A 56258-nucleotide genomic window follows, 5' to 3' on the forward strand; every position below is an offset into this window, starting at 1 on the left:
TTCAAGCAGCGCATTCAAACGCCCTTCGGCCAGCATCGGCTGGCCCTGGATGACGTCGAGCAAGGCTTGTTGCAATTCGATATGCAACGGCAGTTGCGGGTGGAACTCCGGTGGTGCCGCCCCGTTTTCGCCGTTATAGGTCTGCCCCAGGCGCGCTAGCCAGGCTTCGGCCAGATCGGTGCGCCCCTGGGCCAGCCAGAGTTCACATTTGACCAGGGTGATCATGGCCAGGTAGTAGATCGGTGGTACGTCCCAGATGTGCATGAGGCGTTCGGCTTCGGCAAGTTCGGCAAAGGCCTTGGCGAACTCGCCGCTGCTGCCTTCCAGCCTGGCAATCACGCAGTGACCGATCAGCACGCTGATATCACGGCAGGCCCGCGCCTCGCTCAAACCGGCCTGCAATCGCAAGCGCGCCACTTGCGGCTGCATGCGCAGTGCCAGTAAAAAGCCTTCGTACAAGGTCAGCCGGGCGCGAACCGCATACAGCCGTTGCGCAGGCAAGCTCTGCAGGCGCTGCATTCCCTGACGGACCTCCTCCAGCGCCCGACAGATTTCCCCGCGCGCTTGCAGCACCCGGGCGCGGTCGTAGTGCGCCAGTGCTTCGAACAGGGGGTTGCCGACCCGTTGCGCCAGCTCCAGCGATTCGCGGTTAAGCCCTCGTGCCCGCCACAAATCACCGTCGGCAATGGCCAGGTTGGACAGGGTCGAGAGGCACATCAGGCGCTGACCGTAACGCTTGGGTGGAAGGCTTTCCAACGCTTCGCCGCAGTACCGCAGCGTCAGTTCGCGGTTGCCGCGCCCACGGGCAATAATGCCGCTCAATGCCAGCCATTGGGCCAACATGGACTTCTGGGCGGTGGCCGACGGAGCGGGCAGGAAGCGGCTCAAATGGCTGGCCAGTTCTTCCGCGGCATCCAGTTGGCATGCCATCCCCAGCGCCCAGCTATAGAGCACAATCAGTCGCGGCGTGCTGATCAGCAAGCTGTCAGGCAAGTCCATTTTCCAGCGCAGCAACATGCCGACATTCTGCTCGGCCAGCAGTTGCTCTTCGGAGAGGTTCTGTACCAGGTTCGCCGCGACGTCCAGGTGACCGGCGCGCAAGGCCTGCTCCACGGCCTCATCGAGCAGCCCCTGGGCATTGAACCAGCGGCAGGCACGCAGGTGCAGGCTGGCGGCCGGCACCATCGACTGGGAAGTCGGGCGCGTGCGCAACAGATCGGAAAACAGGTGGTGGTAACGATACCAGTGGCCATGCTCGTCCAGCGGCACCAGGAACACTTGGTGGGCGAGCAGGAAACGCAGGATCTCTGCGCTGTCATGTGCGTCGCGAACGGCGTCGCACAGTTCGCTGCAAAAACGCTCCTGGGGCGCCGTGTCATAGAGGAACGACTGGACCTCGGCGGGCAGGCAATCGATGACCTCTTCGAGCAGGTAATCGCGGATCAGTCCTTCCCCGCCGTGCAACGATTGCGGCAACGCGCCATCGGTGCCCGCCTCCGAGGCGGCCAGCAGCCAGAAACGCAACCCCGCGACCCAACCTTCACTGCGCTCGATCAGGTTCTCCAGTGCCTCACCGCGCAGGGAACTGCTGTGCCGGTCGAGCAGGCTCAAGGCCTCGTCGTGGGTCAGGCGCAGATCCTGTTCATGCAACTCAAGCAGTTGCCGCGATAGCCGCAGCCGCGCCAGATGCCAGTCGGGACGCTGGCGACTGGTGACCATCACCAGCAAACCATCGGGTAGATGATTGAGGAAAAATTGCAGGCAACGGTCGAGTACCGGCCCTTGGGCCAGATGGTAATCATCCAGCACCAACAGCAATGGCGTCGCGGTGGACAGGTGCTCGGCCAATTCGTCGAGCAGGCCGTCCAGCCATTCTTCGAATGCGAAAGGCTGATGGCGCTGGCGCATTTTCAACAACCCGAGCGATTGCCTGCCCAGGTGCGGGAAGTAGTCCTGGAGACCTTCCAGCAGGCGCTCGAGAAAACGCCCCGGGTCACTGTCTCGCGGGCTCAAGCCCAGCCAGAGACTTTGCCAGTGCGCCGGCAACCCCTGACAAAACTCCACCGCCAACGAACTCTTGCCGAACCCTGCTGGTGCGCTGACGAGCAATAACCTGCCACCGAGCCCGGCACTCAGGCGCTCGCACAAGCGTGGACGCAGCACATGGCCGTCGGGCAACGGCGGGCGGAAGAAGCGCCCGTCGAGTGTCGCGACAGCAACGTTTGCAGAACCTGGGAGTGTAGACAAATCAGTCATAGCCGGCTCTTGTTTGAATTGCGGGTGGCGGCGTTGCAGATGTCCGCAGACTAGCCGTAAACGGATAGGGAATGAAGGTAATTGCTACAAATGGCTACAAAAAGTCTGCACGCAAAAAAAACGCCCCGAACCAGTCGGGGCGTTTCAGAGGGTGCGGCCTCTACTCAGTTCACCTTAGCGAACACCATCCTGGCGCAAGGCGGCCGGGGTGAAATCGCTGGTGGTGGCAGTGAAGCCGAAGTCATAAGCCGACTTCTCTTCGTTTTTCATGCCCAGCGCCAGGTAACGACCCGATTGCAGGTCGTACAGGGCTTCAAGGGCATACCACGGCACTTGCTTGTCGTAGTAGTTCTCGGCATGGGCTTCACCTACACGCCACAGCTGGCCACGACCGTCGTAATGGTCGATCACCGCAGCTTGCCAGGTGTCTTCGTCGATGTAGAAATCACGCTTGGCGTAGATGTGACGCTGACCTTCCTTCAGGGTTGCAACCACATGCCACACACGACGCAACTCGTAACGCGCCAGGTCCTGGTTGATGTGACCGGCCTTGATGATGTCGGTGTACTTGAGCTTCGGATCGTCGAGCTTGTAGGCATCGGAGCCGATGTACATCTCTTTCTTGCCTTCAAGCTTCCAGTCGTAACGATCCGGTGCACCGTTGAACATGTCCAGGTTGTCGGAAGTACGCAGGCCGTCGGCCGCAGTACCCGGGCCGTCATAGGACACTTGCGGCGCACGGCGCACACGACGCTGACCGGCGTTGTAGACCCACGCCGAACGCGGTTCCTTCACCTGGTCGAGGGTCTCGTGCACCAGCAGCACACCACCGGCCAGTCGTGCCGGGGCAGTCACTTTCTGCTTGAAGTAGAACAGGATGTTGCCCGGGTTCGCCGGATCGTAGTCCTTCATCTTGTCGCGGAACACGAACTGGTCCTGGAAGTACACCAGGCTGAACGAGCCGTTCGGTTGTGGCGTGGCCTGGGTTACCAGGCGGGTCACGCTACCACCGCGATAACGGGTGATGTGGTTCCAGATGACTTCAACGCCGCTTTTCGGAATCGGGAACGGAATGGCGGTTTCAAAGTTCTCCAGGCCGTTGCCGCCGGACACCAGTTTGGTGTTGGTGGCGTTCTTCTTGATGGCGGCGAACACCTCATCCGGCACGGTGGCACCGCGATGGGACGGATAGACCGGCATCTTGAAGGTTTCCGGGTAGCGCTTGAACATCGCGTACTGGCCCGGGGCGAGCTTGTCCTTGTACTGGTCGACGTTCTGCGCCGTGATGGTGAACAGCGGTTTTTCGCTGGCGAACGGATTGGACAGGAAACCTTTGCTGTCGACCGTACCGGCGTTCTTCGCCATCGGCTTCCAGGCCGGGATCGAACCGTCGGCGTTACCCGCCATTTCGGCACCCATCGGGGTCAGGCTCTTGCCCAGTTTGTCGGCCTCGGCCTGGGGAACCGCTGCGATGACGCTGGTCGCCAGCAGCGAAAGGCCCAGAACACCGGCGTGGAACAGACTTTTTGTTATTTTCATTTATGCGTTCGTCCTGAAAATACTGTGCTTAGAAGTTCACGCCGAGGCTGAGCGCAACGAAGTCGCGGTCATCCACGGTGGTGTACCTGCCGTCGAAGAAGTTGGTGTAAGCCAGGCTCGCGGTGTAGGTGTTCTGGTACTCGGCATCGACACCCAGGCTCACCGCCTTGCGGCCTTCCTCGAAGTTGCCGCCAGGGCCAGGGGAGTAACCGCTCACGTCATGGGACCAGGCAACGTTCGGCTTGAGGTTCACACCGGCAAACACGTCGTTGTATTCCCAGATGGCACGACCGCGATAGCCCCACGAAGTCGCCGTGGTGAAGCCTTCGTCGGTGCAGTTGCGGCTGCGGTTGTTGGTCGGCGTACCCGCGCCGGCACCGTTGATGGTGCTGGTGTTGAGCGCCACGCAGGTATCAAGCGCGCCAGAGGCAGGCAACTCACCCGGACCGTAGACCGGATCGCGGCCATAACGAACGTCGGAAGTGCTTTCCAGGCCGCCAACGTGGGTCACGCCCACTTCGCCCACCAGGGTCAGACGGCTGGCGCCCATGACCTGGTCGAAGAAGTGCGTCAGGGTGGTCTGGAACTGGGTGATTTCCTTGCGACGATACCCGTGCAGGTCCTGACCTGGCACGCCGGTAAGCAGCGATGCATTGGTCAACGGGTTGTTCGGGTTGTTATTGCCTATAGGACGGACACCGGAGAACAGGATGTCGGTGGAGTTGAGCTGCACCGGAGCGTTCGGACGGTAGCTGATCTCACCGCTCCACGCCGTACCGGTAGGCAGGGTGGTGGAGAAGCTCAGGCCATACAGGCGAATGTCTTCCGGGTATTCGATGAAGTACTGCGAATTACCCGCTACCAACAATGGCGCCAGCGCGGCGAACGGGCCTGGGAGCCCCGCTGCCGTGTTGTAGACCGACTGCGGCGCACCGGTGGCGCTGAAGATCGGCGCACGGCTGTGGTAGTTCATGAAGTAGGCGCCGAACTCGGTGTCCAGCGGGTCGAACATGTATTTGAAGGACGCGCCCCACTGACCGCTGTCACGGGCATCGCGATCAGGGCCACGACGCACCAGAACACCCTCGTTGTTGACGTCGACGCCGTTGGCGGCCAACGGCCCCAAGGCAATGGCCGGAATTTGCGAGCGCTTGGCCAGTACGCGCAGGTTGTCGTTGCAGCCGTCGGCAACGATGTCCGGCTGAGAGAAGAACGTGCCGCAGTTGTCGACGACGGTCTGGTCCCATTCAATTTGGTAGAACGCTTCGGCCGAGAGGTTTTCGGTCAGGCTCTGGGACACATAGAACATGTTGACCGGGATCAGGCCTTCCTTGATCTCGGCACCCGGACGACGGAACGCGGACACGTCGATCGGGTTGATCGAGTTGATGCCACCGCCGATGAAGGTACTTTCACCCCAGCTCACGACCTGCTTGCCCAGACGCACGGAGCCTGGTTGATCGGCAATGGCGTAGTTGTGGTAGACGAAGGCGTCGAGGATCTGGCCGCCGGCAGACTTGGCGCCTTCCTTGCGGCCCTCGTCGCTGATGTCCTTGAACGGACGGCTTTCGTCCTTCAGTTCAAAGTCGTACCAGTATTTGCCACGGACGAAAACACCGGTATCGCCGTATTTCAGTTCAAGGTCATGGATGCCCTTGAAGATCTTCGAGAAGGTTTCCCCGCTCTTGAAGTTCAGGTGACCGTCATCAGAAGTCTGGGACAGACCCTTGCCGCCATTGTTGACACCGATGAGGTTCTTGTTGGCACTTTCGGTAGACCAACTGGCACCGATCGACAGGGATGAGTCGAATTGACCTTCGATTTCACCGACGTTGAAACTGACGCCGAATGCTGGCCCGGCGAGCGTAGAGGCAAGACTGACAGCCAGGGGCAGTTTCGCCCGGCGCCAGAACTGGTTAACTGATGTCATCGACGCTACTCCATGTGCATTTTATTTTTATGGCAAGAGCACTTCTAAAAACGCTGTGGATAACCGGGAGCCATGGCATCCCAAAGTCATTCCAAAGTTGCATCGCCCCTGTTCGTGCGGTTGCCCCGTTCTTAAAAATCCTTGAGCGGACTATAGCCAGCAGGTAGTAGCGCTTGATCCCTCTAAAGTGTGATTTGCAGTTGCCAGCCACTCTGGAACAGTCCTTTCGCCAGTCCGACACCCGTCGGCACGGCAAGGATGGCTGAAAATTTCGATTTGACAAGCCAAGCGCTTGCTTGGTGGGGCTGGCGTGCCCTTTCGGGCACGCCGGGAGACGCTTAAAGCGTCGAGAGGAAGGTGCTGTTGGTGGCCTGCCATTCGCTGATATCGACGCGAATGCGCTTCTTGTCGAGTTTGCCGACGCTGGTCTTGGGAATTTCAGTAACAAGGGCGATCTGGCTCGGAATCGCCCACTTGCTCAAGTGTCCCAGCTCCACAAACGGCTTGAGGTGTTCCTTGAGTTCCCGTGCCCCGATTGCATGCCCTTCACGCAGCACCAGCAGGGCAAACGGCCGCTCGCCCCACTGCGGATCGGGGATCCCCACCACTGCTACTTCACGTACCGCCGCATGACGACTGATCAGGTCTTCCAGGTCCAGGGAGGAGACCCATTCGCCACCGGTCTTGATCACGTCCTTGATCCGGTCACGAATGTCGATCACACCCATGCTGTCCAGGGTCGCCACGTCACCGGTGTGCAGCCAGCCTCCGGCCCAGAGCTCGGCGCCCTTCTGCGGCTCATTGAAATAACCCTCGGTCAGCCATGGCGCGCGTAGTACCAGTTCGCCCTGGGTCTCGCCATCTGCGGGCAGGAAGTTGCCCTCGGTGTCGACGATCGCCGCCTCCACCAGTGGCCCCGGCACGCCGGCCTTGATCCGGTAAGTGGTGCGTTCGTCTTCGGTACCGGCCATCAATTCGTCGTTGAGGTGCGCGCACGACACCAGCGGCCCGGTTTCCGACATGCCATAGGCGGCGGTCAACTGAATGCCTTTGGCCTTGGCAGCCTCGTACAAGGTGCGGTTCAGGGCGCTGCCGCCGATGACGATTTTCCATCCGCCGAAGTCGACGTCCTGCGCGGCCTTGGCATTGAGGACCATCTGCAAAATGGTCGGTACGCAATGGGAGAACGTGACTTTCTCCTTGCGCCACAACTCCACCAGGTATTCCGGGTCATAGCGGCCGGGATACACCTGCTTGAGCCCGAGCATGGTCGCCACATACGGCAAGCCCCAGGCGTGCACGTGGAACATCGGGGTGATCGGCATGTACACGTCGTTGGTGCCCAGCAGGCGCACGCTATCGATCGCGCCCATGATGGTTGACACGCCCATGGTGTGCAGCACCAGTTGCCGGTGGGTGAAGTACACGCCCTTGGGATTGCCGGTGGTACCAGTGGTATAGAACGTGGTCGCGACCGAGTTTTCGTCGAAATCCTGGAAGTCGTACTGCGGGCTCGCCGCGGCCAGCAGCTGTTCGTATTCGCCGACGAGGTTCGGCAGGTCTGCGGTTTTTTCCGGCAGGTCAGTCAGCAGCAGGGTTTTGTCGACCGTGGTCAGTTGCCCCTCGATGGCCTTGTAGAGGCCGACGAACTCGCTGTTGACCAGCACAAAGCGGTCCTCGGCGTGGTTCATGGTGTAGAGGATCTGTTCCGGCGACAGGCGCACGTTGATGGTGTGGATCACCGCACCGATCATCGGGATGGCGAACATGCATTCCAGGTAGCGATGGCTGTCCCAGTCCATCACACCCACGGCATCCCCGGGCTTGACCCCGGCCGCTGTCAGCACGTTGGCCAGGCGGGCCACCCGTTCGATCAGGGTCGGGTAGCTATAGCGCAACTTGTCGCGGTAAATGATCTCGCGGGTTTTCTCATAACGGGCACCGGACATCAGCAGCCGTTTGATCAACAGCGGGTACTGGTAAGCGCCTTCGGCCGGGGGGATAACGCGAGTCTGCAACATAATAATCCCTTTAATCTGACTGCACGGTCGTGACTGAAAGTACGCACTGTAGTGCCCTTGAAGGTCAGCCAAATCAGCCAAAGGAATGATTTGCAGAACCGCATGAATACTGGCGTTGCGCCAGCCCTCACAGAAGTTTGGTGATTGCAGTTGGATCCGGTGTAGGAGCTGCCGCAGGCTGCGATCTTTAGGCGATTCCAATAATAATGCTGAAGATCAAAAGATCGCAGCCTGCGGCAGCTCCTACGGAATCAATGCATCTCGGTAAAAGCCAGCTTCACGCCAATTGCAATCAGCACCGCGCCCATGGTCCGGTCGAACCAGTGACCCATGCGGGCGAAACCGGCGCGTACGCGCTGCTGGCTGAACAGCATCGCCACCAGGCAGAACCAGATCGCTGTCGCCACCGCCAGGTAAACCCCGTAACCGGCCTGCACGGCCAGTGGCGTTTGCGGATTGATGACCACAGTGAACAGCGACAGGAAGAACAGGGTGGCTTTCGGGTTGAGACCATTGGTGACGAAACCCGAAGTGAAGGCACCACGGGCGGTGCGCTCCCCGGCTTCCTTGTGCAGATCGTCCGCCACAGGCTTGGCCGGCTGCGCGCGCAACGCCTTGTAACCGATGTACAGCAGGTAAGCGGCGGCCGCCCATTTCAAGGCATTGAACAGCACGATCGACTGGGACACGATCAGGCCGATCCCCAACAGCGAGTAACCCACGTGCAGGAAAATCGCCGTCCCCACACCCAGCGCGGTCCAGGTGCCAGCGCGGCGACCGTGGGTAACACTTTCGCGCACCACCACGGCAAAGTCCGGGCCAGGGCTAGCCACGGCCAGCAGGTGAATCAGGGCAACGGTCAAGAACTCTGTCCAGTACATGGGGGCTCCTTCAGGCCAAGCGTAACTATTTATTTCATCTGGTAGGCTCGGCAGATTACGCCTTCAGTTCAATGCACAAAAGGTACAGTTGATGACGAACACTCGCCGCGCCGTTTTCCTCGACCACCCGTCCCTGGACCTTGGCGACCTTGACCTCAACCCACTGCGCAGTTGTTTCAGCGAATTGCAGTTGTTCGCCCAGACCTTGCCCGATCAAGTCATCGAACACCTCAAGGGCGCCACCGTCGCCATCAGCAACAAGATCCTGATCGATGCCGCCGCCATGGCGGCCAGCCCTGATCTCAAGCTGATCCTGATCACCGCCACTGGCACCAACAATGTCGACCTCGCCGCCGCCCGCTCTCACGAGATCACCGTGTGCAACTGCCAGGGTTATGGCACGCCATCGGTGGCGCAGCACACGATCATGCTGCTGCTCAACCTGGCCACGCGCCTGGCCGATTATCAAAAAGCCGTCGGCGAAGGCCGCTGGCAGCAGGCCAGACAGTTCTGTTTGCTGGATTACCCGATCGTCGAACTCGAAGGCAAAACCCTTGGCCTGCTGGGTCATGGCGAATTGGGCGGCGCGGTCGCACGACTGGCTGAAGCCTTCGGCATGCGCGTTCTGCTGGGGCAAATTCCCGGACGCCCTGCCCGGCCGGACCGCTTGCCACTGGATGAACTGTTACCGCAAATCGACGCACTGACTCTGCACTGCCCGCTCAACGAGCACACCCGCCACTTCATCGGCGCCCGCGAACTGGCCTCAATGAAAGCCGGCGCGTTCGTGGTCAACACCGCACGCGGCGGATTGATTGATGAACAGGCGCTGGCCGACGCCTTGCGCAACGGCCATCTGGGGGGCGCCGCCACTGACGTGCTGAGCGTGGAGCCTCCCGTCAATGGCAATCCACTGCTGGCCCATGACATCCCGCGCCTGATCGTCACTCCTCACAACGCCTGGGGCAGCCGCGAAGCGCGCCAGAGAATCGTTGGTCAAGTCACCGAAAACGCACTGGGATACTTCAGCGGTAAGGCGCTGCGGGTCGTCAGTTGATAAACTGCGGCACTTTTTTCCACGGGAGCAGTTATGGATCCGCGCAGTGAAGTACTGCTTCGTCAGGCCGAGTTATTCCAGGGTTCGGTGTTGTTGGCCGGTTTGCCCGCCGACGACTTGCTGGGCCGTCTGCCCAAAGCGCATGGCTGGTGCTGGCACGCCGGCGATCAGGCCGCGCTGGACGCCCGCTTCGCCGAGCGCAGCCATTTTGGCGTGAATGCACCCGAGCGCGAGTTCGATACAGCGGTGGTGTTTCTGCCCAAGGCCAAGGACTTGACCGACTACATCCTCAACGCCCTCGCCTCGCGGCTGGCCGGCCGCGAGCTGTACCTGGTCGGCGAGAAAAAAAGCGGCATCGAAGGTGCCGCCAAACAACTCAACCCGTTCGGCAAGCCACGTAAACTCGACAGCGCGCGCCACTGCCAGCTCTGGCTGGTCACCGTGGCCAACGCGCCTGAAGCCAAACCGTTGGAAAGCCTGGCGCAGACCTACGAACTGCCGCTGGCCGAAGGCCCGTTGAAGGTCATCAGCCTGCCGGGGGTGTTCAGCCATGGTCGCCTCGATCGCGGCAGCGCGCTGCTGCTGGAGCATCTGGACAAACTGCCCGGCGGTCACTTGCTCGATTTCGGTTGCGGCGCAGGAGTCTTGGGCGCGGCGGTGAAACGTCGTTACCCGCATAACCAGGTCACGTTACTGGACGTGGATGCCTTTGCCGCTGCCAGCAGTCGCTTGACCCTGGCTGCCAATGGTCTGGAAGCCGAAGTGATTACCGGCGACGGAATCGATGCCGCACCGATGGGGTTGAGTGCGATCCTGAGCAATCCGCCGTTCCATGTCGGCGTGCACACCGATTATTTCGCAACGGAAAACCTGCTGCGAAAAGCAGCCAAACATCTGAAAAACGGCGGCGAACTGCGCTTGGTGGCGAATAGTTTCCTGAAGTATCAACCGCTGATCGAAGAGCATCTTGGCGTGTGTGCGATCAAGGCCGAAGGACAGGGCTTCCGGATCTATCGAGCCAAACGCGGTTGAAATTCTTTTGATAAAGAAGGCTTGCCGAATGGTTTTTGCCTAGGCAGAATCCGCTCCGTCCTAGGGGAGTAGTCTCCCACGAGCGCCACGCTCGTCCGGCATGCGTCAACATACTTGGTCCTCAGACCATGGCGCATGCGACCCAAGCATCCACTTCAGATGGATTGCAGGGTTTGACAAGACCTATGACACGAACACCTTACCCGGGGCGGGAAGGCTGTACGTGTCATAGCCGTGTCGACCCGCCCCTTAGGAAAACCCCTGATGCTGGATTCACTACTCGTACCTACCGCAATCGTTGCCTTGGCCGAAATCGGCGACAAGACGCAACTGCTCGCGCTCATTCTCGCTGCCCGTTTCCGCAAGCCCTGGCCGATCATTGCCGGTATCGTCGCCGCGACCCTGGCCAACCACGCGGCCGCCGGTGCGGTAGGCGCCTGGGTCGGCAGTTTCTTCTCGGATACGATGCTGCACTGGATCCTCGCCGCGAGCTTCGCCGCCACGGCGCTATGGACCCTGGTTCCGGACAAGATGGATGACGACGAGGCCAGCACCGCCCGCAAGTTCGGGCCGTTCCTGACCACGCTGATCGCGTTCTTCCTGGCGGAAATCGGCGACAAGACGCAGATCGCGACCGTGATGCTGGCTGCGCAATATCCGGAGTTGTGGCTGGTGATCATCGGCACCACCCTTGGCATGCTGATTGCCAACGTGCCCGTGGTATTGGCCGGTAACTTTGCCGCTGACAAGCTGCCATTGACCCTGATCCGTCGACTGGCGGCGTCGGCGTTCTTCATCCTGGCGATTGTCGCGGTGTACAAGGCGATGCAGAGCAGCGGGTGGGTTTGACGCGATAGAGTCTATAGACCGCGTTATCGTTCTTCGTCGGAACGCTGCCCGGAGCAAGCCCGCTCCCACATTGGGTCTCCAGTGCACACAAAGTTTGCAGTCAATGGAGGTTTATTGTGGGAGCGGGCTTGCTCGCGAAGAGGCCAGCAGCCTCACCACATGACTATCAGGACTTCCTGGCTTGCTCGTAAAGCGGCATGACCTTCGGAATCGCCGCCTGCAACGCCGCAATACGGCTCGACGATGCCGGGTGAGTGCTCATGAACTCAGGTGGCGAACCTTCCGAGACTTTGCTCATCTTGTTCCACAGGGTGATCGCGGCATTCGGGTTGTAACCGGCGCGGGCGGCCAGTTCCAGGCCGATCAGGTCCGCCTCGTTTTCATTGGCGCGGCTGTTGGGCAGGGTCATGCCGTAGTTGGCCACGGTATCGGCCAGGGCCAGGCTGTCCTGCCCCAATCCCAACAAGGCACCGGCGCCCTGCTTGGCCATTTCCATGCCGTACGCCTTGGACATCGCTTCACGACCGTGCTCGCGCAGGGCGTGGGCGATTTCATGGCCCATGATCGCGGCGATTTCATCGTCGGTCAGTTTCAGTTTATCGATCAGGCCGGTGTAAAAGATGATCTTGCCGCCAGGACCGCAGTTGGCGTTGAGTTCATCGCTCTTGATCAGGTTGACTTCCCACTTCCACTGAGCCGCGTCCGGACGGAAGTTCGGCGCCTGGGCAATCAGCCGGTCGGCAATCGCCTGAACCCGCCGGGCTTCATTGCTGGTCTTGTCCAGCACACCTTTGCTGGACGCCTCGCCCACTGTCTTCTGATAGGACTGGGCGTACATCTGGTCGACTTCTTGCGCAGACAACATGCTGAACATGTACTGCTTGCGCTCCACCCCCACGGCACCGCCACTGGTGGTATTGACCGACTGGCAACCGCTGAGCAAAAGTGCTGCGCCCAGTGCACTGACAACCAAAATCTTGTTCATCAAAAAACTCCCTGAAAACATGCCGAGTATCCTAGGCGTGGAAATGTATCGACGCCAGATACAATGGACGTAAGACGCGCAATTCGGACAAAGCTCTCATCGCCGTAGAAAAAATTCACATACGGCGACAACCCGCAGCCCATCACGCCACGCCTTGATTCAATTAAGACATCCAGCACGCAAAAACAGTCATTTCAACTGCCCGCGCTCATACCCGCCCGCTCAAGCAGGTGGCCGAGATCGATCAGGTGACCAATGAAGTGGGCGGTGATGCGGATGAGTCGAGCGCGGCCGGTAGCGGCGCCTGACTAACCGGGAGTGAGGCACTCCGGCCCATTGAGCTTCGGATCATTCACCATGTTGGCCAGCACCCGCTCGCGCAATGCGGCGGGTTCACTGGCCAGCAAGGCTTGCAGTGCATACAACGGCGTCTCGGGATCCAGCCACGCAGCCTGCCCCGCCTCATCAAGAATCAACGGTCGCCGCTGGCTTGCCGCCGGCTGGGTAATCACGGCGGTACTCAGCCACACCTGCTCCTGTACCGGATACGCCTCCCAGATTGCCGCAAAAAATAATGACGAGCCCTCCCCCGGTGTCAGCCAGTACGGGCGCTTTCGCGTTGTGCCGCGCCATTCGTAAAAACCATTGGCCGGCAACAGGCAGCGGCGCTCGCGCAAGGCCTGGCGAAACATGGGCTGTTCGGCAACCGTTTCGGCACGGGCGTGGGCCGGGGTGCGGGACAGATCGGTCAACCAGGGTGGCGTCAGGCCCCAGCGGGCGCGGGCCAGCGAGCGCTGGCCGTCAGGCTCGGCCCGCAGCATCAACACCGAATCATTGGGGGAAATGTTCCACTGCGCCTGCTGGTCGGCGGGAAAACCGGGCAGTGCCGCGAAGGCAGGGTTCCAGCGAAACAGGGCATAACGTCCACACATGGGGCAACACGACTCTTGATCAAACGAACGCCAGCCTAACAGACCAGCGTGCCGGGAAAGCTGTCCGGTTCATCGCCAGACAGCGGCAGCGCGGCATTGTACGCGGTGATCAGCTCGCGGGCGTATTCGGCCTGGTCGTTCTCGACCGACAGCCCGAGCAGGCCATAGATCGGCAACTCGCCGCTGCCCCCGAGCAAATCACGGCCCATCAGATGCGCTTCGATGCCCTCGCTGGCGAGCATGCCTTGCAGCAATTCGCCTTCCATCAGGTTTTCCGGGTCGTAGATGCGCTGCATACACGCTCCTCACTCGTTTTCGCTGAACACTTCGAGATGCCATTCCCCTTCATGAACCTGCAACACGAAGGTTATCGGCCGGCAGCACACCTGACAGTCTTCAATATAGGTCTGATCACCACCAGACAAGTCCAGCGTCGTCTCGACTTCCTCACCACAATACGGACATTCATATCGCGTAGTTTCCAGCATCGCGGTCTCCCAGGTGACTTGTGCGTATAATCGCCGGTCTATTTGCAGGGCTATTTTTGTCTGGCTACTTTTTCAGACCGTACCCCGCCGGTTTTCGATCAAAACCTTTACTTACCCTAGCCGTTTCTAACAAGAGAGCATGATGGGCGAATTCGATGCCATCCGACCTTACGACGACAGCGAAGTCCCGGCAGTGCTGGCACGACTGCTAGGCGACAAGGCGTTTCTAGATATCCTCACCCACTTCCGCTTCCCGCGTTTCGCCGGCGCTTTAGGCTGGGCACTCAAACCTCTTATAGCCCATCGGCTGCGCCGTGAGTTTGCCGGCATAACCTCCGTGGCCACGTTACAGGACAAAGTCGAGCATTACGTCGACCATACCATCGAGCGCGCCACCGACGGTGTTACCTATACCGGGGTGGAGCAATTCAAGTCCGGCAGCGCCTACCTGTTCATCGCCAACCACCGCGACATCGTGATGGACCCGGCCTTCGTCAACTATGCCGTGTACCACGCCGGCCTGCCGACCCCGCGCATCGCCATTGGCGACAACCTGCTGCAAAAGCCTTTCGTCAGCGACCTGATGCGTCTGAACAAGAGCTTCATCGTGCACCGCTCGATCAGCGGACGCCGGGAGAAAATGGCGGCTTATCAACTGTTGTCGGCATACATCAACCATTCGATCCGCAACGATTGCGCCTCGATCTGGATTGCCCAGGCCGAAGGCCGCGCCAAGGACGGTGACGACCGTACCGAATCGGCGATCCTCAAGATGTTCCACATGAGCCGCAAGGACGAGCCGTTCGGTGAAGTCATCCAGTCGCTGAACCTGACCCCGGTGTCGATCAGCTACGAGTACGACCCGTGCGACCAGGCCAAGGCCCGCGAGCTTTTCATCCGCGCCAGCACCGGCAGCTACACCAAGGTGCCGGGCGAGGATGACGTGAGCATCGCCAAGGGCATCACCGGCTACAAGGGCCGGGTGCATGTGAACTTTGCCGCGCCGATCACCGAACTGTTCGAAGACACCAAGCAATTGGCGGTCGAGATGGACAGGCAAATCCTCAGCGGATACCGCTTGTTCCCGGTGCACTACCTGGCTTATGCACAGTGGAAGGACGCCGATCCGCAGTTGCAGGTACCGAAGGCCGCTGAAGTGTTCCCGACCGAGGAACTGACCAAGGCCCAGGAAGAATGGCAACGCCGCCTGGACGCCTGCCCTGAAGAGCATCGTCCATTCCTGGTGCTTCAATATGCGATGCCGGTACGCAATCAGTACCGGGTGAAGGCCGGATTGCCGCTGTAAGCAGTATCGGCTGGATGTGAAAACGGCGCCCTCGAGGCGCCGCTTTTGTATCTGTTCACCACAGTTTTGCGGTTACTCAAACCTGAGTGCTGATCCACGACACCAGCAGCGCCATCCCCATGCAGGCAAAACCGAAGATGTAGAAAAACCGGTTCATGCGCAAGGTCGCCCAGTCCAGCGTGGGCTCTGCGTTGGGACTGCTCTGGCGCTGCGCCTGCAAACTGGCCATCGCACGCAGTTCGCGACGACGGGTGGCGTGCAGCAACCAGCCACCCGGGAAGGCAAAGAGCAAGGCCAGCAGATTGATCAATTTGGCGGGATGGGCGGTAAACAGCGTCATCAAGTGCAGCGACATCACGAACCTCAAGTAAAACAGGTGGCAGGTGCCGGGCCGGCGACCGCGGCGCGGATTCTACCGAAAGCCTGCGCACCTGCCCTCGTTTTCCGACAAATAACGAAGCTTTTGATCAATGGCTGTCCTGAGTCACGGCTTCGTCATCTGTATCGGCGAACATGCGCACCTCGAAACCGACACGGATCACGTCATGCTCCACGCCGAAAACCAGGATCGTCTTTACCTCATCACCCCCAGCGAAGAACAGCAAGCCCTCGTCGGCAGCCTCGCCTTCAATGTTCAAGACCGCCATTGGCTGGTGTATTGCGCACTCGGTGGCCACCAGCATGCCGATTTACCGGAGGCGGATTTGCTGACGGGCGTGAGCGTGCTGGACTTTTACTCGCAAGCGGCCTGACGATCTCTTCCTGTAGGAGCTGCCGCAGGCTGCGATTTTTTGATTTTGATCTTCGGCGGCTCCAAACCTTAAAAACAAGATCAAAAGATCGCAGCCTGCGGCAGCTCCTACATGGCTCGCATTACTCGCCGAGAACCTGACCCACAGTCGGGTCCTTGAACAGGCGGGTCAACGCATCACTGAGCACATCGCTGACCAGCTTGGTGTTGGTTTCCTGGTTAGGCGCCATACCGAAGCGCTGGTCCAGGGACGCACCGTAACGGCCGCTGTAGCGACGGTTGGCGTTTTGCACATCTGAGCGGAAAGTCGCGCCGATGGTCGCTTCGGTCACGTACATGCCTTCTTTAGGCGACTGATACTTCAGCTCGGCGAGGGTCACGGTGATTTGCGGTGCATTCGCCGCATTGGCGGTCGGGGTGAAGCCCAACAGGCGCACGGCAGCTTCGGCCTGAGCCTGCAGTTTCGGCAGGATCTGCGCGCCCTGCACGGTGATCGCGCTGGTCTCCGGGTACAGGCCACCACGGGTGCCGAGGGTTGGCGACGGACGTCCGTCCACCACACGCACCACAACAGGCTGACCGTGGCCGACGGGCGCCAGTTGAGCCGTCAACTTGGGTTCCGGGTTCAGTTGTTGCGGGCTGTGGGCGCAGCCAACCAGGGTCAAACTGGTCACAGTGATCAAACCGAACAACAGGCGTTGCAACATGCTCTTCTCTCCAGAATCAGGCACAAACAGGCCGGCAGTATAGCGGTGCGCCACTGCGGGGAACCAGCACCGCACAGTGTTTGATTATATCTCTGACAAACCCTTGCTCATGCGGTTCCTGTCACACAGATGTCACCCCCCATACACTTGCACGTAATGGCCTGCAGGCAACCTTCTCGGCAGTCACCCAAACGGTATTTTGCCATGCGCCATCTGATCTCTCTGTTCGCGCCACGCCCACTGCATCGCTGCTTCGCCCTGCTCGACCGCAACGGCCGCTGCCAGGCCTTCAGGCAGTGCAGCCTCCAGCCCATGGGCGATGGCTGGGTTGAAATCGAAGAGATCCGCCTGAACTGGCTGAATCAGCCACTGCCTGCCGGTGCCCGCGTCGTTTCCCGGCAGCACCGGCCACGCTCGCGTGCACAGCATCTGATGACGACCTGACCAAACACCTAATAAAAGTCATTAAACACGACCATTTCCCTGCGTTTCTTAGATACAATCTCCCCCCGATTATAAGGACGTCTCCTGATCGGGCCTCGCAGCATCGTCAATGCGCTTGTATTGACACCCCGAACCGCCCACAGAGAGCCGCCCACACAGATCGAGTGAAGCTGGCGCGCTTGCTGTTTTATTGAGCAAAACCTCCACTTTTCGCGAATCTGCAGAGCTGTCATTACGCTCGGTCACTGAGCTGTTTGCCCGTTTTGCCTGCCCTGTATCCCATGGCGGCAATCCATCCGGGCACGGTGCCAGCCTGGGACAGCCCTTTTTTGAGGTTCACGTCTTCAAAAGAGCGTGAAAAAAACGGGTTTTCACAACTTCACAAGAGTGTGGCGAGCAAATGAATAGTTTTGCGTCTGAACATGCACCATTAGCGTCTACAACAGCCCAACGACACAGGACCGAGTATTCCTCGAACACCGGAGCCTGAAGCCTGTCCGCTACGGATTTGGTTGCACAAACGGATGTATCGACCATAAGTCGAATTGCCTCCCGCGCGCCGAAATGAGTTCATATGGCTCATAGGCCCGGCAGGTAGCGTCCGTCGAAGTTGCGATAAATTGCGAAGATTCGGACATGGCGATACTGCCATGAGATCCAGGGGCATCACTGACTCGCCCCGGAACGCCTGGCAGCCATGCCGACAATTTGGTGCTGCAGATTTTGGAGACGCGTTAAATGGCGCATAACGAAGCAGTCGACGTAGTACTGGTTGGGGCCGGCATCATGAGTGCCACCCTTGCAGTACTGCTCAAAGAGCTCGACCCCGCGATCAAGCTGGAAGTCGTCGAGCTGATGGATTCCGGTGCCGCGGAGAGTTCCAACCCGTGGAACAACGCCGGTACCGGTCACGCCGGGCTGTGTGAGCTCAACTACACGCCGCAGGCCGCCGATGGCACCGTCGACATCAAGAAAGCCGTGCACATCAACACCCAGTTCGAGGTGTCGAAGCAGTTCTGGTCGTACCTGACCAAAAAAGGCACGTTCGGCTCGTGCAAATCGTTTATCAGCCCGGTGCCTCACCTGAGTTTCGTGCAGGGCGACAGCGGCGTGTCCTTCCTCAAGGAGCGCTTCAAGGTGCTGAGCAAGCACCACGCCTTTTCGGACATGGAGTACACCGAAGACAAGGCCAAGATGGCCGAGTGGATGCCGCTGATGATGCCTGGCCGCGATCCTGGCGAAACCCTCGCCGCGACCCGCGTGATCAATGGCACCGACGTCAACTTCGGCGCCCTGACCAACCAGTTGCTCAAGCACCTGACCAGCGCACCCGATGCCCAGGTCAAGTACTGCAAGCGCGTGACCGGCCTCAAGCGCAGCAACGGCGGCTGGACCGTGAGTATCAAGGACGTCAACAGCGGCAACACCCGTGAAGTCGATGCCAGATTCGTCTTCCTCGGCGCTGGCGGTGCGGCACTGCCGCTGCTGCAGGCTTCGGGCATCGAAGAGAGCAAAGGCTTCGGCGGCTTCCCGATCAGCGGCCAATGGCTGCGTTGCGACAACCCGGAAGTGGTCAAGCACCACCAGGCCAAGGTCTACAGCCAGGCTGCCGTAGGTTCGCCGCCAATGTCCGTGCCGCACCTGGACACCCGCGTGGTCGAAGGCAAGAAGTCCCTGCTGTTCGGACCTTATGCCGGTTTCACCACCAAGTTCCTCAAGCACGGCTCCTTCATGGACCTGCCGATGTCGGTTCGCGCCGGCAACATCGGGCCGATGCTTTCCGTGGCAAAAAACAACATGGACCTGACCAAGTACCTGGTCAGCGAAGTGATGCAGTCGATGGAGCAGCGCCTGGAGTCCCTGCGCCGCTTCTACCCTGAGGCGAAAGCTGAAGACTGGCGCCTGGAAGTGGCCGGCCAACGAGTGCAGATCATCAAGAAAGACCCGAAAAAAGGCGGCATCCTGCAATTCGGTACCGAACTGGTCGCGGCCAAGGACGGTTCCCTGGCGGCACTGCTCGGCGCTTCGCCAGGTGCCTCGGTGACCGTTTCGATCATGCTTGAGCTGATCGAAAAATGCTTCCCGGGCAAAGCCAAGGGCGAATGGGCCAGCAAACTGGCAGAAATCTTCCCGGCCCGGGAAAAGGTCCTGGAAACCGACGCTGCGCTGTATCGAAAGATCAATACGCAGAACAACGTTGCCCTGGAACTGGTTGAAGCCAGCAGCGAAACCGAAAGCTACGCTTGATTCGGCCTTATAAAAAACGCCCCGTTCTCACTGAGAGCGGGGCGTTTTTTTATGCCTTTATAAGATCGCAGCCTTCGGCAGCTCCTACAGGAGGTACGCCGTTCCAAAGTAGGAGCTGCCGAAGGCTGCGATCTTTTGATCTTTAACCGCGAGCTTTTTCGATCAGCTCGATGTAATCCGGCGCGTTGCGCTGATCCTTGATCAGGGCAACGAAGTCATTTCCGTGCTCATCCTTGCCATTGACGTCGTAACCCGCTTCGACGAAGAACGTCAGGAAACGCGCGAAATCGTCGATGCGCAGGCCACGGTAAGCCTTGACCAGTTTGTGCAGGGACGGCGAAGTCGCGTCGACCGGTTCGAAATCGAGAAACAATTTGATCTGCTCATCGCCGATCTCGTCACCAATCACTTGTTTTTTATCTTTACGCATTGCCGACTCCAGCTCGCAGACATTTCACGGGGCGGGCAGTTTACCCCTGCGCAGGCACAAGGCTCAACGCGGACGAGTACTGCCGGTGTGCAGATCGGCCCAGACATGGCCATTGGCATAGCTGAGAAACTGGCAATACACCGTGTCGTTGCGCAACAAGTCGATCACCACCCGGTATTGCGCCAGCGGGTAATAGAGGGTCAGGGTCTTGCTCGCCTCGTCGTAAACCGGCTTCTTCAGGCTTTTGCTTTCACCATCGAAGTTGATCAGCACCTGACTGATGGTGGCACCCTTGTTCAGGGATTTGCCCTTGAGACGAATCATTAATGGGGACGTGACCGGAATCGGCTGTTGATTGGATTGACGCTGAGCACCGACCACCACCGAATAATCGGTGACCTGCATCAGTTGCTGCTGTTCGGGATCACTGTCACGCAGGGTCAAGTCATCGGGCGGCAGGAACTGCGCATGCATCGGCGCCGGCGCGGCGGCCAGGGGCAGGCTGAGGGTCAGCAACAGGGCTGTGCAGCAGCGGATCGAACGGCTCATGGCAGGCTCCGGAATCGGGGCCGAGCACTCTAGCATGGGCTGAAGGAAGTGGTTCAAGTGCACAGAAACCCCTGTGGGAGCGGGCTTGCTCGCGAAAGCGGTGTGTCAGCTAATTTGATGTCGGCTGACACGCCCTCTTCGCGAGCAAGCCCGCTCCCACAGGGGCAAAGATCAGTCGAACTGCGCGCGCATCCAGGCCTGATACTCGGCAACACCAGGCTCGCCTTCGCGTGGCGCCCAATGCGCCAGCTCACCCTCACCGACCGGGCGATAAGGTCCGGCCTTACATTCGAACATCAGGCTGTCGGCCTCGAGCACCACCAAACCGTGGAACACACCGGTTGGCAGGTCCACGCCAACACAGTCGCCACCGGCCTGGAGCACGGTCTTGCTGAGCACCGCGCCGGTCTCGTCAAAGATCAACACACCCAGCCGCCCCTTGAGAACCAACAGGGTTTCGGCCTTGTTGTCGCCCAAATGCCGGTGAGGCGGGATATACGTGGACGGCTGCAACCCCACCGCCATGCGATGGCAGGCGTCTTCCATCTGATGGAAGTTGTGATGCTGGCGCCCACGAGGACTGGCCGCGGCTTTCCCGGCCAGCTCGGCGAACAGGGTCTGATCCAGAAAGCGAGGCGTATCCATGTCTTACATTCCTTTAACGGCGAAAATCCCGTTGGCGTTACGCCAGTAGCCTTTGTAGTCCATGCCGTAACCGAAGATGTAGCGATCGATGCACGGCAGGCCGACGAAGTCGGCCTTGAGGTCCGGACGGGCCTTGCGGTCGTGGTCTTTGTCGATCAGCACGGCGGTGTGCACTTTGCGGGCACCGGCGTGTTTGCAGAAGTCGATGATCGCGCCCAGGGTGTGACCTTCGTCGAGGATGTCGTCGATGATCAGCACGTCACGGTCGATGAAGGAAACTTCCGGCTTGGCTTTCCAGAACAGGTCGCCGCCGCTGGTTTCGTTGCGATAGCGGGTGGCGTGCAGGTAGGACGCTTCCAGCGGGAAGTGCAGGTAGGTCAGCAGCTTGCCGGAGAAAATCAGCCCGCCGTTCATCACGCAGAACACCACCGGGTTGCTGTCCGCCAGTTGATCGTTGATTTGTGCACCGACGCGGGCGATGGCCGCCTCGACTTCAGCTTCGGTGTACAGGCAGTCAGCCTCTCGCATGATTTGACGGATATGCTCGAGATCAGCGGACATGGCGCTCTCCAAGGTTTTGGGGGGAGGGACGGATTCGGAAAAGCGGGCAAAGGTACGCATCAAGCGAGGCCAGATCAAGCGTTTGTGGACTAACGTACTGTATGTCTATAGGACAACACCCTCGGATAGATTAATCTAGGCCGGTTTTTTTGCCCGCCGCCGGAGCCTTTCCCCATGCCCATCCATGAGATCCGCCACCCGCTGATCCGTCATAAACTTGGCCTGATGCGCCGCGCAGACATCAGCACCAAGAATTTCCGTGAGCTCGCTCAGGAAGTCGGCGCCTTGCTGACCTATGAAGCCACCAAAGACCTGCCGCTGGAATCCTACGATATCGAAGGCTGGTGCGGCACGGTGTCGGTCGAGAAAATCGCCGGCAAGAAGATTACTGTCGTGCCGATCCTGCGTGCCGGCATCGGCATGCTTGAGGGCGTGCTCAGCCTGATCCCGGGGGCCAAGGTCAGCGCCGTCGGCGTTGCCCGCAACGAAGAAACCCTGCAGGCCCACACCTACCTGGAAAAGCTGGTTCCGGAAATCAACGAACGCCTGGCGATGATCATCGACCCGATGCTCGCCACCGGCAGCTCCATGGTTGCCACCATCGACTTGCTGAAAAAGGCCGGCTGCCGCGACATCCGCGCCATGGTGCTGGTTGCCGCCCCGGAAGGCATCGCCGCCGTAGAGAAAGCTCACCCGGACGTGATCATCTACACCGCTTCCATTGATCAGAAACTGAACGAGCACGGTTACATCATCCCTGGACTGGGCGATGCCGGTGACAAGATCTTCGGCACCAAGCAGAAGGACGCGTGACCATGCAGCAAGAGTTCAACGATCCGCTCTGGCGCACGGTGCTGTCGGGTGCACAGATGCTGTTCGTGGCCTTCGGCGCCCTGGTGTTGATGCCGCTGATTACCGGACTCGACCCGAACGTGGCGCTGTTCACGGCCGGCCTGGGGACGATCCTGTTCCAGATCGTCACCGGGCGTCAGGTGCCAGTGTTCCTGGCATCTAGCTTTGCCTTCATCACCCCGATCATTCTCGCCAAGGGCCAGTTCGGCCTGGCCGCGACCATGGGCGGCGTGATGGCGGCAGGTTTCGTCTACACCTTCCTCGGCCTCGCGGTGAAGATCAAAGGCACCGGTTTCATCGACCGCTTGCTGCCGCCGGTGGTAATCGGTCCGGTGATTATTTCGATCGGCCTGGCCATGGCGCCGATTGCCGCCAACATGGCCATGGGCAAGGCCGGCGATGGCAGTGAATTGATTCATTACCAGACGGCAATGATGATTTCGATGCCCGCACTGCTGACCACACTGATCGTCGCGGTATTCGGCAAGGGCATCTTCCGCCTGGTGCCGATCATCTCCGGCGTGCTGGTGGGCTTTGGCATGGCGTTCTACTTCGGTGTGGTCGATACCGCGAAGATTGCGGCGGCACCCTGGTTCGCCATCCCGCACTTCACCGCGCCGGAGTTCAACTGGCAGGCGATTCTGTTCATCGTTCCCGTGGCCCTGGCCCCGGCCATCGAACACATCGGCGGCGTGATTGCCGTGGGTAGCGTGACCGGTCGCGATTACCTGAAGAAGCCCGGCCTGCACCGCACCCTGCTCGGCGATGGCATTGCCACCACGGCGGCCGGTCTGTTCGGCGGCCCGCCCAACACCACCTACGCCGAAGTGACCGGCGCGGTGATGCTGACCAAGAACTACAACCCGAAAATCATGACCTGGGCGGCGATCTTCGCCATCAGCCTGGCGTTCATCGGCAAGTTCGGCGCACTGCTGCAAAGCATTCCGGTACCGGTGATGGGCGGGATTCTGTGCCTGTTGTTCGGTTCGATCGCGGCGGTGGGGATGAACACGCTGATCCGCCACAAGATCGATCTGGGCGAGGCGCGCAATCTGGTGATTGTGTCGGTGACCCTGGTTTTCGGGATCGGCGGCGTGCTGATCGGCACCGGCACCGGGCCGGACGATTTCGGCCTCAAGGGCATCGCGCTGTGCGCGGTGGTGGCGATTGGCTTGAACCTGATCCTGCCGGGCAATGACAGCTGGAAGCACAAGAAAGCGGATGAGCCGCTGATCTAAGCAGGTTCGGATTCTTCGCTGACTGAAAGACCCTCTTCGCGAGCAAGCCCGCTCCCACATTTGGAATGCATTCCACCTGTGGGAGCGGGCTTGCTCGCGAAGCTTTTAAAGCGCCAACGGCGCTCGCTCGCACAATGTACTCAACGCCCGAGCCCAATGCGGGTCATCGTTGAGGCACGGCACCAGCACCAGGTCCTCTCCCCCCGCTGCGCGGAATTGTTCCTTGCCGCGATCACCGATTTCTTCCAGGGTCTCGATGCAATCGGCAACGAACGCCGGGCACATCACCAGAATCTTTTTCACGCCGCTTTTGGCCAACTCATCCAGGCGCGCCTCGGTATAGGGTTCAATCCATTTGGCGCGTCCCAGGCGCGACTGGAACGACACCGACCACTTGCCCTCAGGCAACCCCATGCGCTTGGCAAACTCTGCCGCCGTACGCAGGCACTGGGCGCGATAACAGGTGGCGACCACCGCCGGCGACGCTCCGGCGCAGCAATCACCGCCACCCTCGAAGCAGTGACCGGGGTTGAGTTTCTTCAGATGCCGTTCCGGCAAGCCGTGAAAGCTCATCAGCAAGTGATCGAAATCCTGCTCCAGATAGGGCCGGGTCGTGGCCACCAACGCATCGAGGTATTCCGGTTGGTCGTAGAACGGCTGGAGCACCGACAACTGCACGTCGAGATTTTTCTCGCGCACCACGCGCCTGGCCTCCTCGATGACCGTCGTCGTGGTGCTGTCGGCGAACTGTGGATAAAGCGGGGCCAGGGTAATTCGCTTGTGTCCCGCCACGACCAGGCGCACCAGCGTCGATTCAATCGACGGCTCGCCGTAACGCATCGCCAATTCGACCGGACCGTGCTGCCATTGACTGATCATCGCTTGTTGCAGGCGACGGCTGAGCACCACCAGCGGCGAGCCCTCGTCCCACCAGATCGAGGCATAGGCATGGGCCGACTGCTCGGGACGCTTGATCAGGATCAGCGACACCAACAGCCGTCGAACCGGCCATGGCAGGTCGATCACGTACGGGTCCATCAGAAATTGATTGAGGTAGCTGCGCACATCCGCCACCGAGGTGGAGGCAGGTGAACCCAGGTTGACCAGAAGCAACGCGTGATCGGTCATGCAACGTCCTATTTCAAAGGCGACTGGACAGATCGTCCAAAGCCGCGCGCAAATCCGTGAACTTAAAAGTGAAACCAGCCTGTAACAAACGCACCGGAGTGGCGCGCTGGCCACCCAGCAATAACAGCGACAACTCGCCCAACCCCACCTTCAATACGAAGGCCGGCATCGGCATGAACGTCGGGCGATGCAATACGCTGCCCAGCGCCTCGGCAAACTCGCGGTTGCGCACCGGTTTGGGCGCGCACGCATTATAGGGACCGCTGGCCTCGTTGCGATGCAGAAGAAAATCAATCAGGGCGATTTGATCGTCGATATGAATCCACGGCATCCACTGCCGGCCGTTGCCTATCGGCCCTCCCAGGCCCAGTTTGAACGGCAGTAACAGCCGCGACAAAAAGCCGCCCTGCGCCGACAGCACCAACCCGGTTCGAATGAGGATGACGCGAATGCCCAACGCCTCAGCCCGCTGTGCGGTCTCTTCCCAGGCGATGCATAACTGGCTGGCGAAATCATCGATGACCGGTGGCGACTCTTCGGTCAACTCACGTTCGCCACCATCGCCATACCAACCAACAGCGGAACCGGAGATCAGCACCCGGGGTTTCTGTTCGCGGCTTTCCAGCCAGGCCAGCAGGGTTTCGGTCAGCGAGATGCGACTGCTCCACAACAGGGCTTTGCGTTTGTGCGTCCAGGGCCGGGCGGCAATCGGCGCACCGGCAAGATTGATAATCCCATCGACAGGTTCCTGCCCGAGATCCTCCAAACGGGCAATTCCACGCACTTGGGCACCACATATTTTCGCGACATTTTCAGGTTGGCGACTCCAGACTGTCAGGCGATGACCTTGGCCCAACCAGTGCCGGCAGAGCTGACGTCCTATCAAACCAGTACCGCCGGTCAGCAATATGTGCATGACTTCTTCCTCGCGTGGCGTTTTACCTTGTCCATTAGTCTATTTTTATAAGCAGGGATCTTTGGTATCGAGCAGGCTCTATGTTTAACAATAGGCCAAGCTGTCAGATCGAGAACGCTAAAAGTTATACCAAAAAACAATATTGTACAGGTTTGAACCCCAGCGTAGTCTGTACAGAAAGGTAAACGAGGCCCCTATGACTGTACCTGTCGCAATCATCGGCACCGGCATTGCCGGACTCTCCGCCGCCCAGGCCCTGACGGACCTCGGGTACGTGGTTCAACTATTCGATAAAAGCCGCGGCAGCGGCGGGCGCATGTCGAGCAAGCGCAGCGATGCGGGTGCCCTGGACATGGGCGCGCAGTATTTCACTGCCCGCGACCGGCGTTTTGTCAACGAAGTCCAGCGCTGGCAAGCCAAAGGCTGGGTCGCCGAGTGGACGCCGCAGCTGTATACCTACCATGGCGGCCAGCTCAACCTGTCGCCGGACGAGCAGACCCGCTGGGTCGGCACACCCCGCATGAGCGCCATCACCCGCGCGCTGCTCGGTGACCTGGAAGTGCATTTCGCCTGCCGGATCACCGAGGTCTATCGCGGTGAAGAACACTGGCACCTGCAGGACGCCGAAGGCTTCACCCACGGACCGTTCAGCCACGTGGTCATCGCCACGCCGGCCCCTCAGGCCACAGCTTTGCTGGCATCGGCGCCGAAACTGGCCGGGGCCGCCGCCGGGGTGAAAATGGACCCGACCTGGGCCATCGCCCTGGCCTTCGAAACGCCACTGGAAACGCCCATGGAAGGCTGCTTCGTACAGGACAGCCCACTCGACTGGCTGGCCCGAAACCGCAGCAAACCCGGACGCGACAACACACTCGACACCTGGGTGCTGCACGCCACCAGCGCCTGGAGTCGCCAGCACATCGACCTGTCCAAGGAAGCGGTGATCGAGCAGTTGCACGGCGCCTTCGCCGAACTGCTGCACGACTCCATGCCCGCGCCGAGCTTCAGCCTCGCCCACCGCTGGCTCTACGCCCGCCCCGCCAGCAGTCACGAATGGGGTACCCTGGCCGATGCCGACCTGGGGCTGTATGCCTGTGGCGACTGGTGCCTGTCCGGACGCGTCGAAGGAGCCTGGCTCAGCGGTCAGGAAGCCGCCCGCCGCCTGCATGAGCACCTGCAGTAAAGGGCATCGATCCGAGCAAATCGCTGCTGTCGCCTTGGACAGCAGCCCGCCAAAAACCTATACAAAAAATTTGACTTGTATAACTTCGAATCTATGATGAAGTTATCTTGTACAGACGCGAATGTTTGTACAGGTTCAGATTCGAGGTGCTCCGATGCTCCACTCCCCCGCCAAACCGAAAATCGCCATCAGCGCCTGCCTGATGGGCCTTGATGTGCGCTACAACGGCGGGCACAAAGAGTCGCGGCTGTGCAGCCGCACCCTCACTGACTACTTCGATTTCATCCCGGTCTGCCCGGAAGTGGCCATCGGCCTGGGTGTACCGCGCCAACCGATTCGACTGGTGGGCAGCGCGGATCAACCCGAAGCCGTGGGCACCCTCGATCACAAGCTTAACGTGACGCAACCACTGGACACCTACGGCCGGGACATGGCAGCGCAGTTGGGGGATATCTGCGGCTATATTTTCATGCAAAATTCCCCGTCCTGCGGGCTGGAGCGGGTCAAGGTCTACCACGCCAACGGCGCGCGGGCGGACAGAGACGGGCGCGGGATCTATGCCCGGGCCTTCTGCCTGCGGCACCCGGACTTGCCGGTGGAGGAAGACGGTCGGCTCAACGATCCGGTGCTACGGGAAAACTTCCTTACCCGGGTGTTCGCCTACAGCGCCTGGCAGCAACTGCGCCAGGAGGGCATGACTCGGCGTGGTCTCACGGACTTTCACTCGCGCTACAAATACCTGCTGATGGCCCACAACCCGGTGCAGTACAAAACCCTGGGCCACCTGCTGGGCAACATGGGCAAAACCGATCCGCATGAACTGGGCCCCCGCTATTTCAGCGAACTGATGGCGGCGCTGAAAAAATGCGCCACCCGCCGTACTCACACCAACGTCCTGCAACACCTCAGCGGCTACCTGAAACAGGCCATCAGCGGCGAAGACAAGCAGGAAGTGCAGCACGTGATCAGCCAGTACCGCCTGGGCATCGTGCCGCTGGTGGTGCCGCTGACGCTGCTCAAGCATCACTTTCGCCAACACCCCGATCCGTACATCGCACAGCAGGTTTACCTGCAACCGCACCCGGAAAACCTCAGCCTGCGAAACGCCATCTGATGAAAAAAGGACTCGACACCAGCGCCCGCGAAGACCTCGGCGATGACTTTAAAAAGGCGCTGGACGAAGGCTGGCTGCCGATCCGTGAAGTGGCGCGGCAAACCGGGGTCAATGCCGTGACCTTGCGCGCCTGGGAGCGGCGCTATGGTCTGATCGTGCCGCTGCGCACGCCCAAGGGCCATCGGTTGTTCTCGGCCGACCACGTACAACGCATCCAGACCATCCTCACCTGGCTCAACCGTGGCGTTGCCGTCAGCCAGGTCAAGCCATTGCTCGACACGCCTCAAGCCTTCAGCGAGTCCGTCGACAACGATTGGCACGCCTTGCTGCAAACGTTACTGCTGGCGGTCAGCCGATTGCAGGAGCGTGCCCTGGACGACAGCGTCAATCAGGCGATGGCGCTGTATCCGCCGCGAACCCTGTGCGAGCAATTGCTGATGCCCTTGCTGGCCGCTCTGGAGCAACGCTGGCAAGGCCAGTTCGGGGCGCAGATGGAGCGGGGCTTTTTTTGTGCCTGGCTGCGCAGCAAGTTCGGTGCGCGCATCTACCATAACAACCGTCAGTTGCGCACCGCGCCGTTGCTGCTGGTCAACCATTCGGACCTGCCCATGGAACCGCACCTGTGGCTCACGGCTTGGCTGGTCAGCAGTGCGGATTGCCCGGTGGAGGTCTTCGACTGGCCGCTGCCTGTCGGCGAACTGGCACTGGCAGTCGAACTTCTGCAACCCCGCGGGGTTCTGCTGTACTCAAGCAAAGCCCTGAATCCGGCGCAACTGCCGAAACTTTTCAAAGGCGTCAGTTGCCCAAAAATGATTGCCGGACCAACGGTATGCATCCACCACGCCGAGTTGTCTGCAAGTACTGCCGAGATCGCTGATTTGTACCTGGCCGAAGATCCGTTGTCGGCACATCAGGCACTCGTTCAGCGAGGACTGATTTAAATGGATCCCGTGGATAACAAAATGCAATTGATCTGGCTGCGCAGCGACTTGCGCCTGCATGACAACACCGCCCTCTCGGCCGCCGCGGCTCGCGGCCCGTGCGTGGCGGTGTATCTGCTGAGTCCGGAACAATGGCTGGTACACGATGATGCGCCCTGCAAAGTGGACTTCTGGCTGCGTAACCTGCGCGAAATGAGCCGCGAGCTGGGTCAACTGAACATTCCCCTGCTGATCCGCCAGGCTCCCCGCTGGGATGACGTGCCCAGCGTATTGCTGAACCTGTGCCGAGAGTGGCAGGTCGACGCGTTGCACCTCAACGAGGAATACGGCATCCACGAGTCCCGTCGCGATGCAGCGGTCGCCCGGACGCTACAGGCCGAAGGCATCGAAGTTCACCGCTACCTCGATCAATTGCTGTTCAGGCCCGGGAGCGTGCTGACCCGCACCGGCACTTACTTCCAGGTCTTCAGCCAGTTCCGCAAAGTCTGCTACGAGCGCCTGCACCACTCGCTGCCCAGCCTGGTAGGGGCGCCGCACAAACAAGCGCCGCTGAACATTGCCAGCGATGCGATCCCCTTGAGGATCGACGGTTTCGCAACACCTGCTGCTAACCTGCGCAACCTGTGGCCGGCGGGAGAAGCCGCAGCCCGGCATCGCCTCGACAGCTTTAGCGATGCACAGATCGAGCACTATCAAAGCGAACGGGATTTCCCGGCGAAGCCCGGTACCAGTCAGCTCTCGGCCTATCTCGCCGCCGGGGTGATTTCTGTACGCCAATGCCTGCACGCGGCCTTGAACAGCAATCAAGGTGAATTCGAAAGCGGCAAGACCGGCGCCGTCACCTGGATCAACGAACTGCTGTGGCGCGAGTTTTACAAACACATCCTGGTGGGTTACCCACGGGTTTCCCGGCACCGCGCGTTTCGTCCGGAAACCGAAGCCCTGGCCTGGCGCAACGCCCCAGAAGAACTGGCCGCCTGGCAACAGGCGCGTACCGGCTTGCCGATCATCGACGCCGCCATGCGCCAACTGCTGGCAACCGGCTGGATGCACAACCGCCTGCGCATGGTGGTGGCGATGTTCCTGACCAAAAACCTGCTGATCGACTGGCGCGAAGGCGAACGCTTTTTCATGCGTCACCTGATTGACGGCGACCTGGCGGCGAACAATGGTGGCTGGCAGTGGAGTTCGTCCACCGGCACCGACTCGGCGCCTTACTTCCGGATTTTCAACCCGTTGAGCCAGTCGGAAAAATTCGACCCCGAAGGCGTGTTCATTAAGCAGTGGTTGCCGGAACTGGCCGGGCTGAACAAAAAGGACGTGCACAACCCCGCCAATCTCGGCGGCCTTTTCGGTGTTGTGGATTACCCCCCACCGATCGTCGACTTGAGCGCTTCCCGTACGCGTGCGTTGACGGTATTCAAAAACCTGCCCTTGCGGCAGTATGCCGCCGTTGGATCATGAATTATCGCCTCCGGGATGACTTCGATGCCGGGGCTTTGCATGATGGACATTTACCCGTATTGGGCCGGGCAATTGCCCGGCTGAAAAGGAGATTGGGATGAGTCGTACGCTCGCACGACGATACTGGCTGACCGGTGCCAGCAGTGGCATTGGTGCCGCCCTGGCCGAAGAAATCCTCAAAACCGGTGCGCACCTGGCCGTCAGTTCGCGCACCGTGGCACCACTGAAAGACTTGTCGCTCCGTTACCCGGGGCAGGTGCTGGTGGTCGCCGGAGACCTGACCAACAGCCAGACCGTGCGCGAGATCGGCGAGCAGATTGCCGAAGACTGGGGCTCGCTGGACACCGTGATACTCAACGCCGGTACCTGCGAGTACGTGGATGCCAAGCAGTTCGATGCGTCGATTGTCGAGCACGTGGTGCGTACCAACCTGTTGGCCAGCAGTTATTGCATCGAGGCCGCCCTGCCTTTGCTGCGGGCCGGTACCGCACCGCATATGATCGCCATGGCCAGCACGGTGACTTACCTGCCACTGCCCAAGGCAGAAGCCTGCGGCACCTCAAAGGCCGGGCTGCGTTACCTGTTCGAGTCACTGCGCATCGACCTGGCCCCGGAAGGCATAGAACTCACGGTGATCAGCCCCGGGTTTGTCGAGACGCCGCTGACAGCGAAAAACGACTCCTCCATGGCTTTGAGCTGGCCGGTGGAGAAAGCCGCGCGGCACATCTTCGAAAAACTCAAGGACCGCCCGCTGGAAATCGCTTTCCCGGCGGCGTTCATGGGCGCCCTCTGGCCACTCGCCAAACGGCCGGACCAAGTGAAACTGGAAATCGGCAAGCGCATGATACGCAGCCAGCCGCCGATCAAGGATCAACCCTGAAAATCGCCATTATCGGCATCGGTATCCCGGACGTTCCGATACTTGAGCGTCCGTCCGACCTTTCACACAGCACCCGGTGACTGCCTTACACTGCGCACCATGAAAACCATCCCCCATACGCAAATCGCGGAACCCGCAGTCACCTGCTCGACCTGCGCGGCCTGCTGCTGCCAGCTCGAAGTCATGCTGATCACCGATACGGGCGTGCCTGAACGGTTCATCGATACCGATGACTGGGGTGGGGAAGTGATGCTGCGCCTGGATGACGGCTGGTGTGCCGCGCTGGATCGCAACACGATGATGTGCACCATCTACGAAAAACGCCCGCTGATCTGCCGGGAGTTCGAGATGGGCGCACCGGAGTGCATCGAAGAGCGCCAGGGGATTTCGACGGCGTATCGCTAGTTTGAAGTTGTCCCAATACCAATGTGGGAGCAAGCCCGCTCCCACATTTAGTACAGCGTTGCGCCTTACAACGGCATCGTGTAATGCAATGCGTAACTTTCTACACCATCGTTCGGAGTGGTGATCCCGGCATTGGAATAGTGCGTCGCGCGGACCCCGACTTCATGCCCGCCGGCAAAGCGCAAACCGAAACCAAAGCGGTCTTCAAACTGGAAGGCGCTGCCCAGATCGTTGTTTTCGACTTCGGTGCTGGCAAAGGCTGCCACGCCAACCCCAAACTCGATGTAGGGTTTGACGTTCTGGCCGGAAAATTCATAAACAAGCACGGGCGAGAACGACAGGCTGTGGTTACTGGATGTCTTGTCACCTTCCCAATAGGTGTAGGCGCCGTCCCAATAACCGGTCAGACGACCCACGTCACTCTGACACCAGCTCTGGTCCCAATCGAATTGCATCCCCAATCGATAGGTCATGGTCGACTCGCCGGTTTGCCCCACGGCAAACTCCACACCTGCCGCCTGCGCGGTAAAAGTGTGCCCCAAAAGTGCGGCCGCAATCGCGGCCAAGCAGAATAGTCGCTTCACTTGAAACTTCCTTTTGCGAACGATTTCGTATGGTTTTTTTGTTGCCAAGCCCTGCAAAACTATAGAAGTCAGCGATTTATCAGAAGTTCACCCGACTCTTCGTATTCCCCCCGGACAGCCTTCTACCTGCTGAAGCTTCGCACAACGCCAGCCGTATTCCACAATATCGGCAAGATATTTCTGAAATGTAGCGGATCGGCGCTGGTCCAGAACTGTGCCTCACGGGCCGGCCCATCGGCGAGCAGCTCGCCTTCGGCCAGCAGACGCTGAAGTTGCCGCGCGACGGCGGCGCCGGTGTCGATCAGGCTGATGTCCTCGGGGATCATCTGCCGCAGCATCGGCTTGAGAAAGGGGTAGTGGGTGCAGCCGAGAATCAGGGTGTCCGCGCCGGCAGCCAGCAGTGGCCGAACATATCCAGCCAACAGCTGACGCAACTCCGGGCTGCGCAGGTCGCCGTTTTCAATCAGCTCCACCAGCCCGGGGCAGGGCTGGGTGATCACTTTCACGTCCGTGGCGAAGCGGTCGAGCAACGCGGCGAACTTGGCGCTCTGCAAGGTACCGGTGGTGGCCAGCACCCCCACCACGCCGGAGCGGGTTGCGGCGGCGGCCGGCTTGACTGCCGGCTCCATGCCAACGATGGGCCATTCTGGATAGTCGCGACGCAAGTCGGCGACACCGGCAACCGTCGCCGTGTTACACGCCAGCACCAAGGCCTTGGCGCCCTGTTGCCGAAAGAAGTCGGCCATCACGCTGCAACGCTGCCGGATAAATTCCGGGGTTTTCTCGCCGTAGGGAACATTCCCGCAGTCGGCGACGTACAGCAGAGATTCATTAGGCAGCAAACGCTGGATCTCGGCCAGTACCGAGAGCCCGCCGACACCGGAGTCGAACACGCCAATCGGCGCTTCACGCATGTTTCGACCCACAGACACTGCAGCCCGGATCGCGCTTGACCCGCAATTCACGGAAGCGCGTGCCCAAGGCATCGATCAACAGCAGGCGCCCCACTAGCGGCTCGCCGAATCCGGCCAGCAACTTCAGCGCTTCAAGCGCTTGCAGACTGCCGACCAGCCCCACCAGCGGACCGACCACGCCGGCCTCGCTACAGGTCAATTCGGCTTCGCTGCCGTGCCCGTATAAACAGTGGTAGCACGGACTCTCCGGTCGACGCGGATCGAACACCGACAGTTGCCCTTCGAGGCGAATCGCCGCACCGCTGACCAGCGGTTTGCCGGCCGCCACGCAAGCGGCATTGACCGCTTCACGGGTGGAAAAATTGTCGGAACAATCGAGGACCAGATCCACCCCACCCACCACGGCGGCCAGGGAATCCTCATCCAGCGCCGCACGATGGGCGATCAGTTGAATCTCGGGATTGATCGCGGTCAGGCGCTTGATTGCCGAATCGACCTTGGTCATGCTGACGCTGTCGGTGTCGTGAATGATCTGGCGTTGCAGGTTGGTCAGGTCGACCGTGTCGAAGTCCGCCAGGTGCAACTCGCCAACCCCGGCGGCCGCCAGATACAGCGCCACGGGCGCGCCAAGGCCGCCAAGGCCGACGATCAATACGCGGCTTTGCTTGAGCCGCAACTGGCCGTCGATATCGATGTGTTGCAGCAGAATCTGCCGGCTGTAACGCAACAATTCCTGATCATTCAGCACGGCAGGCGCCCCAGACTGATGCGTTGGTGACCGCCCAGATCGGTGCGGCTGTGGACTTCTTCAAAACCCCGGGTCAGCAGCAAATCGCGGACCGCCTCGGCCTGATCATAGCCGTGTTCGAGCATCAGCCAACCACCGGCATCCAGATGGTCCGGTGCCTGGGCGACGATCAGGCGCAGATCGTCGAGCCCGTCGATACCCGCCACCAGGGCGCTGGCCGGTTCGAAGCGCACATCGCCCTCGACCAGATGCGGATCGGCCGCTGCGATGTAGGGCGGATTGCTGATGATCAGTTGAAAGCGCTGACCTTCCAGAGCGCTGAACCAATGGCTGCTCAGCACGGTGGCGTTACCCAGATGCAGGCGCTGGCGATTGCGTTCGGCCAGGGCCACGGCCTCCAGCACGCGATCCACGGCGGTGACATTCCATGCCGGGCGTTCGCTGGCCAGGGCCAGGGCGATGGCGCCGCTGCCGGTGCCGAGGTCGAGTACCCTGGCCGGTGTGGCCGGCAACAGTTCCAGCGCGGCTTCCACCAACAACTCGGTGTCGGGGCGTGGGATCAGCGTGTGCGGTGCCACTTCCAGGTCCAGTTTCCAGAAACCCTGCTGGCCAAGAATATAGGCCACCGGCTCACCGCTGCGGCGGCGTTGCAAGTATTCGGCAAACGTCAGCGCCGCTTCGCTCGGTACGATGCGCTCCGGCCAGGTGTGCAAAAAACTGCGGGACTTGCCCAACGCCGCCGCCAGTAGCAGTTCGGCATCCAGACGCGCCGTCGGCGAGTCGGGTAAATCGGCGGCGCGCAACAAACTGGCAATGATCGTCATTTACTCACCTATCGCTGCCAGTTGATCGGCCTGGTACTCGGCCAGCAACGGCTCGATCACCGCCTCGACACCGCCGGCGAGGATCTCGTCGAGGGAATACAAGGTCAGGTTGACCCGGTGGTCGGTGACCCGGCCCTGGGCAAAATTGTAGGTGCGGATGCGCTCGGAGCGATCACCGGAGCCGACCAGCAACTTGCGCTCGCTGGCGATGGCGTTGGCCGCAGCGGAGGTCTGCTGATCGTTCAGCTTGGCCGACAACCAGGACATCGCCCGGGCGCGGTTCTTGTGCTGTGAACGTTCCTCCTGGCACTCAACGACGATGCCGGACGGCAAGTGCGTGATACGGATCGCCGAGTCGGTCTTGTTGACGTGCTGGCCACCGGCGCCGGAGGAGCGATAGGTATCGACGCGCAGGTCGGCCGGGTTGATCTCGATGGCCTCCTGTTCGTCCGGCTCGGGCAATACCGCCACGGTGCAGGCCGACGTGTGGATGCGGCCCTGGGATTCCGTCGCCGGAACCCGCTGCACACGGTGCGCGCCGGATTCGAACTTCAGCTTGCCGTAGACGTTGTCGCCCTCGACCCGGGCAATCACCTCTTTATAGCCGCCGTGTTCACCCTCGTTTTCCGAGAGGATCTCCACCCGCCAGCCACGACGCTCGGCGTAACGCGAATACATGCGGAACAGGTCGCCGGAGAAAATCGCCGCCTCGTCACCGCCGGTACCGGCACGGATCTCGAGGAACACATTGCGCCCGTCGTTCGGGTCCTTGGGCAGCAGCATGCGTTGCAGGTCGGCTTCGAGCGTGACCAGGCGTTCCTTGGCCTCGCGGACTTCTTCCACGGCCATTTCACGCATGTCCGGGTCGCTGTCCTTGAGCAGTGCCTGGGCGCCTTCGAGGTCGTCCTGCACTTTCAGCAGCTGTTTATAGGCGCCCACGATCGGTTCAACTTCCGCGTACTCCTTGGAATAGGTGCGGAACTTGTTTTGATCGGAAATGACCTCGCCGTCGCCCAGCAGGGCAGTCAATTCCTCGAAACGGTCCTGGAGGATATCCAGCTTATTGAGCAGTGACGCTTTCATTGCGGTTTTTTATCCGAAAAGCTATCCGATGAGCCCTCACCGAGGGCAAAGAGTTCCTGGGCCATCGCCAGCGCATCCAGGCGACCTTCGGCAGAGAGCTTTTTCAACTGCACGCTCGGTGCATGCAACAGTTTGTTGGTCAGCCCGCGAGCCAGTTGCACCAGCACCTCTTCGGCACTGCTGCCGTTGGCCAGCATGCGCTGGGCCTTTTGCAATTCTTCGTCGCGCAGGCGTTCGCTCTGTTGACGATAGGCCTTGAGCACGTCCACCGCCGCCAACTCACGCAGGCGGACCATGAAGTCTTCGGCGCCGATCGAGACCATCTCTTCGGCGGCCTGGGCTGCGCCCTGACGACTCTTGAGGTTCTCGGCAACCACTTCGTGGAGATCGTCGACGCTATACAGGTAAACGTCGTCCAGCTCGCCGACTTCTGGCTCGATGTCGCGGGGAACAGCGATATCCACCATGAAGATCGGTTTGTGCTTGCGCAGTTTCAAGGCGCTTTCCACTGCACCCTTGCCCAGGATTGGCAACTGGCTGGCGGTGGAACTGATGACGATGTCGCTGCGCACCAGCTCTGCCGGAATATCCGACAACAACACCGCATGAGCACCGAACTGTTCGGCCAGGATGCTTGCGCGCTCCAGGGTACGGTTGGCGACCACAATGCGCTTTACACCCAGGTCATGCAGATGGCGGGCGACCAGGGTGATGGTCTCGCCGGCACCGATCAGCAAGGCCTGGCTGCGTTGCAGGTCGCTGAAAATCTGCTTGGCCAGGCTCACCGCGGCAAACGCCACCGATACCGGGTTCTCGCCGATAGCCGTGTCGGTGCGCACCTGCTTGGCCGCATTGAACGTGGCCTGGAACAGCCTCCCGAGCAACGGCCCGATGGTCCCGGCCTCGCGAGCCACGGCATAGGCCGACTTCATCTGGCCGAGAATCTGCGGTTCGCCCAACACCAGCGAGTCGAGCCCGGAAGCGACCCGCATCATGTGACGAACTGCCGCATCATCTTCATGCACATAGGCGCTTTCGCGCAGCTCGTCGTAGCTCAAATGATGATATTCGGCCAGCCAGCGCAGCACGACGTCTGCCGACAGGTGATCCTGTTCTATATAGAGTTCACTGCGATTGCAGGTGGAGAGGATCGCAGCTTCGCGGCTGTCGGTGAGTCGGCAGAGCTGCTGCAAGGCCTCAACCAGCTGCTCAGGGGTAAAAGCCACGCGCTCGCGGACGTCTACTGAAGCAGTCTTGTGGTTAATACCGAGTGCAAGGAAGGCCATTCAAAGTCGCTGATTGTGACGTGAAGCCGACAATTGTCCTACTTCGACGGAATCAGAACAACTACTCGATATCTATCGTGCCAGTAGACGACGCCGACGTTGCGAGCGGTTCTCGTTTAAAGGATCCCCAGGAGTCTTCTATCGGGCTGGCAGGTAAATTGCCGGGCCGGTTATGTTTGGCCGAAAGCTTGTGTCATGATGATCCGACCGCAGGTTAGTCGTCCTCCTCCTATATGAATAGATCTTCCGCGTTGCTCCTCGCTCTTGCCTTCCTCAGCGGCTGCCAGGCCTTGGCCCCCGTGTCGTCGGACAGTGCGCCACCGGTTGAAGACAGCACCCCGGCCCCTGAAAAGCCCAAGGTCTACAGCTCATTCAGCGAGGAAACCATTTTCAGCCTGTTGAGTGCCGAACTGGCGGGCCAGCGCAATCGTTTCGACATTGCCCTGGACAACTATGTGACCCAGGCCATCAACACCCAGGATCCGGGCATCTCCGAGCGCGCATTTCGTATCGCCGAATATCTGGGCGCCGATCAGGCAGCCCTGGACACTGCGCTGATCTGGGCCAGGAACGCCCCCGACGACCTCGAAGCGCAACGCGCCGCTGCCGTGCAGCTGGCACGCACCGGTCGTTATGACGACTCCATGGTCTATATGGAGAAAGTCCTGCAAGGCAAGGGCGACACCCATTTCGACTTCCTTGCGCTGTCCGCGGCCGACACCGACCAGGACACCCGCAACGGCTTGATGAAAAGTTTCGACCGTTTGTTGCAACGTCATCCGGACAACAGCCAGCTGATTTTCGGCAAGGCCTTGCTGATGCAACAGGACGGCGACACCAAAGGCGCGTTGAAGCTGCTGGAAGACAACCCGCCGGACGACGGCGAAATCGCGCCGATCCTGCTGCGCGCACGCCTGCTGCAAACCCTCGATCGCGGTGACGAGGCCTTGCCGCTGCTGCAAAAAAGCATCAAGAAGTACCCGGACGACAAACGCCTGCGCCTGACTTACGCGCGGATGCTGGTTGAACAGGACCGCATGGACGACGCCAAGGCCGAGTTCTCGAGCCTGGTCCAGCAATACCCGGAAGACGACGAACTGCGTTACTCCCTGGCACTGGTCTGCCTGGAAGCCAAGGCCTGGAACGAGGCCAAGGGTTATCTTGAAGACCTGATCGCCCGGGAAAGCCATGTCGACTCGGCACACCTGAACCTCGGCCGCATCGCCGAAGAACAGAACGACCCGCAAGGCGCGCTGATCGAATACGCCAAGGTTGGTCCGGGCAGCGACTACCTGCCGGCGCAATTGCGCCAGGCCGACATTCTGATCGACAACGGCAAGACCGCCGAAGCCCAACGCAAACTGGCGGCTGAGCGCGACGAGCAGCCCGATTACGCGATCCAGTTGTACCTGATCGAAGTCGAAACCCTGTCCGCCAACAATCAGGGCGACAAGGCCTGGAACGTTCTGCAACAAGCCTTGCAGCAATATCCGGACGATTTGAACCTGCTCTACACCCGCGCCATGCAGGCGGAAAAACGCAATGACCTGGCGCAGATGGAAAAAGACCTGCGCACGATCATCAAGCGCGACCCGGACAATGCCATGGCGTTGAACGCCCTCGGCTACACCCTGTCCGACCGCACCACGCGCTACGCCGAAGCCAAGGCCCTGATCGAACAGGCGCACCGGATCAGCCCGGAAGACCCGGCGGTGCTCGACAGCCTTGGCTGGGTGAATTACCGCATGGGCAATCTCGACGAAGCCGAGCGCCTGCTGCGCCAGGCCCTGGAACGCTTCCCCGACCAGGAAGTCGCTGCGCACCTGGGCGAAGTCCTGTGGGCCAACGGCAAACAGCGTGAAGCGAAACAAGTCTGGGGCAAGTTCCTCAAGGAACAACCCGACAGCCCGACCCTGCGCGGCACCATCAAACGCCTGACCGGATCAGAGACTCTTTAAGATTATGTTTTTGCGCCATTTCATCGTTTTCAGTTTTATCGCCCTGCTCGCCGGCTGCGCAGGCCTGGGTCCCCGCGAATCGGTCGAGGGTCATGGCAACGCCGCCCAATGGCGCGAGCACAAACAGCAACTGACCGGCCTCGATGGCTGGCAGATCGACGGCAAGATCGGCATCCGCGCCCCGAAAGACTCGGGCAGCGGCACGCTGTTCTGGTTGCAGCGCCAGGATTACTACGACATTCGCCTGTCCGGACCACTGGGCCGCGGCGCCGCTCGCCTGACCGGACGTCCGGGCAAGGTGTCGCTGGAAGTCGCCAACCAGGGACGCTACGACGCGCCGAACCCGGAAGTGCTGCTCGAAGAACAGCTGGGCTGGAAATTGCCGGTATCCAACCTGGCCTGGTGGGTGCGCGGGCTCCCGGCTCCCGACACTAAAAGTCGCCTGACCCTGGACGGCGACAGCCGCCTGGCCAGCCTGGAACAGGATGGCTGGAAGGTCGACTACACCGCCTACACCGAGCAAAACGGTTACTGGTTGCCCGAGCGTATCAAGCTCAGCGGCACCGACCTTGATGTCACGCTGGTGATCAAGGTCTGGCAACCGCGCAAACTGGGGCAATGACATGCCGGACAATCGCCTGACGCTGCCCTCGCCGGCCAAACTCAATCTGATGCTGCACATTCTGGGTCGCCGCGAAGACGGCTACCACGAACTGCAGACAATGTTTCAGTTTCTCGATTACGGCGACGAAATCACCTACGCCCTGCGCGATGACGGTGTCATTCAATTGCACACCGAATTCCCGGGTGTCCCCCACGACAGCAACCTGATCGTCAAGGCCGCCAGAAAACTTCAGGAGCAATCCGCTTGCCCGCTGGGCGTCGATATCTGGATCGACAAGATCCTTCCAATGGGCGGCGGCATCGGTGGCGGCAGCTCGAATGCCGCAACGACTTTGCTTGGTTTGAATCATCTGTGGCAATTGGGCTGGGATGAAGATCGCCTTGCCGGGCTGGGGTTGACGCTGGGCGCCGACGTCCCGGTTTTCGTACGTGGCCACGCGGCTTTCGCCGAGGGCGTGGGGGAGAAACTGACCCCTGTCGACCCGGAAGAACCGTGGTATCTGGTGCTGGTGCCGCAAGTCTCTGTAAGTACGGCAGAAATTTTTTCAGATCCGTTGTTGACACGTAACACTCCTCCCATTAAAGTGCGCCCCGTTCCCAAGGGAAACAGTCGTAATGACTGCTTGCCGGTGGTAACAAGGCGTTATCCAGAGGTACGTAACGCTTTGAATTTTTTAGGTAAATTTACCGAAGCAAAACTCACCGGAACTGGAAGTTGTGTGTTTGGGGGCTTCCCAAGCAAAGCTGAAGCTGATAAAGTCTCGGCCCTTCTTACAGAGACCCTTACAGGGTTTGTAGCAAAAGGAAGCAACGTTTCGATGTTGCATCGCAAGCTGCAAAGTCTGCTCTAAAGGAACCGATTACTGGGTAATCGTTGCAACAGATACAGGGGCGTCGCCAAGCGGTAAGGCAGCAGGTTTTGATCCTGCCATGCGTTGGTTCGAATCCAGCCGCCCCTGCCATTTTCCTATACTCATCCAGGTTACCCTCAGCCTTCAGGTACTGCGCGTGTCCAAGATGATGGTCTTTACGGGGAACGCTAACCCCGATCTGGCTCGGCGTGTTGTACGTCAGCTGCATATCCCTCTCGGTGACATCTCTGTCGGTAAATTCTCCGACGGCGAAATTACAGCCGAGATCAATGAAAACGTTCGCGGTAAAGACGTCTTCATTATTCAGCCGACTTGCGCTCCGACCAACGATAACCTGATGGAACTGGTAGTGATGGCTGATGCCTTCCGCCGCTCCTCGGCTACTCGTATCACTGCTGTTATTCCTTACTTTGGTTATGCCCGACAGGATCGCCGTCCGCGTTCCGCACGTGTGGCTATCAGCGCGAAAGTCGTTGCTGACATGCTTACCGTAGTCGGCATCGACCGTGTTCTCACGGTTGATCTGCATGCTGACCAAATCCAGGGTTTCTTCGATATTCCGGTAGATAACATCTACGGCTCCCCGGTTCTGGTGGATGACATCGAAGATCAGCGCTTCGAAAACCTGATGATCGTGTCCCCGGACATTGGCGGCGTCGTGCGTGCACGTGCCGTTGCCAAATCCCTGGGCGTGGATCTCGGGATCATCGACAAACGCCGTGAGAAAGCCAATCACTCTGAAGTGATGCATATCATCGGTGATGTCGAAGGGCGTACCTGTATTCTGGTCGATGACATGGTCGATACCGCCGGCACCCTGTGCCATGCGGCCAAGGCCCTGAAAGAGCATGGCGCAGCCAAGGTTTTCGCCTACTGCACGCACCCTGTGCTGTCGGGTCGGGCGATCGAAAACATTGAAAATTCCGTGCTGGACGAGCTGGTGGTGACTAACACCATCCCGCTGTCCGCTGCAGCACAAGCCTGTGCGCGTATCCGCCAACTGGATATCGCACCGGTAGTTGCCGAGGCGGTCCGCCGCATCAGCAATGAAGAATCGATCAGCGCGATGTTCCGCTAAGGGCCCTGCCCTTCTCGAAATGTCTCGTTGACGAAAAGCGCCCCGCCCCGGCATTCCTGTCGGGGCGGGGCTTTTTTGCCCATATCGCCTTTAGCGCTGGTCGCAAACGCTGGGGCGAGTGTGGTTATTTTGGAGATACAACATGAACGATTTTACCCTGAATGCTGAAGTGCGTTCCGACCTGGGGAAAGGTGCGAGCCGCCGCCTGCGTCGTCTCGCCGCCCTGGTTCCAGCTGTAGTTTACGGTGGCGAAAAAGCCCCTGAATCCATCAGCATGCTGGCCAAAGAAGTTGCCAAACTGCTCGAAAACGAAGCGGCTTACAGCCACATCATCGAGCTGAACGTTGGTGGCACCAAGCAGAACGTCGTGATCAAAGCCCTGCAGCGTCACCCGGCCAAAGGCCACGTGATGCACGCTGACTTCGTACGCGTAGTAGCTGGCCAGAAACTGACCGCTATCGTTCCAGTGCACTTCATCAACGAAGAAGCACCGACCAAGAAAGGCGGCGAAATCTCGCACGTTGTTGCCGAGATCGAAGTTTCCTGCCTGCCGAAAGATCTGCCTGAGTTCATCGAAGTCGACCTGGCTAACGCTGAAATCGGTTCGATCATTCACCTGTCGGACCTCAAGGCTCCTAAAGGCGTTGAGTTCGTTGCCCTGGCACACGGTGATGACAAGGCTGTTGCCAACGTCCACGCTCCACGTGTTGCTCCAGAAGCTGCAGAAGGCGCTGCAGAGTAATTTTACTCTGTACGCCGGAGTGACCGGAAACATCGCGGACTAGAGCATAGCGAGAAAGCGGGCGAGAACGCGGAGTTTACATCATGGTAAATGAGCAATTTTCGTCCACTTTCGCCGCTTTCCCTGATTGCGGCGATGTTATCCACCACTCCAAGGAAGGGCCCCTATCGTGACTGCCATCAAACTGATCGTTGGCCTGGGAAATCCAGGCGCTGAATACGAACAGACCCGGCATAACGCAGGGGCCCTTTTTGTTGAGCGCATCGCGAACGCACAAGGCGTGAACCTTGTGGCGGACCGCAAATATTTCGGCCTGACCGGGCGCTATTCGCATCAGGGTCAGGATGTTCGTCTGCTGATTCCCACCACGTACATGAACCGCAGCGGCCAGGCCGTGGCGGCACTCGCCGGTTTCTTCCGCATCAAGCCTGAAGAAATCCTCGTGGCGCACGACGAACTCGACCTGCCACCCGGCGTTGCCAAACTCAAGCAGGGCGGCGGCCATGGCGGTCACAACGGGTTGCGCGACATCATTGCGCAACTGGGCAATCAGAATACGTTCTACCGTCTGCGGCTTGGCATTGGCCACCCGGGCGTCGCCAGTATGGTTTCAAATTTCGTCCTGGGTCGTGCGCCACGCGCCGAACAGGAAAAACTCGATGCCAGCATCGACTTTGCCCTCGGCGTGCTGCCGGATATCCTCGCCGGGGAATGGAACCGCGCGATGAAAAACCTGCACAGCCAGAAGGCCTGACTCTAACTCCTCGGGGAAACACCATGGGATTCAATTGCGGCATCGTCGGCCTGCCTAACGTCGGTAAGTCCACCCTGTTCAACGCCCTGACCAAATCCGGGATCGCGGCCGAGAACTTCCCCTTCTGCACCATCGAACCCAACAGCGGTATCGTGCCGATGCCGGATCCGCGCCTGGATGCCCTGGCAGCCATCGTCAATCCAAAGCGCATCCTGCCAACCACCATGGAGTTCGTCGACATCGCTGGCCTGGTTGCCGGTGCGTCGAAAGGTGAAGGCCTGGGTAACAAGTTTTTGGCCAATATCCGTGAAACCGATGCCATCGCCCACGTGGTCCGCTGCTTCGAAGACGAGAACGTGATTCACGTCTCCAACAGCGTCGACCCGAAACGCGACATCGAAATCATCGACCTGGAACTGATCTTCGCCGACCTCGACAGCTGCGAGAAGCAACTGCAGAAAGTCGCTCGCAACGCCAAGGGCGGCGACAAGGACGCAGTGGTCCAGAAAGGCCTGCTGGAGCAACTGATCGCCCACTTCACCGAAGGCAAGCCGGCGCGCAGCCTGATGAAGAACATGGGCACCGACGAAAAAGCGGTGATCAAGGGCTTCCACCTGCTGACCACCAAGCCGGTCATGTACATCGCCAACGTCGCTGAAGACGGTTTCGAGAACAACCCGCACCTGGACGTTGTTCGCGCCATCGCCGAAGAAGAAGGCGCCATGGTTGTACCGGTGTGCAACAAAATCGAAGCGGAAATCGCCGAGCTCGATGACGGCGAAGAGAAGGACATGTTCCTCGAAGCCCTGGGCCTCGAAGAGCCTGGCCTGAACCGCGTGATCCGCGCCGGCTACGAAATGCTGCACCTGCAGACCTACTTCACCGCCGGTGTCGAAGAAGTCCGCGCCTGGACCGTCCGCGTCGGTGCCACCGCACCACAAGCCGCTGGCGTGATCCACACCGACTTCGAAAAAGGCTTCATCCGCGCCGAAGTGATCGCCTACAACGATTTCATCCAGTACAAGGGCGAAGCCGGTACCAAGGAAGCCGGCAAATGGCGCCTGGAAGGCAAGGACTACATCGTCAAGGACGGCGACGTGATGCACTTCCGCTTCAACGTGTAAGCCATACGCACAAGAAAAAGCCGCGTTTGATACGCGGCTTTTTTGTGAGAATTTCAAAAGATCGCAGCCTTCGGCAGCTCCTACAGATGATCGGCGTAGGAGCTGCCGAAGGCTGCGATCTTTTAGCTCTATGCCTTTTTGGTTCGCGGCAGGAAGATCGCCAACACCCCGAACAGCGGCAGGAACGAACACAGGTAGTACACGTATTCGATGCCATGAATGTCCGCCAGATGGCCCAGCAGCGCCGCACCAATCCCGCCGAAACCGAACATCAGGCCGAAGAACACCCCGGCGATCATCCCGACATTGCCCGGCACCAACTCCTGGGCGTACACCACGATGGCCGAGAACGCCGAGGCGAGGATGAAGCCGATGACTACGCTGAGGATGCTGGTCCAGAACAGGTCGACATGGGGCAGCAGCAATGTGAAGGGTGCAACACCGAGGATCGAGAACCAGATCACCGCCTTGCGCCCGATCTTGTCGCCGATCGGCCCGCCGAAGAATGTCCCCGCCGCGACCGCGCCGAGAAACAGGAACAGGTGCAACTGCGAACTGGCCACCGACAGGTCGAACTTCTCGATCAGGTAAAAGGTGAAGTAGCTGGTGAGGCTCGACATGTAGAAATACTTGGAGAACACCAGCAACCCGAGTACCACCAGCGCACTGGTGACTCGGCCCTTGGACAGGCCGTGAGTCGCAGCCTGGCCCTGCTTGAGCTTGAACAGGTTCAAGTGGTTGGCGTACCAGCGGCTGATCCGGTAGAGCACGAACAGCGCAAACACCGCGAACAGGCCGAACCAGGCCACGTGCCCTTGACCGTAGGGAATGATGATCGCCGCCGCCAGCAACGGGCCGAACGCAGAGCCTGCATTACCGCCGACCTGGAAGGTCGATTGCGCCAGCCCGAAGCGTCCGCCCGAAGCCAGGCGCGCCACGCGGGACGCTTCCGGGTGGAAGGTGGAAGAACCGATGCCGATCAGCCCCGCCGCCAACAGGATTAACGGGAAACTGGCAACCACCGACATCATCAGAATGCCAACCAGGGTGCAGACCGTCCCCGCCGGCAACAACCACGGCTTGGGATGGCGATCGGTGTAGTAACCGACCCATGGCTGCAGCAGCGAGGCCGTCAACTGGAATGTCAGGGTGATCAGGCCGACCTGGGTGAAGGTCAGGCCATAGTTGGCCTTGAGCATCGGATAGATCGACGGCAGCACCGACTGGATCAGGTCGTTGATCAAGTGCGCCAGCGCTACGGCGCCGATGATGCGCATCACCAGGGGACTGCTTTGGGGCGTAGCGGAAGCCGGCACTGAGCCGGACTGGGCGTTGCTGATAGCCATGGGAATTTCCAGACAACAGGAGGTACAAACGTGCAGGTGCGTCAATGTGCCATTTTTCAGTGCAGCAACGCCATCCCCTTAGCCTGCTAACGACTTCGATTTTTCATTTCCACCTCCTTGATGGCGCAAAGCCATGGTCTGAATCTTGCCTTCCTTGTCTGCTTGAACGCGGCCTCCTTACAAAGGAGACCGACAATGGGAAGTTTCGCTACAGAGTCGGCCTACAGAGCGGACAAGGGTGAACTTTCGAGGCCTTTTTAGAGGGCACGAGTCGGAGTCCACAACCTCCGACGCACGCCAATAGTGCGTGGTGTCCAGAGGAGTCTTGGGGCATGCAGGCTTTTTTATCACCGGGGATCGGGCTGCTGGGGCGTTTTGGCTTCGCACGTAAATTCCAGCTGTTGTTTCTGCTATTTATCCTGCCGCTGGCCGGTAGCCTGTGGATGATCGGCCAGGACTATCGCGACAAACTCAACCTGATCTCAGGCGAACGCGCCGGGGTGCGGCAACTGCTTGCGCTCGATGCGCTGGATGACCTGCTCGCCGCCCAGCGTGATCGCGCCGCCCGGTGGCGCGCCACGGAAACCAATCGCCAGCCAACGCCGGCCACCCTCGCCGCGATGGCCGCCTTCGATGCCGTTCAGCCCGCCGTCAGCCAGGCCACTGCCGAGCTGGGCAATGCCCTGCAAAAAGAAAACGCCGAGGGCGAGACCCTGTCGCGTTACCAGGCCCTGCAAACCGCCCTCGATGGCCTCGACTCAAAAAGCCTGAGCAATGTCGGCTGGTGGCCGGATGGTTATGATCGCTTCACCAACGCCTTGAGCGCCCTGCAAGCCTTGCGCGAGCAGATCGCCATGGACAATCGCCTGACGCTGGCACCGTGGCTGGAAACCTACTTGCTGACGCAGATCTCCACCCAGCATGCGCCAGACCTGATCGAACGGGTCGGTCGTCTGGCGGCGGTAGGCCAGGCCTCGGTGGTGTCCGGGCAGTTCACCCTGCAAAGCCGCTTGCAACTGCGCGATTTGCGCAGTCGCATCGGCGATGCGCGCGAGCAGCTGGTGAAGACCGCAGGCCTGCTCGAAGCGCGCTTGCCCAGCGCCCTGCAAACCTGGGCCGGGCAGTACCACGACAGCCTCAAGCGCCTCGATGCGGGCCTGAAGGTGCTGGATGACGGCGTGTTCGGCGGCAGCATCAACCTCAAGCCGGAGGATTTCGAACGCAGTCTCGATGCCCTGCTCTCCGACCTCGCTTCGTTGCGCCAGCAGTCGCTGGTGTCGCTGGATCAGCGCCTGGATTACTACCACGACTCGGCGATCCGCCAGTTCGTTATGGTGGCCGCCGTGTTGGGCTGCCTGCTGTTGGCGGCACTGTATCTGTTCATCTGTTTGCAGGCCTCGATCCGCCGCAGCGCCAGCGGCATCACGGTGCTGGCCGAGGCCTTGCGCGATGGCAATCTGAGTCTGCAAGTGCCGGTTCAGGGCCGGGACGAACTGGCGGTCATCAGCACCGCGCTGAACGTCGCCGTGGTGCAACTGCGCAGCAGCCTGCAAGGGGTGGATCACGAAACCCTGCAACTGAGCAACGCGGTGCAAACCCTCAACCATCACTCCAGCGATGCCCTGGGCGAAGTCGAAGCCCAGCAGTTGCAGATCAGCCAGATTGCCGCTGCGGCGACACAACTGGCCGCCACCTCACAAGGGGTGGCCCACAGTTGCGAACAGGCGTCCGGCAGTGCCCAGCACACCCGACGCATTGCCGCCGACAGCAGCCGTGACAGCCTGCGCACCACCGCGAGCATCCAGCAACTCAATCAACGCCTGAACGAGACCGCTGCGGCGCTGGGCCGGGTCAGCGAGCAGGGGCAGCAGATTCAACTGGTAGTCGACACCATTCGCGGCGTCGCCGAGCAGACCAACCTGCTGGCGCTCAATGCCGCCATTGAGGCGGCTCGGGCGGGCGAGCAAGGGCGTGGCTTCGCGGTGGTAGCCGATGAAGTGCGCAGCCTGTCGCAACGCACGCAATCGTCGACCGCGCAGATTGCCGGCACGGTCGACAGCCTGCGCAGCACCGTGAATGAGGCCGTCAGCCTGATGCAAGCCGCCTGCAGTCAGGCAGAGAGCGATGCACAAGCGGTCACCGGCCTCGGTGAACGGCTCGGTGAAATCGCCAGTGCGGTGCAGAGCGTCACCGATACCCTGGCGCAAATCGCCACGGCGGTTGAAGAACAGGCCAGTACCGCCGACGAGGTCAGCGGCAATATCCAGCAGGTCGATCAAGCGGCGGTGCGCCTTCTTGAAGGTGCCCGCGCGGTGAACCAGGCAGCGGACACCCTGAGCCACGGCAGCAAGGCCCTCAGCGCCAACACCGGGCGTTTCCGCTTGAGTTGAATCCGCCAGGACTTCTCAGGCGCGGATCACCGCCTCCGGGAAGTCCTGCTCCAGTTCGCTCTTTAGCCAGTCGATAAACCACGCCACGTCCGCCGAGAGTTCGGCGGACGGCGTCAGCACCCGATAGCTTTCCAGCTTCACTTGCGCGTCCACCACCCGCACCAGCTTGCCGCTATGGAGCTCTTCGCGCACCAGCACTTCGTTGGCCAGCGCAATGCCCTGCCCGCTCTCGGCCACCGACAAGGCGTGGTCGTTGTTGACGTAGAGCATGTCCGAATTGAGGTGGATGTCGAGGTCATTGGCGGCGAACCACAGGTTCCACCACTCGCCGTCATCGACGTGGATCAGGTTGTGCTTCACCAGGTCCGCGGGACTGTCGATGGGCTCGACGCTGGCCAGATAATCAGGGGAACAGATCGGAAACACCCGAGGACAAATCAGGCTGGTGCGCGAGTGGGCATATTGGCCGTCCAACCCGTAGACGATGCCCAGGTCAGCGCTTTTGCCATCCACCTCGGTGAAGGTCGAATTGGGTTCGATGGCGAATTTCAAGCCCGGACGCAGGTGCCGCATAGCCTCGATGCGCGGCATCAGCCAGCGCTTGGCAAACCCCGGCACCACCATGATGCGCAGCCAGCGTTCGGCGTGCTTGGGTTGCGCCTCTTTTCCGGCCTCGATGATCAACTGCAAGGCGGCGGTGATCTTGCGGTGGTACTTCTCCCCCGCCGTCGTCAGGTTGACCCCGCGAGAGGTGCGCTCGAACAGTTGGATGCCTAGCCAGTCTTCCAGCAATTTCACGTGGCGGCCGATGGCCGGCTGGGTCACGTGCAGGGCCTTGGAGGCTTCGACATAGCTGCCCAACCGGGCCGCGGCATCAAAGGCACGCACTGCGTTGAGCGGCGGCAAACGGTGGTCAGGCATGGTATTCGGGCGCCTTCTGCTGTTAAATTTTTTAACAGCCCCTATGTTAAAATTGAAGTTTCGCCCCCGCAACCCCTCGCTGATAATCGATCCACAGCAGAACAAAAAAACAGCTGGTTACAACACCCGAACGCAATCTCGATCCTGCCCAGAAAAATAATATCCATGGCCCGACGACACAGCTGTTTTCAGCACGTGCGCAGGCGATGGGGGAATCGGAGGTAACGCATGAATGCCCTGCATTCGCTGCAAACGCTGGCGGTGTCCATCCGCTCAGTGCGCAAAGTCTACGGTGATCCAAAGACTGGCCCGGTGGCGCTCAAAAGCATCGACCTGGACATTCGCGACAACGAGTTCTTCACCCTTCTCGGCCCATCGGGCTGCGGCAAAACCACGCTCCTGCGGATGATCGCCGGGTTCGAATTCCCTACCGAAGGCGAGATTCTGCTCTACGGCGAAAACATCGCCGACCGCCCGCCCTTCCAGCGCCCGGTCAACACGGTGTTCCAGCATTACGCGTTGTTCCCGCATATGACCATCGCCGAGAACCTGGCCTTCGGCCTTGAGTCCCACCCGATGGGCAAAGTCCTGAACAAAACGCAATTGGCCGAACGGGTGCGCGAGATGCTCGCCCTGGTGCAGATGGAACGCTTTGCCAACCGCAAGCCGGCGCAGTTGTCCGGCGGTCAGCAACAGCGTGTCGCCCTGGCTCGTGCATTGGCGCCGCACCCCGAAGTCTTGCTGCTCGACGAGCCGCTTTCGGCGCTGGACCTCAAGCTGCGCCAGGCCATGCGCGAAGAGCTGAAAACCATTCAGGCCCGCACCGGCATCACCTTCATCTTTGTCACCCATGACCAGGAAGAAGCCTTGACCATGTCCGACCGCATCGCCGTGTTGTCCGAAGGCGAGGTGCAGCAGGTCGGCCGTCCGGAAGACATCTACGAACGCCCGCGCAATCGCTTCGTGGCGGACTTCATCGGTGAAACCAACTTCATCGAAGGCACGGTTACCCGCATCGAAGACGGCCTGGCCTGGTTCGCCGGCCCGGCCGGTCATCCGCTGCCTGCACAGCCATGCAGCGATGTGCGGGTCGGGGCCAACGTCACTTTGTCCGTGCGTCCCGAGCGTTTGCATCTGGTGCCGGGCAATACCGAATGTGCCTTGCCATGCCGAATCGAAGCGCAGATCTACCTCGGCACCGACCTGCAATACCAGGTCAGCCTGAGCGACGGTTCGCGCCTCACCGTGCGCACCCCCAACTGCGTCGACCAGAGCAAACGCTTCGCCGTCGGCACCCAGGCCGGTCTGTTGTTCGACCAAGGCAGCGCCAGCGTCCTGCACGATTGAGCACGAGGAATCGCCATGCACGCTTTACCGATTGCCAATACCCTGGAACGTCGGCGGGCCTTCCGGAGCTTTCTCGGGGTCAGCCCGGCGCTGATCGCCATCGGCCTGTTCCTGATCGTGCCGATCCTGATCGTCATCGGTTACTCGTTGATGGAGGCCAACCCCTACGGTGGGGTGAACAAGGTATTGAGCAGTGACGCCTACACCTCGTTGCTGTTCGAACGACAACTGGATGACAGCCTGGCCTTCGCCGACTCCTACCTGATCATTGCCCTGCGCTCCATCGGCATCGCCGGGCTGACCACCCTCATCACTTTGCTGATCGGTTTTCCGGTGGCGGTGTGGTTGGCCATGCAGCCGCCCCATCGTCGTGGTCTGCTGATCTTTCTGATCACCGTGCCGTTCTGGGCCAACCTGTTGATCCGCACCTATGCGTGGATTCTGCTGCTGCGCAATACCGGGGTGATCAACAACAGCCTGATGGGCCTCGGAGTGATCGACCAGCCGCTGCAACTGCTCTACACCGACGGCGCGGTGCTGCTGGGGCTGGTTTACACCTACGCACCCTTCGTCGTACTGCCGATCTACGCCACCCTGGAAAAAATGGACATCCGCCTGCTCGAAGCGGCTCAGGACCTCTACGCCGGACGCATTCGAACCTTGCGCAAGGTGGTGTTGCCGATCGCCAGGCCGGGGATTCTCGCCGGCGCCATTCTCACTTTCGTGCCTTGCCTGGGCGCGATGATCGCCCCGGAACTGCTCGGTGGCGGCACGCGGATGATGCTCGGCAACCTGATCTTCCGGCAGTTCAGCGATGCGCGTAACTGGCCATTCGGCGCGGCCCTGTCGCTGGTGCTGATGGCGGCGGTGATGTTGGTACTGACGGTTTATGCCCTGCGTGCCGAGCGCCAGCGCATCGCCAAAGGAGGTGCGTGATGATCAGCCTGTTCAAACGCAACACGCTGGGTGTGCAGGATTTCCCGGGCTTCGGCGGTTTCAGTTTTCTGTTCTACCTGTACCTCTACGCGCCGATCGTGGTGCTGGTGGTGTTCTCGTTCAACGCCAACCAGTCGGCCACGGTGTGGACCGGTTTCAGCCTCGACTGGTATCGCGCGGCCTTCGCCAACCAGGCCCTGCGCCAGGCGGCCGGCAACAGCCTGTTGATCGCGGTCTGCGCCAGCATGGTCGCCACGGCCATCGCCACCCTCGCCGCCCTCGGCACTTCACGGGGTGCGAAGTTCAAGGGCCTGCAACTGTCCATGGGCGCGATCATGTTGCCCCTGGTACTGCCGGAAATCGTGGTCGGCGTCGCCACCCTCGCGCTGTTCTCCACCATCGGCCTGTCCCTGGGCTACGGCAACCTGATCATCGCGCACACCGTGTTCTGCATTCCGTTTGCCTTTCTGCCGATACGGGCACGCCTGAACGACATGGACCTGTCCCTGGAACAGGCCTCGGCCGACCTGTATGCCGGCCCGTGGCGGACCTTCCGCAAGGTCACCCTGCCGCTGCTGATGCCGGGGATTTTCTCCGGGCTGATGCTGGCCTTCATCGTGTCGCTGGATAACTTCGTGATCTCGATGATGGTCTCCCAGGCCGGCACCACGACCTTGCCGATTTTCATCTTCGGCCTGTTGCGCATGGGCGTGACACCGGACGTCAACGCCGTCTCGACCCTGATCCTGGGCGTCTCGGTGCTGTTCGTCACGCTCTCTTATCTGCTGGGCAAAAAGAAAACCTGAACCTTCTACGTACTGTGGGGAAATAGCATGAGCAAGTTGATTGCAAGCATCGGCACTTCGTTGTTCCTGACTTTACCGCTGACCATGGCCGGCAGCGTTCAGGCCTCGGAAAAACTCAACGTGGTGAGTTGGAGCGGTTACTTTTCGCCGGAGATTCTCGCCAAATTCCAGAAGCAGACCGGCATCGAAGTCACCGTTGACTCCTACGATTCCAACGAAACCCTGCTGGCCAAATTGAAGCAGGGGGGTGCCGGTTATGACGTGGCGATACCGTCGCACCAGTTCGTGCCGATCCTGATCAAGGAAAAACTGCTGGAGCGTTTCGACCCGGTCAACCAGCCCTACTACGCCAGCGTCGTCGACAACCTGAAAAAACCCACCTGGGACCCGGAAGGCGCCTACTCCGTGCCGTTCATCTGGGGTACCACCAGCGTGGTGCTCAACACCGAGCGCTACAAGGGCCCCACCGACAGCCTCAAGGTGCTTTACGAGCCACCGGCCGAGCTGCAAGGGCGGATCAACATGTTCGACTCGGTCAGCGACGTGGTGGACATGGCCAGCCTGTACCTGAATATCCCGCTGTGCAGCGAAGACCCGAAGCAGATGCAGCAGGTTCTGACCCTGCTCAAGGCGCAGAAACCCTTCGTCAAGACCTATAGCTCCAAGGCCGGCTCGATCCGCGAAAACCTCGCCTCGGGTGAAATCGACATGTCGACCTTCTGGGGCGGCTCGTCGATGCGCGCCCGGGAGATGAAACCGAGCCTGAAATACCTGTACCCGAAAGAAGGTGTGCTGGCCTGGGTCGACAACATGGTCATCCCGACCGGCAGCAAGAACCCGGCGAACGCCAAGGCCTTCATCGCGTTCCTCAGCCAGCCTGAAAACGCGGCGATGACCCAGAACTTCCTCAAGCACCAGAGCCCGATCAAGGGTGTGGAGCCGTTCCTTGATGCGAGCCTCAAGGACGCGCCGGAACTGCACATTCCCGAAGGCACCAACGTGGTGTTCAGCAAGACTTGCGGCGAAGGCGCGATCCGCCTGGCCGACCGTCTCTGGACCAACCTGATGCGTTGATCTCTACCGCCCCGACGCGATGGCGGGGCGTTTTTCCAGCCGTCTGAAAGGCCGCTTGCAATGAACTCTAATAACATCAGCGAACTGGTCCTGTTGCAGGCCCACGAGCTCGCCGAACGCATCCGCCTGCGCCAGGTTTCCTGCCGGGAAGTGATGCAGACTTATCTTGCCCATATCGAACGCTTCAACCCGCAGGTCAATGCGCTGGTGAGCCTGCAAGCGCCAGAAGACCTGCTGGCCCGGGCCGATATCCGCGATGCCGAACTGGCGAAAGGCCAATACCGTGGCTGGATGCACGGCCTGCCCCACGCCATCAAGGACTTGTCCCTGACCCGTGGCATCCGCACCACCCTGGGTTCGCCGCTGTACAAGGACTTCATCCCCGAGCGCGACGGCATCATGGTCGAGCGGATCAAGGCCGCCGGCGCGATCATCATCGGCAAGAGCAACACCCCGGAATTCGGCCTCGGCTCGCAAAGCTATAACCCGCTGTTCGGCGCGACCGGTTGTGCCTACGACCCGAGCAAGACCGCAGGCGGCAGCAGCGGTGGCGCGGCGGCGGCGCTGGCCATGCACCTGGTGCCGGTGGCCGACGGCAGCGACATGATGGGCTCACTGCGCAACCCGGCGGCCTTCAACAACATCTTCGGGTTCCGTCCGTCCCAGGGCCGCGTGCCCTTCGATGACAGTGCCGACCTGTTTATCGACCAACTCGGCTACGAAGGCCCCATGGCTCGCAGCGTGCGCGATGCGGCGTTGCTGTTGTCGGTGCAGGCCGGGGCCGATGCGCGGGCGCCACTGTCCATTGCCCAGCCCGGCAGCGTCTTTGCGGCACCGCTGGGTCGAGACTTCAAAGGCACGCGTCTGGGCTGGCTCGGCGACTTCAACGGCTACCTGCCGATGGAGCAAGGCATCCTCTCGCTGTGCGAGAAGGCCTTTGTCGACTTCGAAAGCCTGGGTTGCCACATTGAACCGGTTCAGTCCGAATTCGCGCCAGAGAAGCTGTGGAGCAGTTGGCGGACGTTGCGTCACTGGATGGTCGCCGGTTCGTTGGGTGCGACTTATGCCGACCCGCAAAAACGTGCGCTGTTGAAACCGGAGGCCTGCTGGGAAGTGGAAAACGGCCTGAAACTCTCGGCCACCGACGTGTTTGCCGCCTCGGTGACGCGCAGCGACTGGTATCGGGCGATCTCCAGGCTGTTCGAAAAATACGACTACCTGCTGCTGCCCAGCGCCCAGGTGTTCCCGTTCGATAAAACCCAACCGTGGCCCGCCGCCATCGAGGGCGTGACCATGGACACTTATCACCGCTGGATGGAGGTGGTGATTCCCGGCACCTTGTCCGGCTGCCCGGTGGCCAACGTACAGGTCGGCTTCAACGCCAGCGGCCTGCCCATGGGCCTGCAAATCATCGGCCGGCACCAGGCCGACTTCGCCGTCCTGCAACTGGCGCACGCGTACGAACAGGCCAGTCGCTGGTTCCAGCGCTGCCCTTCACCCCTGCTCAGAGGATAGATTTTGATAAACGGTTGAAAGCGCAGAGAAATATTTTAGATTTATGCTTGACGCATCCCCGTTACCGGTGAATAATGCGCGCCACTTGGCTACATAGCTCAGTTGGTTAGAGCATAGCATTCATAATGCTGGGGTCCGGGGTTCAAGTCCCTGTGTAGCCACCAAGTACTAAAAACGGCTTACCGCAAGGTAAGCCGTTTTTTTATGCCTCGAGAAAAGTACGCTACGGCGACAGGAAATCCTGTGCCGCCGTATTGAAGTTGTCGCATCGGATTTCGAATGGCTGCCAAGGCAGACAGGGGCAGGCCCCTACGCCCGTTGGCAGCAGAAACGTCATTGTCCGCGAAGGCGCTCGATGAAACCTGCGATTCGGCCACAGGCATCACTGAGCGCTGCGTCGGAGACCGTGAACGAGATGCGTACGAAGCCCGTGGTACTGGCGCCAAAAGCGCTGGCATCGAGTACGGCAACACCGGTTTCACGGAACAGTTGCCAGGCAAAGTCCGTGCTCGACAAGCCCGTCTCCCGCACATCCACCAGCATGAACATGCCCGCCTCAGGCACCTTGCACTTGAGCAGCGGCACGTGGCGCAATCCTTCGACCACCAGGTCTCGGCGCCGACGGTAAAGAGCCCGCCCTTCCCCGACCACTTGCTCATCCAGCTCCAGTGCCTTGAGCGCGGCGGCCTGAATGAACCCCGGCAAGCCGTAGAGCATGCACAGCAACAGGTTATCGAGGTGGCCGATCAGCTCTTGCGGTCCCACCACCCAGCCTACCCGCCAGCCGGTCATGGCATGGGATTTGGACAGACTGTTAAGCACCACGGTGCGCTCGGCCATGCCCTCAAGGGTGGCCACACTCTGGTGCGGACGGTCATAGGTCAGCTGACCGTAAACCTCGTCGCTGATGACCCACAGGTTATGGCGTTGAGCAATCAGCGCAACGGCCTCCAGCTCCTCGCGGGTGTAGACGTTGCCGGTGGGATTGTTCGGCGTGGCCAAGGCGATGCCACGGGTCTTGTCGGTCACCACCGCTTCCAGCGCGGCCAGGGTCAGGCGGAAGTCTTCTTCGGCCGGCTGGGCAATCGGCACCAGGCATGCACCTGAAGCCTGGATGCTCGCCGCGTACGTCAGGTACATGGGTTCCGGCACCAGCACTTCATCGCCTTGTTCGAACAGGCACATGGCCGTGGCATACAAACCGTTCTGTGCGCCGGCCACCAGCGCCACGTTGTCGGCGGACACCGGCTGGCCGAGCAACGCCGACTGCTTGGCGGCAATCGCTTCGCGCAGGGCCGGGCGACCGATCACGTGGGTGTAATGGGTGTCGCCCTCATTGATTGCCTGAACCGCTGCCGCGCATATTTCATCGGCAGTGGCGAAATCCGGATCGCCGATGCTCAACACGATCGCATCTTCACCGCGAGCCTGTGCATCACAGGCTGCGTAGTGAATGTCCCAGGCGGTGACGGTTTCGCCACTGATGCGTTTGACCATGGACGAATATTTCATATGACACTCCTTATGAGCCCTTGGGCCGATGTGTCCATCGACCTTGAAGTCAGGCCTGACGTTGCGGCGTTTTGCCTATCCGGGCAAAA

Annotated in this window: 55 protein-coding genes, 2 tRNA genes, 1 pseudogene and 1 riboswitch (2 of these 59 only partly in view); of the genes and pseudogenes, 31 read left to right on the forward strand and 27 right to left on the reverse strand. The window is 60.4% G+C overall.

What is annotated here, in order from left to right:
• From AB4O40_RS12630 to AB4O40_RS12650, 5 genes are all read right to left on the reverse strand, one after another.
• Positions 1-2256, reverse strand: the 5' portion of a protein-coding gene (locus tag AB4O40_RS12630; protein WP_460054303.1) for a LuxR C-terminal-related transcriptional regulator. 483 nt of this gene lie to the left of the window's left edge; only the first 2256 of its 2739 coding nucleotides appear in the window; its start codon is at positions 2254-2256; the stop codon falls past the left edge of the window.
• Between the two features lie 174 nt (positions 2257-2430).
• The gene (locus AB4O40_RS12635) at positions 2431-3795 is read right to left on the reverse strand and encodes a DUF1329 domain-containing protein (RefSeq protein ID WP_056726243.1); all 1365 of its coding nucleotides are present in this window, start codon (positions 3793-3795) and stop codon (positions 2431-2433) included.
• A gap of 28 nt (positions 3796-3823) precedes the next feature.
• Positions 3824-5725: a DUF1302 domain-containing protein gene (locus AB4O40_RS12640; RefSeq protein ID WP_056726244.1), complete on the reverse strand. Its 1902-nt coding sequence runs from the start codon at positions 5723-5725 to the stop codon at positions 3824-3826.
• 338 nt (positions 5726-6063) lie between these two features.
• The gene (locus tag AB4O40_RS12645; protein WP_056726245.1) at positions 6064-7746 is read right to left on the reverse strand and encodes a fatty acid--CoA ligase; all 1683 of its coding nucleotides are present in this window, start codon (positions 7744-7746) and stop codon (positions 6064-6066) included.
• 251 nt (positions 7747-7997) lie between these two features.
• Positions 7998-8627 (reverse strand): LysE family translocator, encoded by a 630-nt coding sequence (locus AB4O40_RS12650; protein ID WP_056726246.1) that lies wholly within the window; start codon positions 8625-8627, stop codon positions 7998-8000.
• Between the two features lie 91 nt (positions 8628-8718).
• Here AB4O40_RS12650 and AB4O40_RS12655 point away from each other — a divergent pair, with 91 nt between their 5' ends.
• The 3 genes from AB4O40_RS12655 (at position 8719) to AB4O40_RS12665 (ending at position 11565) form a co-directional block, all read left to right on the forward strand.
• A complete protein-coding gene (locus tag AB4O40_RS12655) occupies positions 8719-9684 on the forward strand; it encodes a 2-hydroxyacid dehydrogenase (RefSeq protein ID WP_460054299.1) in 966 nt (321 codons plus the stop codon).
• Between the two features lie 33 nt (positions 9685-9717).
• Entirely contained in the window at positions 9718-10716 is a 999-nt protein-coding gene (locus AB4O40_RS12660; protein WP_056726248.1) for a class I SAM-dependent methyltransferase, read from the forward strand.
• A gap of 50 nt (positions 10717-10766) precedes the next feature.
• Positions 10767-10891, forward strand: a riboswitch (yybP-ykoY riboswitch).
• An 89-nt stretch (positions 10892-10980) separates the two neighbouring features.
• Positions 10981-11565: a TMEM165/GDT1 family protein gene (locus AB4O40_RS12665; RefSeq protein ID WP_008016665.1), complete on the forward strand. Its 585-nt coding sequence runs from the start codon at positions 10981-10983 to the stop codon at positions 11563-11565.
• A 166-nt stretch (positions 11566-11731) separates the two neighbouring features.
• On the opposite strand, the gene AB4O40_RS12670 is transcribed toward AB4O40_RS12665, so the two are convergent.
• The 4 genes from AB4O40_RS12670 to AB4O40_RS12685 form a co-directional block, all read right to left on the reverse strand.
• Positions 11732-12550 carry a M48 family metallopeptidase gene (locus tag AB4O40_RS12670; RefSeq protein WP_056726249.1) on the reverse strand — a complete coding sequence of 273 codons (819 nt, stop codon included), beginning with the start codon at positions 12548-12550 and terminating at the stop codon, positions 11732-11734.
• 308 nt (positions 12551-12858) lie between these two features.
• Entirely contained in the window at positions 12859-13482 is a 624-nt protein-coding gene (locus tag AB4O40_RS12675; protein WP_056726250.1) for an SOS response-associated peptidase, read from the reverse strand.
• Positions 13483-13517: 35 nt separating this feature from the next.
• Positions 13518-13778: a putative signal transducing protein gene (locus AB4O40_RS12680; RefSeq protein WP_056726251.1), complete on the reverse strand. Its 261-nt coding sequence runs from the start codon at positions 13776-13778 to the stop codon at positions 13518-13520.
• A 9-nt stretch (positions 13779-13787) separates the two neighbouring features.
• A complete protein-coding gene (locus AB4O40_RS12685) occupies positions 13788-13970 on the reverse strand; it encodes a CPXCG motif-containing cysteine-rich protein (protein WP_056726252.1) in 183 nt (60 codons plus the stop codon).
• A gap of 139 nt (positions 13971-14109) precedes the next feature.
• Here AB4O40_RS12685 and AB4O40_RS12690 point away from each other — a divergent pair, with 139 nt between their 5' ends.
• On the forward strand, positions 14110-15276 hold the full coding sequence (locus AB4O40_RS12690; protein ID WP_056726253.1) for a 1-acyl-sn-glycerol-3-phosphate acyltransferase: 1167 nt from the start codon (positions 14110-14112) through the stop codon (positions 15274-15276).
• Positions 15277-15352: 76 nt separating this feature from the next.
• Here AB4O40_RS12690 and AB4O40_RS12695 read toward each other — a convergent pair whose 3' ends face one another.
• Complete coding sequence (locus AB4O40_RS12695) at positions 15353-15631, reverse strand: hypothetical protein (protein ID WP_056726254.1); 279 nt, start codon at positions 15629-15631, stop codon at positions 15353-15355.
• A gap of 190 nt (positions 15632-15821) precedes the next feature.
• On the opposite strand from AB4O40_RS12695, the gene AB4O40_RS12700 reads away from it, so the two are divergent.
• On the forward strand, positions 15822-16028 hold the full coding sequence (locus AB4O40_RS12700; protein ID WP_033052291.1) for a hypothetical protein: 207 nt from the start codon (positions 15822-15824) through the stop codon (positions 16026-16028).
• 121 nt (positions 16029-16149) lie between these two features.
• Here the strand turns inward: AB4O40_RS12700 and AB4O40_RS12705 are convergent, their stop codons facing one another.
• Complete coding sequence (locus AB4O40_RS12705; protein ID WP_056726255.1) at positions 16150-16734, reverse strand: YajG family lipoprotein; 585 nt, start codon at positions 16732-16734, stop codon at positions 16150-16152.
• A gap of 204 nt (positions 16735-16938) precedes the next feature.
• Between AB4O40_RS12705 and AB4O40_RS12710 the strand changes: the two genes are divergently transcribed.
• Entirely contained in the window at positions 16939-17178 is a 240-nt protein-coding gene (locus AB4O40_RS12710; RefSeq protein ID WP_056726256.1) for a hypothetical protein, read from the forward strand.
• A 738-nt stretch (positions 17179-17916) separates the two neighbouring features.
• Positions 17917-19425: a malate dehydrogenase (quinone) gene (gene mqo, locus AB4O40_RS12715; protein WP_409078418.1), complete on the forward strand. Its 1509-nt coding sequence runs from the start codon at positions 17917-17919 to the stop codon at positions 19423-19425.
• Between the two features lie 142 nt (positions 19426-19567).
• On the opposite strand, the gene AB4O40_RS12720 is transcribed toward mqo, so the two are convergent.
• From AB4O40_RS12720 to AB4O40_RS12735, 4 genes are all read right to left on the reverse strand, one after another.
• On the reverse strand, positions 19568-19855 hold the full coding sequence (locus AB4O40_RS12720) for a PA4642 family protein (protein ID WP_046041883.1): 288 nt from the start codon (positions 19853-19855) through the stop codon (positions 19568-19570).
• A 63-nt stretch (positions 19856-19918) separates the two neighbouring features.
• Entirely contained in the window at positions 19919-20404 is a 486-nt protein-coding gene (locus AB4O40_RS12725; RefSeq protein ID WP_056726258.1) for a hypothetical protein, read from the reverse strand.
• A 171-nt stretch (positions 20405-20575) separates the two neighbouring features.
• The gene (locus AB4O40_RS12730; RefSeq protein ID WP_056726259.1) at positions 20576-21049 is read right to left on the reverse strand and encodes a WbuC family cupin fold metalloprotein; all 474 of its coding nucleotides are present in this window, start codon (positions 21047-21049) and stop codon (positions 20576-20578) included.
• Between the two features lie 3 nt (positions 21050-21052).
• On the reverse strand, positions 21053-21610 hold the full coding sequence (locus tag AB4O40_RS12735) for a hypoxanthine-guanine phosphoribosyltransferase (protein WP_008045996.1): 558 nt from the start codon (positions 21608-21610) through the stop codon (positions 21053-21055).
• Positions 21611-21784: 174 nt separating this feature from the next.
• Here AB4O40_RS12735 and upp point away from each other — a divergent pair, with 174 nt between their 5' ends.
• Both upp and AB4O40_RS12745 read left to right on the forward strand, forming a co-directional pair.
• Complete coding sequence (gene upp / locus AB4O40_RS12740) at positions 21785-22423, forward strand: uracil phosphoribosyltransferase (protein WP_056726260.1); 639 nt, start codon at positions 21785-21787, stop codon at positions 22421-22423.
• Positions 22424-22425: 2 nt separating this feature from the next.
• Positions 22426-23700: a uracil-xanthine permease family protein gene (locus tag AB4O40_RS12745; RefSeq protein WP_046041878.1), complete on the forward strand. Its 1275-nt coding sequence runs from the start codon at positions 22426-22428 to the stop codon at positions 23698-23700.
• Positions 23701-23805: 105 nt separating this feature from the next.
• Here the strand turns inward: AB4O40_RS12745 and hemH are convergent, their stop codons facing one another.
• Positions 23806-24828, reverse strand: coding sequence for a ferrochelatase (gene hemH, locus AB4O40_RS12750; RefSeq protein WP_056726261.1), 1023 nt, complete (start codon positions 24826-24828; stop codon positions 23806-23808).
• A 13-nt stretch (positions 24829-24841) separates the two neighbouring features.
• Positions 24842-25744 carry a TIGR01777 family oxidoreductase gene (locus AB4O40_RS12755; RefSeq protein ID WP_056726262.1) on the reverse strand — a complete coding sequence of 301 codons (903 nt, stop codon included), beginning with the start codon at positions 25742-25744 and terminating at the stop codon, positions 24842-24844.
• A gap of 196 nt (positions 25745-25940) precedes the next feature.
• Between AB4O40_RS12755 and AB4O40_RS12760 the strand changes: the two genes are divergently transcribed.
• The 7 genes and pseudogenes from AB4O40_RS12760 (at position 25941) to AB4O40_RS12790 (ending at position 31731) form a co-directional block, all read left to right on the forward strand.
• A complete protein-coding gene (locus tag AB4O40_RS12760) occupies positions 25941-26927 on the forward strand; it encodes an NAD(P)/FAD-dependent oxidoreductase (protein WP_460054286.1) in 987 nt (328 codons plus the stop codon).
• 154 nt (positions 26928-27081) lie between these two features.
• Complete coding sequence (locus tag AB4O40_RS12765; protein WP_460054284.1) at positions 27082-28041, forward strand: YbgA family protein; 960 nt, start codon at positions 27082-27084, stop codon at positions 28039-28041.
• Complete coding sequence (locus AB4O40_RS12770) at positions 28041-28982, forward strand: MerR family transcriptional regulator (protein WP_056726265.1); 942 nt, start codon at positions 28041-28043, stop codon at positions 28980-28982. Before AB4O40_RS12765 ends, AB4O40_RS12770 begins: the two co-directional genes overlap by 1 nt.
• 21 nt (positions 28983-29003) lie before the next feature.
• Positions 29004-30446: a deoxyribodipyrimidine photo-lyase gene (gene phrB, locus AB4O40_RS12775; protein WP_056726334.1), complete on the forward strand. Its 1443-nt coding sequence runs from the start codon at positions 29004-29006 to the stop codon at positions 30444-30446.
• Positions 30447-30448: 2 nt separating this feature from the next.
• Positions 30449-30547 (forward strand): annotated as a pseudogene (locus AB4O40_RS12780) (nuclear transport factor 2 family protein); the annotation flags it as partial.
• Entirely contained in the window at positions 30544-31326 is a 783-nt protein-coding gene (locus AB4O40_RS12785; protein WP_056726266.1) for an SDR family NAD(P)-dependent oxidoreductase, read from the forward strand. The pseudogene AB4O40_RS12780 and the gene AB4O40_RS12785, both read left to right, overlap by 4 nt.
• Before the next feature lie 99 nt (positions 31327-31425).
• Positions 31426-31731, forward strand: coding sequence for a YkgJ family cysteine cluster protein (locus AB4O40_RS12790; RefSeq protein WP_056726267.1), 306 nt, complete (start codon positions 31426-31428; stop codon positions 31729-31731).
• A gap of 65 nt (positions 31732-31796) precedes the next feature.
• On the opposite strand, the gene AB4O40_RS12795 is transcribed toward AB4O40_RS12790, so the two are convergent.
• The 6 genes from AB4O40_RS12795 to hemA form a co-directional block, all read right to left on the reverse strand.
• Positions 31797-32315, reverse strand: coding sequence for an acyloxyacyl hydrolase (locus AB4O40_RS12795; RefSeq protein WP_056726268.1), 519 nt, complete (start codon positions 32313-32315; stop codon positions 31797-31799).
• Between the two features lie 122 nt (positions 32316-32437).
• Complete coding sequence (gene murI, locus AB4O40_RS12800; RefSeq protein WP_056726269.1) at positions 32438-33229, reverse strand: glutamate racemase; 792 nt, start codon at positions 33227-33229, stop codon at positions 32438-32440.
• A complete protein-coding gene (locus tag AB4O40_RS12805) occupies positions 33222-33977 on the reverse strand; it encodes a molybdopterin-synthase adenylyltransferase MoeB (protein WP_460054278.1) in 756 nt (251 codons plus the stop codon). Before AB4O40_RS12805 ends, murI begins: the two co-directional genes overlap by 8 nt.
• On the reverse strand, positions 33971-34801 hold the full coding sequence (gene prmC / locus AB4O40_RS12810; protein WP_056726271.1) for a peptide chain release factor N(5)-glutamine methyltransferase: 831 nt from the start codon (positions 34799-34801) through the stop codon (positions 33971-33973). The genes AB4O40_RS12805 and prmC overlap by 7 nt, the downstream gene beginning before the upstream one ends.
• Positions 34802-35884 carry a peptide chain release factor 1 gene (gene prfA / locus AB4O40_RS12815; RefSeq protein ID WP_056726272.1) on the reverse strand — a complete coding sequence of 361 codons (1083 nt, stop codon included), beginning with the start codon at positions 35882-35884 and terminating at the stop codon, positions 34802-34804. It lies immediately after the preceding gene.
• Complete coding sequence (gene hemA / locus AB4O40_RS12820; RefSeq protein ID WP_056726273.1) at positions 35881-37170, reverse strand: glutamyl-tRNA reductase; 1290 nt, start codon at positions 37168-37170, stop codon at positions 35881-35883. Before hemA ends, prfA begins: the two co-directional genes overlap by 4 nt.
• A 233-nt stretch (positions 37171-37403) precedes the next feature.
• Here hemA and AB4O40_RS12825 point away from each other — a divergent pair, with 233 nt between their 5' ends.
• The 8 genes from AB4O40_RS12825 to ychF all read left to right on the forward strand — a co-directional run bounded on the left by AB4O40_RS12825 (position 37404) and on the right by ychF (position 44322).
• A complete protein-coding gene (locus AB4O40_RS12825) occupies positions 37404-39128 on the forward strand; it encodes a tetratricopeptide repeat protein (RefSeq protein ID WP_460054273.1) in 1725 nt (574 codons plus the stop codon).
• A gap of 4 nt (positions 39129-39132) precedes the next feature.
• Complete coding sequence (lolB, locus tag AB4O40_RS12830; protein ID WP_056726275.1) at positions 39133-39750, forward strand: lipoprotein insertase outer membrane protein LolB; 618 nt, start codon at positions 39133-39135, stop codon at positions 39748-39750.
• Between the two features lies 1 nt (position 39751).
• Complete coding sequence (ispE, locus tag AB4O40_RS12835) at positions 39752-40603, forward strand: 4-(cytidine 5'-diphospho)-2-C-methyl-D-erythritol kinase (RefSeq protein ID WP_460054271.1); 852 nt, start codon at positions 39752-39754, stop codon at positions 40601-40603.
• Positions 40604-40639: 36 nt separating this feature from the next.
• A tRNA-Gln gene (locus tag AB4O40_RS12840) sits at positions 40640-40714 on the forward strand.
• 46 nt (positions 40715-40760) lie between these two features.
• The gene (locus AB4O40_RS12845) at positions 40761-41702 is read left to right on the forward strand and encodes a ribose-phosphate pyrophosphokinase (RefSeq protein ID WP_003171603.1); all 942 of its coding nucleotides are present in this window, start codon (positions 40761-40763) and stop codon (positions 41700-41702) included.
• Positions 41703-41844: 142 nt separating this feature from the next.
• Positions 41845-42444: a 50S ribosomal protein L25/general stress protein Ctc gene (locus tag AB4O40_RS12850; protein WP_056726277.1), complete on the forward strand. Its 600-nt coding sequence runs from the start codon at positions 41845-41847 to the stop codon at positions 42442-42444.
• Between the two features lie 169 nt (positions 42445-42613).
• Positions 42614-43198: an aminoacyl-tRNA hydrolase gene (gene pth, locus AB4O40_RS12855; protein ID WP_008037207.1), complete on the forward strand. Its 585-nt coding sequence runs from the start codon at positions 42614-42616 to the stop codon at positions 43196-43198.
• A 23-nt stretch (positions 43199-43221) separates the two neighbouring features.
• Positions 43222-44322, forward strand: coding sequence for a redox-regulated ATPase YchF (gene ychF, locus AB4O40_RS12860; protein WP_056726278.1), 1101 nt, complete (start codon positions 43222-43224; stop codon positions 44320-44322).
• Between the two features lie 128 nt (positions 44323-44450).
• On the opposite strand, the gene AB4O40_RS12865 is transcribed toward ychF, so the two are convergent.
• A complete protein-coding gene (locus AB4O40_RS12865) occupies positions 44451-45668 on the reverse strand; it encodes an MFS transporter (RefSeq protein WP_056726279.1) in 1218 nt (405 codons plus the stop codon).
• A 332-nt stretch (positions 45669-46000) separates the two neighbouring features.
• Here AB4O40_RS12865 and AB4O40_RS12870 point away from each other — a divergent pair, with 332 nt between their 5' ends.
• Positions 46001-48058 (forward strand): methyl-accepting chemotaxis protein, encoded by a 2058-nt coding sequence (locus tag AB4O40_RS12870; RefSeq protein WP_056726280.1) that lies wholly within the window; start codon positions 46001-46003, stop codon positions 48056-48058.
• Between the two features lie 15 nt (positions 48059-48073).
• On the opposite strand, the gene AB4O40_RS12875 is transcribed toward AB4O40_RS12870, so the two are convergent.
• A complete protein-coding gene (locus AB4O40_RS12875; RefSeq protein WP_056726281.1) occupies positions 48074-48979 on the reverse strand; it encodes a LysR substrate-binding domain-containing protein in 906 nt (301 codons plus the stop codon).
• Positions 48980-49207: 228 nt separating this feature from the next.
• On the opposite strand from AB4O40_RS12875, the gene AB4O40_RS12880 reads away from it, so the two are divergent.
• From AB4O40_RS12880 to AB4O40_RS12905, 6 genes are all read left to right on the forward strand, one after another.
• Positions 49208-50326, forward strand: a complete 1119-nt coding sequence (locus tag AB4O40_RS12880; protein WP_460054265.1) for an ABC transporter ATP-binding protein — start codon at positions 49208-49210, stop codon at positions 50324-50326.
• 15 nt (positions 50327-50341) lie between these two features.
• Positions 50342-51262, forward strand: a complete 921-nt coding sequence (locus AB4O40_RS12885; protein WP_223540958.1) for an ABC transporter permease — start codon at positions 50342-50344, stop codon at positions 51260-51262.
• Positions 51262-52068: an ABC transporter permease gene (locus AB4O40_RS12890; protein WP_056726284.1), complete on the forward strand. Its 807-nt coding sequence runs from the start codon at positions 51262-51264 to the stop codon at positions 52066-52068. The genes AB4O40_RS12885 and AB4O40_RS12890 overlap by 1 nt, the downstream gene beginning before the upstream one ends.
• Positions 52069-52095: 27 nt before the next feature.
• Positions 52096-53142, forward strand: coding sequence for an ABC transporter substrate-binding protein (locus AB4O40_RS12895; RefSeq protein ID WP_056726285.1), 1047 nt, complete (start codon positions 52096-52098; stop codon positions 53140-53142).
• A gap of 60 nt (positions 53143-53202) precedes the next feature.
• Entirely contained in the window at positions 53203-54657 is a 1455-nt protein-coding gene (locus AB4O40_RS12900; protein WP_056726286.1) for an amidase, read from the forward strand.
• A gap of 87 nt (positions 54658-54744) precedes the next feature.
• Positions 54745-54821, forward strand: a tRNA-Met gene (locus AB4O40_RS12905).
• 169 nt (positions 54822-54990) lie between these two features.
• Here the strand turns inward: AB4O40_RS12905 and AB4O40_RS12910 are convergent.
• Together AB4O40_RS12910 and AB4O40_RS12915 are read right to left on the reverse strand one after the other, a co-directional pair.
• The gene (locus AB4O40_RS12910) at positions 54991-56169 is read right to left on the reverse strand and encodes a pyridoxal phosphate-dependent aminotransferase (protein ID WP_056726287.1); all 1179 of its coding nucleotides are present in this window, start codon (positions 56167-56169) and stop codon (positions 54991-54993) included.
• Between the two features lie 49 nt (positions 56170-56218).
• Positions 56219-56258, reverse strand: the 3' end of a protein-coding gene (locus AB4O40_RS12915; protein WP_056726288.1) for an ABC transporter permease. The gene runs 650 nt beyond the window's last position; the window shows 40 of its 690 coding nt (coding positions 651-690); its start codon lies off the right edge, out of view; it ends in the stop codon at positions 56219-56221.

Source organism: Pseudomonas sp. S2_F07, from assembly GCF_054668325.1.

Coding starts and splice junctions, on each gene's coding strand:
- ychF (WP_056726278.1), top strand. CDS start 43,222: ATGGGATTCAATTGCGGCATCGTCGGCCTGCCTAACGTCGGTAAGTCC.
- AB4O40_RS12865 (WP_056726279.1), bottom strand. CDS start 45,668: ATGGCTATCAGCAACGCCCAGTCCGGCTCAGTGCCGGCTTCCGCTACG.
- AB4O40_RS12735 (WP_008045996.1), bottom strand. CDS start 21,610: ATGTCCGCTGATCTCGAGCATATCCGTCAAATCATGCGAGAGGCTGAC.
- ispE (WP_460054271.1), top strand. CDS start 39,752: ATGCCGGACAATCGCCTGACGCTGCCCTCGCCGGCCAAACTCAATCTG.
- prmC (WP_056726271.1), bottom strand. CDS start 34,801: ATGACGATCATTGCCAGTTTGTTGCGCGCCGCCGATTTACCCGACTCG.
- AB4O40_RS12695 (WP_056726254.1), bottom strand. CDS start 15,631: ATGTCGCTGCACTTGATGACGCTGTTTACCGCCCATCCCGCCAAATTG.
- AB4O40_RS12745 (WP_046041878.1), top strand. CDS start 22,426: ATGCAGCAAGAGTTCAACGATCCGCTCTGGCGCACGGTGCTGTCGGGT.
- mqo (WP_409078418.1), top strand. CDS start 17,917: ATGGCGCATAACGAAGCAGTCGACGTAGTACTGGTTGGGGCCGGCATC.
- AB4O40_RS12785 (WP_056726266.1), top strand. CDS start 30,544: ATGAGTCGTACGCTCGCACGACGATACTGGCTGACCGGTGCCAGCAGT.
- AB4O40_RS12705 (WP_056726255.1), bottom strand. CDS start 16,734: ATGTTGCAACGCCTGTTGTTCGGTTTGATCACTGTGACCAGTTTGACC.
- AB4O40_RS12755 (WP_056726262.1), bottom strand. CDS start 25,744: ATGCACATATTGCTGACCGGCGGTACTGGTTTGATAGGACGTCAGCTC.
- AB4O40_RS12655 (WP_460054299.1), top strand. CDS start 8,719: ATGACGAACACTCGCCGCGCCGTTTTCCTCGACCACCCGTCCCTGGAC.
- AB4O40_RS12635 (WP_056726243.1), bottom strand. CDS start 3,795: ATGAAAATAACAAAAAGTCTGTTCCACGCCGGTGTTCTGGGCCTTTCG.
- hemH (WP_056726261.1), bottom strand. CDS start 24,828: ATGACCGATCACGCGTTGCTTCTGGTCAACCTGGGTTCACCTGCCTCC.
- AB4O40_RS12670 (WP_056726249.1), bottom strand. CDS start 12,550: ATGAACAAGATTTTGGTTGTCAGTGCACTGGGCGCAGCACTTTTGCTC.
- AB4O40_RS12880 (WP_460054265.1), top strand. CDS start 49,208: ATGAATGCCCTGCATTCGCTGCAAACGCTGGCGGTGTCCATCCGCTCA.
- AB4O40_RS12885 (WP_223540958.1), top strand. CDS start 50,342: ATGCACGCTTTACCGATTGCCAATACCCTGGAACGTCGGCGGGCCTTC.
- prfA (WP_056726272.1), bottom strand. CDS start 35,884: ATGAAAGCGTCACTGCTCAATAAGCTGGATATCCTCCAGGACCGTTTC.
- AB4O40_RS12730 (WP_056726259.1), bottom strand. CDS start 21,049: ATGGATACGCCTCGCTTTCTGGATCAGACCCTGTTCGCCGAGCTGGCC.
- murI (WP_056726269.1), bottom strand. CDS start 33,229: ATGCGTGAAGCGCCGATTGGCGTGTTCGACTCCGGTGTCGGCGGGCTC.
- AB4O40_RS12720 (WP_046041883.1), bottom strand. CDS start 19,855: ATGCGTAAAGATAAAAAACAAGTGATTGGTGACGAGATCGGCGATGAG.
- AB4O40_RS12645 (WP_056726245.1), bottom strand. CDS start 7,746: ATGTTGCAGACTCGCGTTATCCCCCCGGCCGAAGGCGCTTACCAGTAC.
- AB4O40_RS12790 (WP_056726267.1), top strand. CDS start 31,426: ATGAAAACCATCCCCCATACGCAAATCGCGGAACCCGCAGTCACCTGC.
- AB4O40_RS12680 (WP_056726251.1), bottom strand. CDS start 13,778: ATGCAGCGCATCTACGACCCGGAAAACCTGATGGAAGGCGAATTGCTG.
- AB4O40_RS12765 (WP_460054284.1), top strand. CDS start 27,082: ATGCTCCACTCCCCCGCCAAACCGAAAATCGCCATCAGCGCCTGCCTG.
- AB4O40_RS12665 (WP_008016665.1), top strand. CDS start 10,981: ATGCTGGATTCACTACTCGTACCTACCGCAATCGTTGCCTTGGCCGAA.
- AB4O40_RS12700 (WP_033052291.1), top strand. CDS start 15,822: ATGCTCCACGCCGAAAACCAGGATCGTCTTTACCTCATCACCCCCAGC.
- AB4O40_RS12690 (WP_056726253.1), top strand. CDS start 14,110: ATGATGGGCGAATTCGATGCCATCCGACCTTACGACGACAGCGAAGTC.
- AB4O40_RS12825 (WP_460054273.1), top strand. CDS start 37,404: ATGAATAGATCTTCCGCGTTGCTCCTCGCTCTTGCCTTCCTCAGCGGC.
- upp (WP_056726260.1), top strand. CDS start 21,785: ATGCCCATCCATGAGATCCGCCACCCGCTGATCCGTCATAAACTTGGC.
- AB4O40_RS12850 (WP_056726277.1), top strand. CDS start 41,845: ATGAACGATTTTACCCTGAATGCTGAAGTGCGTTCCGACCTGGGGAAA.
- AB4O40_RS12685 (WP_056726252.1), bottom strand. CDS start 13,970: ATGCTGGAAACTACGCGATATGAATGTCCGTATTGTGGTGAGGAAGTC.
- AB4O40_RS12660 (WP_056726248.1), top strand. CDS start 9,718: ATGGATCCGCGCAGTGAAGTACTGCTTCGTCAGGCCGAGTTATTCCAG.
- AB4O40_RS12895 (WP_056726285.1), top strand. CDS start 52,096: ATGAGCAAGTTGATTGCAAGCATCGGCACTTCGTTGTTCCTGACTTTA.
- AB4O40_RS12760 (WP_460054286.1), top strand. CDS start 25,941: ATGACTGTACCTGTCGCAATCATCGGCACCGGCATTGCCGGACTCTCC.
- AB4O40_RS12650 (WP_056726246.1), bottom strand. CDS start 8,627: ATGTACTGGACAGAGTTCTTGACCGTTGCCCTGATTCACCTGCTGGCC.
- phrB (WP_056726334.1), top strand. CDS start 29,004: ATGCAATTGATCTGGCTGCGCAGCGACTTGCGCCTGCATGACAACACC.
- AB4O40_RS12675 (WP_056726250.1), bottom strand. CDS start 13,482: ATGTGTGGACGTTATGCCCTGTTTCGCTGGAACCCTGCCTTCGCGGCA.
- AB4O40_RS12900 (WP_056726286.1), top strand. CDS start 53,203: ATGAACTCTAATAACATCAGCGAACTGGTCCTGTTGCAGGCCCACGAG.
- AB4O40_RS12725 (WP_056726258.1), bottom strand. CDS start 20,404: ATGAGCCGTTCGATCCGCTGCTGCACAGCCCTGTTGCTGACCCTCAGC.
- AB4O40_RS12640 (WP_056726244.1), bottom strand. CDS start 5,725: ATGACATCAGTTAACCAGTTCTGGCGCCGGGCGAAACTGCCCCTGGCT.
- AB4O40_RS12890 (WP_056726284.1), top strand. CDS start 51,262: ATGATCAGCCTGTTCAAACGCAACACGCTGGGTGTGCAGGATTTCCCG.
- AB4O40_RS12710 (WP_056726256.1), top strand. CDS start 16,939: ATGCGCCATCTGATCTCTCTGTTCGCGCCACGCCCACTGCATCGCTGC.
- AB4O40_RS12870 (WP_056726280.1), top strand. CDS start 46,001: ATGCAGGCTTTTTTATCACCGGGGATCGGGCTGCTGGGGCGTTTTGGC.
- lolB (WP_056726275.1), top strand. CDS start 39,133: ATGTTTTTGCGCCATTTCATCGTTTTCAGTTTTATCGCCCTGCTCGCC.
- hemA (WP_056726273.1), bottom strand. CDS start 37,170: ATGGCCTTCCTTGCACTCGGTATTAACCACAAGACTGCTTCAGTAGAC.
- AB4O40_RS12875 (WP_056726281.1), bottom strand. CDS start 48,979: ATGCCTGACCACCGTTTGCCGCCGCTCAACGCAGTGCGTGCCTTTGAT.
- AB4O40_RS12910 (WP_056726287.1), bottom strand. CDS start 56,169: ATGAAATATTCGTCCATGGTCAAACGCATCAGTGGCGAAACCGTCACC.
- AB4O40_RS12770 (WP_056726265.1), top strand. CDS start 28,041: ATGAAAAAAGGACTCGACACCAGCGCCCGCGAAGACCTCGGCGATGAC.